Genomic DNA, 56,215 nt, shown 5'->3' with positions numbered 1-56,215 from the left:
ACGATCTCCTCTCCGCCATTCACAAGTCGGTGCGAAGCTCACGGGTCGACGCAGCACTCCTCTACATCGCCCACTACATCGGCCAGGGTGGTGATCCGCTCGACGTCGTGCGCCGGCTCTGTGCGATCGCCTCGGAGGATGTGGGGCTCGCCGACACGCGCGCGCTGCCGCTTGTCATTGCCGCCTGGGACGCCTACCTGCGCCTCGGCGATCACGAGGGGCAGCGGGCGATCGCACACGCTGCCGTCCACCTGGCGCTCGCGCCGAAATCCGACAGCGTCGATCGCGCCTGGTCGCGGGCGCGCCACCTTGCCGCCGCGCACCCCGCGCTCAGTGTGCCACTTGCCCTTCGCAACGCCCCGCACCCGCTGATGGCGGCGCTTGGCCATGGTGATGGCTATCTCCATGCCCACGCAACCACTGAAGGCTACCCGGCCGGCGAGGCGCACGATGGCTGGCCGCAGGGCGTACCGCGTGAGACCCTCTACCAGGGCCATGCGCGCGGCAGCGAGGCGGGCTTCGTTGCCCTGGAGCGCTGGCGCCGCGGGCTTGATACAACGGCGCAGGAGTCACCCCCATGAAGCTCTGGATCCTGAGCGACCTGCACCTTGAGTTCGGCGATTGCCGCCTGGTGGCGCCGGAGGCGTTCGACGTGATCGTGCTTGCCGGCGATATCAATGTGGGCACCGCCGCCGAGCCCGTTCTGCGCGAGCTCGCGGCGCTCGGCAGGCCCCTGGTCTACGTGCTTGGCAACCACGAGTTCTATCAGGGCGTGGTCGAGGAGGTGCGGGAGGCCTGGCGGCGGATCGAGATTCCGGGGGTGCACGTGCTCGATGACACCGCCTGCGTGATCGACGGGGTGCGCTTTCTCGGCACCACGCTCTGGACCGACGTGAACCAGCTCGACTACTTCACGATGCGCGCCTCGGGGGATCTCTCCGACTTCCAGGTCGTGCGCGTGCGCGGGGCTGATGGCACCACCCGGGCGTTGACGCCGGTGGATACCTTCGACGCCCACCAGGAGGCGCTTGATTTCCTCGCCAACGCCTTTGAGACACCCTTTGCCGGCAAGACCGTGGTGGTCACCCACCACGCGCCAAGCGAGCACAGCGCCGCCGCGCGCTGGCGCGGCACACCGCTTCAGCCCTATTTCTCCTCGCGCCTTGAGCCGCAGATCCTCGACTGGCAGCCCGCACTCTGGGTGCACGGCCACATGCACGACAGCGCCGACTACCTGGCCGATTGCACCCGCGTCGTCTGCAACCCCCGCGGCTACGTCGGCCACGCAGTGAACCCGACCTTCGATCCGGCGCTGGTGGTGACGATCTAGCCGGCCGGCGCGCGACTTAGCGCGCCCAGGGGTTGCGCTCGAAGTACTGCGCGCTCGGGCAGTCCCGCACCAGGCGGACACTCTGGCGGTAGGCGAGCTGGTAGTCGTGGGAAAGCTCCGCCGCGCCCTCGCCGGTGCCCGGAGAGAGCTGCTGGTGGACAAAGTTGCTGGTGGTCGAGACGATATGCCGCTCGCTATTGTCGAGCGAGCCGCGCACCTCATCGAGCGTGTGCCGGCGGTACGCGCCAAGCCGCGCGTTGTAGCCGTGACCCTCGGTCGCCTGGTGGCGATCGACCACGAAGCGGTCACTCCAGCGCACGCGATCGAGGCGCTCCTTGGCGTCCGCCATCTCCACGCGCACGGCGCGCTTGATCTGATCGGGTAGCCGGGAGCGCTCGACGGCGACATGCATCTCGCCGAGCACCGGGTCGCTCTCCTGCCAGGCCGCCTTCGGCCCGAAGACGCTGCTGTCGAGGTCGCGGTAGTGCGGGCAGAGATGGCTTAGCACCACCTGCGGGATGTAGCGCGCGGCCGGATTCCAGTTGCGCAGCGTGTCCTCGAGCGTCGGTGCGCCGGCGTTCGCGGCTGTGGTGGCGGCGGCGAGCAGCAGGCCGCCCAGGACAGTGATTGATCGACGCATGGGGCTCCCCCTCTTGTTTTTCAATTATTTTACCGTTTTTAACTGGAGCCTGCCAGCGGCAAGTCGCTTGACTTTTTATTTAAGCAAGAATAATCTCTGCCGGGTCTGGAGCGGCTCGCGCTGATCCATGCCTGGCGCGGCGCGAGCAACTTGCCAGATTGTCCTGAAGCGGCTAGATTTCTCTTGCCAGGACGCGCCACAGGGTGTTAATTTACGCCCATTGAAAGGGCACCTTGCAGTACACACCGGACCGGCCAGCGCGCCGGACACACATGGGCCTCAAGGGGAAGACCATGGCAGCAGCAGAACGGATCGCAGAGAGCACTGGGCCAGTCAGCGCCCGGCGTGCGCGCCAGCTTGACCGCTTCGCGGCGATCGCCGACCAGGGCGAGCACCTGCTGGCAGGACTGTGTCTCGGCGGCGAGGTTGCCGGGCTGCGCTCGATACTGGTGCGTCCGCTTGATTTCAACAGCCGCTGCCCGTCTGCCTTCTCCGTGGCGGGGTGTGTGCGGATCGCCGCGATCAACCGCTGGTATACGCTCGAGGAGCGTCACACCCGTGTCGAGGATATCGCGGCCTTCATCGAGACGGCGATCGGCGGTATTGACGCCGATGCCGAGTGGGTGGCCGAGGCGCACGAGCGCCTGGCGGCCTGGCGGGCCAATCCGGTCATGCCGCTCATGCTCTACAACCACGCAAGCCACGCCCCGAGCGGCGAGGGGATCGTGCGCGCGAGCTGAGGCTCGCGCACGCCGCGAGGCCGTCTCAGGAGTCGTGATGACAGACCCCATCCTCCACCCCCTGCGCAGTGACGGCGAGGTCTTCGCCGTTGATGACTCCGGTGATTTCATCGCCATGCTGGAGCTCACCCTCTCGGCGAGTGAGCGGGTCCGTGGCTTTACCGACGCCCGCGAGGCGCTGGCGCTGCTTCACGCGCGCGAGGCGCAGACGCGCACGCGGCTTCGAGAGACCGAGAAGGCGCTCCAGGAGGACAGCGCCGGCGATCTCCTCCCGCCGCTACTCGCCGATCCGGCAATCACCGATCAGGTCTGCGTGGTGATCGCCGACTACGCGATGCCGCCAATGACAGGCCTCGAGCTCTTCTCCGCGCTTGGCGACGCCCGTGCGCAGCGCATCCTGCTCACCGGTGTCGCGGACAACGAGGTCGCGGTCCGCGCCTTCAATGCCGGGCTCATCCAGCGGTTTGTGAGCAAGGCCGATGGTGACGCGCTCGCTGCGCTCTCCACGGTCATTGGCGCCCTGCGGGAGCGCTGCCTCGCCGAGCGCTGTGCGCGCCTTCGCACGCTGCTGATCGAGCGCGGCGCGGCCATCTTCGAGGACGCCGAGGCGCAGGCCGCGGTCAGCGCCGCCATGGACGCGGCCGGCGTGCGCGACTACGCCTACACCTTCTCACCCCCGGGGTTTGTCTGCCGCCTTGCCGATGGCAGCACGCGCGCGCTTGTGATCGCCTCCGAGGAGCTCATGCGCGCGCACCGCGAGGTGGCCGCCGATCAGGGTGCGCCGGCGGCACTGATGGACGCCCTGCGCGCCGGCACGCTCATCCCCTGCTTCCCGGGCCACCCGAACGGCTTTTTCGATGCCGCGCATGCCGATCACTATGCCGACTTCTGCCCGCCGGCCGAGCCGGCCGGGGACCGCCATCGCATGGCCTGGGCGCCCCGGCGCTAGCCCCCTGGTGCCGCGCCTGTTGTGGGCGCGAGCGGCAGGTCGATCAGAAACCGGGTGTACTTGCCCTCCTCGCTCTCACAGCGCAGCGTCCCGCCAATGCGCTCGACCTCGCGCTTGCAGAAGCTAAGCCCCAGCCCCATCGCCGTGTTGTCGTCGGCATAGGTGACAAAGGTCTCGAAGATCCGCTCCAGGTGCTCGGTGGGGATGCCGGTGCCGCTGTCATGGACCTCGACCCGGGCGAGCCCCTCGCCGTGCGGCCGGACACCGATCCTGATCGCGCCGTGGCCGGCCGCATGGACGGCGCGCAGTGCGTTTTTCAGCAGGTTCGCGATGATCGAGGCCATGAGGCTCGGCGAGCCGAGCACGCTGAGTCCGGCCGTGGCGTTGCACTCGATCAGCCGCCGCTCGGCCTCCTCGCAAGGATAGTCCTCGACGGCGCGCATCACGCACTGGCCAAGATCGAAGCGGGTCCCGAGATCGGTGGCGCCAGGCTCATTCCAGCCGGCGTTGATCAGGAGGAGCGAGATCAGGTGCTGGGAGCGCTCGGCGAGGCGGCGCACGCGCTCTGGCGCCTGTTCAAGCGCCCGGGCCTGCTCCTTGGTCAGGGGCCGGCGCTCGGCGTCTGGCAGGCGGCGATGCGCCTGTGCGTCGCGGATGAGATCCGGCAGGAACTGCTGGCTCGAGATGGCGGCGAGCGAGATGGCGCTAAGGGGCGTGCGCAGCTCATGGGCGAGGAAGCTCGCGAGCTGGCGCATCGCATCCAGGCGGTGCTGCATCACGGCAAGCTCGTCCTGGCGCTCAAGGTAGTGGTCGACGGCCTGGGCGATCGGCGCCTCGATCTCCTCCATGCGCCAGGGCTTGGGCAGGAAGGCGCGCACCTCACCGCGGTTGACCGCATCCACCGCGGCGTCGATGTCCATGTAGGCCGTGGCGAGCAGCCGCTCGATGTTCGGGTAGAGTCGGCGCGTCTGCTCCAGGAGCTCAACGCCGCTCATCCCCGGCATGCGCTGGTCGCTGATGATGACCCCAATCTCCTCCCCGCGCTCGGCCAGCAGCGCGAGCGCCTCCTCTGCCGAGCCCGCGCCGAACACCCGGTAGTACATGCGAAAGTACATGCCGAAGTACTTGTGCGCGAGCTCCTCGTCATCGACCAGCAGGATGCCGGTCTCCCGCCGCCGCTGGGGGTGGTGGGCGCTGCCCTCATCCGGCCTCATTGACGCTCTCCGTGATGGCCTGCGCGGCGCTCGCCGGCAGCGTGAATGTAAAGCAGGTGCGCACGTAGGGGATGCTCTCGGCGCGAATCACCCCGCCGTGGCGGGTAATGATGGTCTGGCAGATCGGCAGCCCCATGCCGATGCCGCTGCCGGCAGTGGCCGTGGTGTAGAAGGGCTCGAAGACCTGATCGAGCGCCGCCTCGTCCATGCCCCTGCCGTTGTCGCAGACCCGGATCTCGATCCAGCCCTCTGCCCGCCTGCTCGCAGAGATCTCGATCTCCGGCGCCTGCACCCGCGTATCGCCCTGCAGCGAGCGGATTGCGTTGGCGAGGAGATTGACCAGCACCTGGACGACATGGGGCTGGGAGCAGTGCGCATGCAGCCCCGCCTCGACGCGCTGGCCAAGCACGATGGCGCCGGCCTCGTGGCGGGTGAACTTCAGCGCCGAGTCAACGATCTGCGCCACCGGCGTGTCGGCGAACTGCACCGCGCTCGGGTGCGAGAACTCCTTCAGGTCGCTCACGATCGCGCTGACCCGGTTGACCCCCTCCTCGATGTCGGTGAGGATCTCCCTCGCCTCGGCGGCGTCACGCATCGCCGGTGAGCGCTTCAGCACCTGTGTCGCCATGCTGACATAGTTCAGCGGATTGCGGACCTCGTGGAGAAGCCCCGCCGAGAGCCGTCCGAGCGCGTTCATCTTCTCGCTGTGGACGAGCTGCTCCTGGGTGGCGTTGAGCTGCTCGATCATTTGCTCGAGCACGGTGTTGCGCGCGACGATCTCGCGCTCAAGGCGCACGGTGCGAACGATGTTGCGCACCCGCTCGAGCAGCTCCCGGGTGCCGAAGGGCTTGGCGATGAACTCATCCGCCCCCTCCCGCAGCGCGAGCAGTGCCGAGTCCCGGTCACTGCGCGCGCTCAGTATCACGATGCGCGTATGGGTATCGGTGCGCCCCTCGCGGATGGCCCCGGCCAGGGCCAGCCCGTCATCGCCACCGAGGATCCAGTCCAGCAGGATGAGATCGAAGGGCTCGCGGTGGACGGCGGCGAGCGTCTCCTCTGCCGTGCCGACACTCAGGCAGTCGAACTCCTCCGCCAGGGTCGCGGCAATGTAGTGCCTCACCTCGGGATTGTCATCGACGATCAGCACCCGGCCGCGGCCGACGTCGCGCGCCGCCACCGGGGCGCCCTCGCCGGAGTCGCCCGCATCGGCCTCGGCGCCGCCCGGTGGTGGCGGCATTGCTGCTGGCGCCGCCGGCGGGCTGCTGCGAAGCGAGACGCTGACCCGGGTGCCACGGCCATACTCGGACGCGATCTCAAGATGCCCGCCCATCGCTTCGATCAGCTCCCGGGAGAGTGCCAGGCCAATCCCGCTGCCGCCGGGGTCGCGATCGCCCGCCACATGGCCGCGCCGGAAGCGCGCAAGCACCTGCGGCAGCACCTCGTCACGGATGCCAGGCCCCGTGTCGCTCACCACCAGCCGCGCGCTGCCGTCCTCGTGGGCGAGCTCGATGCGGATCTCGCCCTCACTCTGGGCGTACTTCAGCGCATTGCCGATCAGGTTGTAGAGCACCTTCTCGAGTGCATCGGTGTTGCCCCGCACCCAGACCTCGGGCGCGATGCGGGTGTCGATGCGGATGCCGCGGCGCTCTGCCTGGTAAGCGGCCATCTCGCAGAAGCTCTCGAGCTGGTCGGAGAGATGCACGGGCGTCGTGGGCGGCGTCTCCGGCACCTCGCGCAGGCGAATCACCTCGAGCAGATTGTCGACCAGTGCGAGCAGCTGCTGTGCGTTTTTCTTGGCAATGCGCGCGCGCGGCTCGTTCTCAGTGTTGCGCACCAGCGGCGAGCGGTCGATGTCCTCGATCGGTGCAAGCAGCATGGTGAGCGGGGTGCGAAGCTCGTGGGAGACATTGGCGACGAAGTCCGACTTCATGCGGTTGATGCTCGCCAGGCGCTCGTTCTGGCGCTCGAGCTCGAAGGCATTGACAAAGCCCGTGCGCCGCGCGCGCTCAAGCTGTCGGGTGCCAATGCAGATCGTCATCGCAAGCATCCCGAAGAAAAAGAGCTGCAGCCCGATCGCGCTCGCCTCAAGCGCGGCCGCCGGGGCAAGCCAGGTGGCGTGGATCAGCGCAGCCGCTACATAGCCTGCAAGCATGATGGCGGAGATCGTGATGGCGTCGGCCAGGCGTAGCGGCAGGATCATCGCGGCGAAGACGGCGGGCAGCACCAGCAGCGCGGCGTAGGGCGAGTCCTGGCCGCCGCTCAGCGCAACCACCCAGATCAGGAGGAGCTGGATGCTGAGTAGCCAGCCGTGGGCGATCAGCCGGCCGTGGCGCAGGCTCCCGCGGCTGAAGTGCAGCGAGAGCGCGATCAGGAGGAGCGCGATGACCACCAGTCGCGGGTAGAGCGCCCCGGGGTGGACCTCGCCAAAGCGAAGCTGATCGGCAACAAGCCCCGCGGCGACCAGCACCGTTGCAACGACGCAGGCAAAAAACGAGCGCTGGGTGAGCTCCCGGCGGCTGTGTTCACGCCAGGCAAGCTCTGCCGGGGTGGCCGCCCGTCGGCTCACCGGCGACCCCCGGTGCGCAGCCGCCCGGGCGCGAGGTGCTCTGCCAGCGGCTGGCGAAAGCTTGCCTCGGAGAGCTGGGGGCGGATGAGCCCGAGCGCCATCGCCTTGGCGACTGTCTGCTGGCGCCCGCTGGCGCCGAGCTTTTGGGTGGCCTTCGTGAGGTGATATTCCACCGTCGCCCGGGCGATGTCGAGGATGACGCCGGTCTCCTCGGCGGTCTTCCCCTCCGCCGCCCAGAACAGACACTCGCTCTCGCGCGCGGACATCGCGGGGATGTCGTAGGCGTAGTCCTCCGAGTGCAGCGCCAGTGCGGCGGCCGCCTGGTGCAGGGCACCCGCGTAGTAGTGCATGGTGGGCAGCAGCGCCCGGTAGCGCTGCTCCTGGTCCTCGCCCCCGCGGCGCGAGGCGAGGACCAGCAGCGAGACATCCCCGGCGAGTCCACGTGCCGGCGCGACAACCCCGCCGGCAAGCCCTGCGGCACGCGCCGCCGCCTTCAGCTGGCCAAGGCGCTCGCTCGCAGGCGAGCGCATCATCGCCTCGCGCCAGGTCGCCGGCAGCAGGTTGCGCTCGGAATAGCGGGCAATGGGGTCCACCGCGAAGAAGCCCTCCTCGACATAGCGCTCGCGCCACCCGGGCGGCATGGCGTCAACGATCAGAACGGTCGGGCGCACCAGCGAGGAGACGAACTGCGCGGTGTAGTGGAAGTAGTCAAACCCGTGCATCTCGCAGATCTGATCGCAGACGTCGTAGAGCTCCTCGCGACTCCCGGCCGCGGCGAGCGCGCTCATGATCTGCTCTGCCGGTTCATTCATACACTGGGCATCCAGCCGCGACCTTTCGACGAATTTTCACAGGCGCCAAGTATAGTGCGACGCCGCGCTGTCGGCAAGAGCGCGATGCGCCCGCATCGGCGCTGTCATGGGCGTTGTCGGCTGCGCAAGCTGTGAACTTAATCACTGAAATACAAGCTGATATTGTCACGCTTCGGGTTGATGTGGGCGGGAGCGTCGCCGGCGCGCAGGCGCCCCGTGCGGGTGCCCTCTGTTTGCTGCAGCAATTTATTATGTATACAATAAAAAAATGGAACTTGGACGCCCCGGGGCAGTCGGACCGGGGAAGTGCTAACAGATGTTCGACCGGGAGTCCCATGGCGCAGCACAGTTTTCCGCAGCTCCTCGACACGCTTGGCATCGCCCATGATGCGGTCTCGCTGCCCGTGACGCCGCCGTCAGGCGGGGAGGCGCACTACGCCGCCACGCTGCTCGTCGACGAAGTGGGCGGTGGGTTGCATGTGCTCCTCGGCGAGGCGTCATCGCTGCTCGACCCGGCCTCGCTCGCACCGCTGGGGCTTCGGCTTGCCGATACGGCCGAGTGCGAGCGCTTTCGCCGCGCCCGCCGCCTGGAGTCGCTCCACCCGGTGCGCCCCCGCGGCGCCGAGCGCCTCTACGTGCAGTGCGCCACTCCCGCGCTGCCGCAGAGCCTGGTGGTTGTGATCGGCGTTGGCCGTGGCGTGCGCCTGTCGTCGAGTGCGCTTGCCGAGATCGCGCCTGCGCTTGAGATCGTTGCGCTCGCCGCAACACCGGGCGAGGAGGCGCTTGCGGAGTATCTTGGCGCGCGCTCCGATCGCAACGACAGCCTGCGCGCGGTCAACCAGTTCACCGGCCGGCGCGTCCTCCAGCGCCTCCAGGATCTCGATGTGCTGCCGCCGATGCGCGAGACGGCGCGCCGACTGCTCGACTACCGCCGCACCCCCGGGGCGACGATTGATCACCTGAGCGCGATCGTTGCCGCCGACCCGGCGCTGAGCGCCCAGGTGGTGAGCTGGGCGAATGCGGCGGCGATCGGCTCGCGCGACATCCGCACCATCCCTGATGCGATCAGCCGCGCGCTCGGCGCCGCGCGCGTCGTGAACCTAGGCCTCGGCCTCGCCCTGAACGAAAGCCTCGGCGGTGTCGGCGGCAGTGACTACGCCCGGCTCTCCGACTACTGGGCGCGGGCGCTGCACTGCGCGCAGCTCTCCGAGGACCTCGCCCGCGCTGCCCGCACGCAGGGCATTGCGCTCGACCCCGGCAGTGCCTACCTGGCGGGGCTTCTGCATAACCTTGGCGAGGCGGTGCTCTGCCACCTCTTCTCGGCACAGATGCCGGCGCTCGACGCCGCCGAGCGGCTGAACCCCCTGGTGGCGCCGGCGCTGGTGCAGCGTGCCGTCATCGGGGTTGCCGACGCCCAGATCGGGGGCGTGGTTGCCGATCAGTGGGAGTTGCCCGAGGAGGCGCAGGCGGCGATCCGCGCCGCCGCCGCCGGTGATGAGGAGCAGGCCGACGCCGAGGGCTACGCAGCTGTTGTCAACCTCGCCCTGCGGCTTCTGGCCGAGGCCGGGCTGCCGGCAACCCCGATTCTCTCAAGCCGCTCTGGCGACGCGCTTGCCAGGCGGATCGGCGAGGAGCGCTGCGGCAAGGCAAAGGCGCGCGCCCGCGAGCGCGAGGGCGAGGTCAATGAGCTGCTCGGGCTGCTGACGCGGGATCGCTGAGGGCCTTGTCGGCCTGGCTGTGGCCTAGAGCCCTGACTGTGGCCTAGATCCCTGGGGCTGCGTGCGCGCTTGCCGGCTGGCGCAGTGTTGCCAGTGCCTCGCCGATCACCGCGATGGGCTCGCTCAGCGCGCTCGCCTGCCAGGCGGGCGGTGGTGGTGAGATGCGAATACCCCCCTCGCCAATGGCGATGGCGGCCTGCGGGTCGGTGAGGCGGTAGACAACGCCCTGCCGCGCGTCCGCCGCAAGCCCCTGCTCGATACGGCAGCGCTGCTCCCGCCAGTTGGCCTCGGTGCGTGCCGGGTCGCTCTGGCAGAGCGTCTGGTCGATGCGCTGCAGCGCACCGGCAAGGCGCACCCAGTGCAGCCGCGCAAGCTCCACGCGATGCGCCCCGTCGCTGTCGATGTAGCACGACCAGTGCTCGCCCCCGCCGGGGCGCGGAGCGGCGATCGCGGTGTCGGTCTCGCGAATCGCGCGCAGCACCTCGCCGACCAGCACCTCGTCGGCCTCGCACTCGAGCTCGAAGCGCTCCACGGGATCATCGGGATTGCGGCAGGCCTCGGCGGCGAGCAGCGCGTCGATGAGATCGCGCCGGGAGAAGCACTCAAGCAGCACCGCCTGGATCTCCGGCCACCATGCCTCCTGTACACGCACCCGCCTCTCTCCCATGGCCTGTGGTTGGATCATTTAATTGTCTACATTATAAATCAGAGGGGCGCTCGCTGTACAGGGCGCCGCTCAGGCCCGGCGCTCCTCGACGCTCAGCACCTGGCGGCTTGGCTCGCTGCCGCGCTCGATCCGCCGGCAAAGCCGCACCCAGGCGGCACGGCTGATCCGCTCGAGGGACACCTCGGTGGTGCCGAGCCAGTCGCGCACCTGCTGCCCGGCCGGGGTGAGGTAGATGACGGCGAGGCTCACCCCGCTGTCATCGAAGCGAACCGCGGTGACAGCGCCCGTGGGGCGGTAGTGGTAGAGGCGGGTCGCGCCGCCCTGCTCCACCCACTGCATCTGCATCGCCCGGCCCTCGAAGCGGTAGTAGGTGGTTTCGAGGTCGATGGCGGCGTCTGTCATGGTGGCTGGCTGTGGCCTGGTGGATTGTGCCCTAGTATAGGGGTGGCGCCCGCCATGTAAAGCGCCAGGGCCGCCCCGGGGGGTCAGTCGAGCCAGCGTATGGGCGCCTCGCCGCGCGCGCGCAGGACATCATTGACGGTTGCGAAGTGGCCGCAGCCGCGAAAGCCGTGGCGCGCGCCAAGTGGTGAGGGGTGGGAGGTCTCGAGCACCCGGTGGCGGGCCTGGTCGACGAGCGCTGCCTTGGCCCTGGCGTGGTTGCCCCAGAGCAGGAAGATGAGGCCGTCGCGCTCGGCGCTCAGCGCGCTGATCAGCTGATCGGTGACCGCCTCCCAGCCGCGTTTCTGGTGGGCGCCGGGGGTGTGGGCCTCGACCGTGAGAAGGGTATTCAGGAGCAGCACGCCCTGGCGCGCCCAGTGGCTGAGATCGCCATGCGCCGGGCGCTCGCCGCCCTCGCATCGGACGACCTCGGTGTAGATGTTGCGTAGCGAGGGCGGAGTGCGCACGCCCCTACCGACCGAGAAGGCAAGGCCCATGGCCTGGCCGATGTCGTGATACGGGTCCTGGCCGATGATGACCACGCGCACTGAGGAAAACGGCGTCAGGCGAAGCGCCGTCAGGCGCTCGCCTGCCGGCGGCAGGATCTCTGCCCCGTCGGCCTCGCGCGCGGCGAGAAAGCGCAGCAGCGCCTCGCCCTTCGCGGTGGCAAGTGCATCGCCGAGGTGGCGCTGCCAGTCGGGGTCAAGCCGACTCACTTCATCTGCCAGCGCCTGCATCGCTCCGCTCTCCATCCGCCTGTCACTGCCCCGGGGCGGGCTGCGCGCCCGCAGCACTCCGCGGGAAGGCAACCTGGGGAACCTTCTCGCGATACGCCGCAAGCCGCTCATCCAGGCGTGCCGCCACCTCAGGGTGCAAGACTGCCAGATAGCGTGCGCCCTGCTCAAGGGTGAGCTCGGCGGGGTAGCGCCTGGCGGCGATACGCGCCTGGGCGAGTGCTTGGGGTTCGCCCGGCACCGCGCGCTCGATCTCCGCGATGAAGGCGGCGCTGTTCGCCCGAGCATAGGGCTCATCGGTGCCCATGGCCTGGGCGATGCGCTGGTAGCGGCGCTCGACAAGCTGCATCAGCGCGGCCTCCTGCCCGGCGCGCAGCTCGCGCGCCAGGGTGACGACGGCGGCGTTCCCGGTGACCGCGCTGGTGACCGCCCGCAGGCCGTGAATGCCAAGGCGTAGGTGGTCCATCGCCCGGCGCTCGGGCGTGGTCTCGAAGTGCGAGCCGAGCATGCGCAGCACGCTCGCCTGGGTGTGGCGCAGGTAGTGGCGCACGGGCTCCGGCTCATCGGCGGCGCCGAGCGGGTCGCAGGGGTTGATGTCACCGGTGGGGAGATAGCCCTCGTGGACGAGGCGCGTTGCCTGCGCAATCCAGCTGCCGAGCACCACCGCCTCCTCGGCGGAGCCAGGCGGCGCGTCGTGGCAGTCGGGGTGAAGATAGCGCTCAGGGCGGGCGCGGATCTCATCGGCCCAGCCCGCCTCGCCAAAGGCATAGGCGCTTAGTGCAAGAAAGTCCCGGCGAATCTCCCCGAGCGCTGTCGGCGCCTCGCGCTGGAGCAGGTCGAGACGGCGATCGGCATCGGCACAGATCCCCTCGAGCCGGCGTGAGACATGCAGGCCAAGTGCGGCGCGAAGCAGCCCCGCCCGTGCCGCACTCCAGCCCGGGGCGGCCCGCAGCTGCTGGCACTCCCGCTCCCAGGTCGACTCGATCAGCGCCTCCACGGCCTCGCCTGCCACCTCTCCATCGCGCAGGTAATGCGCGCAGAGCGCCCCGTGCGCGGCGTCGATCACCCGTGTGGCGATCAGGTTCGCATCGTGGTTGATGCTGAGCTTCGCCGGCGGCAGCGGGAACTCCTGCAGTCGGTCAATCACGGACTGTGGACGGATGTAGTTGCGCTCTGCCATGACCACTCCCCGCCGTGGCATTGTTGCCAGGCATTTAAAATTTATTTACAATAAATTATATCACGTCGATCGCGGCATGACGTCTGCGCATCGGAATTACCGGAGCAACCATGTCGAGCGAGCAGCCAGGCCACCCCTATCCCGCGCTAAAGGCCCCGGTCGGCCCGCGGGCGCTGCGCCGCGAGTACGATCGCTACAACCGGGAGCTCTTTGGCGGGCTGCTGCCGCCGGTGCGCATCACCTACTCCGAGCGCATGAGCCGGGCGTTTGGCAGGGCCGTCAACAAGGGCGCCTCGGTCGCGCTCGAGTCGCGCTACGAGATCCGGCTTGCGGGCATGCTGCGCCGTGATGTGCGCGAGCTTGTCGACACGCTCCTCCACGAGATGATCCACATCTACCAGTGGGAGATGCACCGCCAGACCGAGGACCGCTACTACCTCGACGCCCGCCCGGTGCCGGGACGGCCGTTCGTGAACAAGGGCCACGGCGCGGTCTTCCACCAGAAGGCGGCGGAGCTCGATGCGCGTGGCTTTCGGATTGATGTCTACGCCGATCTCGATCGCCCCGAGTCGGTCCCCGATGGCGTGCGCCGCTATGGCATCGTGCTTGAACTTCGCGATGGCCGCCGGACACTCTTCCGCCTGCCCGCACCCTTCGAGACGCTCGCCACCCCCCTGGTGAGCTCGCTGCGCCGGCGCTATGGCGCGGAGACCCTGCGCGCGGTCACGCCCCTTGAGACCGATTCTCTCGCCGTCATGAGCTGGCCGCTTGTGACCCGCAGTGGTGCGCTCAAGCGCAGCCAGCGGGCGATCACCTACAAGAGGTACTACGTGGAGCAGGTGCTTGCCAACCCGGCGATCGAGTTCGGCGAGGAGCAGCTTCTGATCGACCCCGCCCTTGAGCAGTTGAGTGCCGAGAACCGGGAGCTCATTGCCGCGCTGCGCCGCTACCGCCACCTCGATCTGCCGCTCTACCTCGATCTGGCGCGCGAGGCGCGCAGCCATCAGCGCGGGGGGCGCACCGCCTCGATCGATGATGCCCTGCCGCTGCTGCTCGATACCTGGCTTGACGCACCGCCCGATGCATTCTGTGATTCGCAGAGCTTCCGGGCGCTCAAAAGACTCTGCCTGCCGACGCTCTGGGGCGAGCGCGGGCGCGCGGTGGATGCGCGCAGCGCCCACGCCGCCTACCTGCTCTGCGCGCACCAGCGCGCGAGCTTCAAGGAGTTCCAGGACGCACTCACCCGGGAGCTACTCTCGCGGCGGCTGACCGGCAGCCGCTTCACCAGGCTTCGCATCGAGCGCGATGAGCAGGCCGTGCGAAGCCTCGTCGCCGGCTGGAGCGAACCGCCGGCCGATCTTGGCGGGCGCCGGGAAATCGCCTCGCTGGTCGGCCTCGCCCTCGACAACCTGGCAGGCAGCGCCAAGGTGGACACGCAGGCGGCGGTGCGCGACATCCTCGCCCTGGAGGCGCATGCCGCTGCCCTTCGCCGTGGCGCCGAGGCACCCGGCGCCCGGCGCCCGGCTCTCACCGAGGCCCGCGGGCCGCTTGGCGAGCAGGCAACCTTCGGGTTCTGAGTCGGCGCGCGGTCAGCACCCGCGCGGGCGTTATTGACGCCCCATGCCGCGACCCCTATACTTTATTGTAGTTAAAATAAATCACAGCCACCTTGCGTGGTCAGGAGCGCGTGCAGTGACCGGGCAGTCCCAGGGAATGACGCCGCAGGCGGTCCGCCTTCGCCTCTTCGAGGATCTGCTTGCGATCCACGAGGCGCGGCTTGCCCGTGAGCGCGAGCAGACGATCGTCTCCCGGGGACTTGCCGGGACCGCGCGCAATCCGCTTGACCCGGCGCGCGATACCGCCGAGTGCGTGGTGGATGACATCCGCCATGCGGTGGGGGCGATCGCGCGGCTTGATCGCGCCGCCGCCGATGCGCTGATTGCGACACTGACCGAGCACTTCGGCGCGCCGCTTGCCGAGACACTGATCGAGCGGGTTGCCGCGCACAATACGTGCGTCGAGGAGCGCGGCCAGCGCGCGGCGGCGAGCATGGCCGAGGCGAGCGAGCGTCTTGCCGGCACGATCGCCCTCTACGACCGGGTCTGTGGGGATCGGCTGACACACATCGTCGAGCTGCGCGCGAGCGAGGCGATCTGGACCGACCTGCTGCCCGATGGCGCCTTCTCGGCCTTTGCCGCGGCGGTGGATACGCACGCAGAGCGCCACCCCGAGGCAGCGGGCACGGGCTTCTGGCGCCTCACCCCGGCAGCCGGCGCGCGGGACGTCCACACCGCCGCCATGGTGGTGAGCGAGGCGCACTACCGTGCCCATCGCGAGTCCTTCTCCGAGGATCTCATCGCTCGCCTGCGCGCCCTTGATGACTGCCCGGTGGCAGGCCCCCAGGCGCCCATCGCTCGCCTTGAGCGCCTGGACGCGGGGCTTCTTGCCGGCGGTCGCCGTCGGCTGCCGCCGATTGCGATCCCCGGCTATCTCTGCCTGGGCTCCTACCTCGGCGACTACTTCTGGAAGACGCCCGATGAGGAGGCGGCGGTGCTGCGCGAGGACCATGCCCGGGTGCGCGACGAGGTGGCGATGCTGCGCGAGTCGATTGCCGCGGTGGGCGGAAGCGATCCGCTGCCGCTTGAGGCCGGCTTCTAACCGCAGTCCGTCCGTTTCCTTGAATCTTTCTTGGCCGGGCACCCAGGTGAGGGTGCCCGGCGACGGTCTGCGCTGGGCGTCAGCCCGGCAGGCTCCCCTGGAGCAGCCCGGGGAGGGCGGACTCATCGACCACCGGCACGCCGAGCGAGGCCGCCTTGGTGAGCTTTGAGCCAGCGCCGGGGCCTGCGACCACGAGACTGGTCTTCTTCGAGACGCTGCCGGAGACCTTTGCCCCCAATGCCTCGAGTGCGGCGGTGGCCTCGCCCCGGGACATCTGCTCGAGACTGCCGGTCAGCACGATAGTCTGCCCGGCGAGGGGGCGCTCTCCCCCCGCCTCCTCGCTCACCTCCTCCCAGTGTACGCCCGCGGCGAGCAGGTGATCGCGGGTCTCGCGGTAGATCGGGCTTCGCACGAAGTCATGGACGGCGCTTGCGGTGCGCGGGCCGATATCCTCGATCTCGCAGAGCGCCTCGATGCTCGCCGCCTCGATCGCGGCGAGGCTGCCGAAGTGCCGCGCCAGGGCCTTCGAGGTGGTGCGCCCGACGTGGCGCACGCCAAAGGACTGGAGCAGGCGCGGTAGCGTCGTGTGGCGGGCGCGCTCGATCGAGGCGATCGCCTTGGCCGCCGAGCGCTCGCCCTGCCCGGGCAGGCTCTCTATATCCTCGGCGCTGAGGCGAAAGAGCGCATCAAGGCTGTCGAGACGGCCCTTGGCGTGGAGCTGCTCGATTAACCGCGCGCCGATGCCATCGATATCGAGATTGTCGCGGTTGACCGCATGCTGGAGGCGCGCGAGCACCTGCGCCGGGCAGGCAAGCCCGCCGGTGCAGTAGTGGAAGACGCCCTCGCCGGACTCGCCGGTGTCGCGCTCGATCGGCGAGTCGCAGGCCGGGCAGCGCTCGGGCAGCACGATCGCCGTGCGCTGCGCCCCCTCGCCGCCAGGCGCAAGCCCGACCACCTTCGGAATGACGTCCCCGGCGCGCTTGACCACCACCTGGTCGCCGATCATGATGCCGAGGCGCTCGACCTCGTCCATGTTGTGCAGCGTTGCGCTCGAGACGGTCACGCCGCCGACGAACACCGGCTCGAGACGCGCCACCGGCGTGATCACACCGGTGCGCCCGACCTGGAAATCAACGCCGGTCTGGGTGGTGATCCGCTCCTCGGCGGGGAACTTGCGCGCCGTCGCCCAGCGCGGGGCGCGCGAGAGCGTGCCGAGCTCCTCCTGCTGGAAGCGCGAGTCGAGCTTGTAGACAATGCCGTCGATATCGTAGTCGAGGCCGTCCCGGGCCTGGCTCAGTTCCTGGTAGTAGGCGAGGAGCGCCGCCTCGCCGCGCAGGCGGCGCACCAGCGGGTCGACCGGCAGCCCCCAGCGCTTCAGGCGCTCGAGCACCGCGTAGTGGGAGTCCGGCGTGTCGGCTGCATCCCAGGGCAGCGCGCCGTAGGCGAAGAAGGCGAGGCGGCGGCGCGCGGCCTGGCGCGGGTCGAGCTGGCGCAGCGCACCGCCAGCCCCGTTGCGGCAGTTGACGAGCGGCTTCTCGCCGAGCCGCTCGGCCTCGGCGTTGTAGGCACTGAAGGCGGCGTGTGGCATGACCACCTCGCCGCGCACCTCGAGTACGGCAGGCGGCATGCCGTCGAGCAGTGTCGGCAGGCCGCGGATGGTGCGCACCGTGTGGGTGATGTCCTCGCCCGTGGTGCCGTCACCGCGGGTTGCCGCGCGCACCAGCACGCCCATTTCGTAGCGCAGCGTGCAGGCGATGCCGTCGAGCTTCGGCTCGGCGCAGAATTCCGGCTCGATGCCGTCGAGCTCGCCCGCAACACGGCGCGCGAACTCAAGCAGCTCCTCGTCGCTGAAGGCGTTGTCGAGCGAGAGCATGGGCGTGGTGTGGGTGACCGGGGCAAGGCCGGAGGCGACCGGCGCGCCAACGCGCTGGGTGGGGGAGGCGCCCGTCACAAGCTCGGGGTGTGCGGCCTCGAGCGCTTCGAGCTCCGCGCGCACGGCATCGTAGTGGCCGTCCGGCACGCTCGGCGCATCGTTCACATAGTACTCGATGTCCCACTGGTTGATCTGGCGCACAAGCACGGCGTGACGATCGGCGGCACTGGTCATGGGCTTCTCCGGCTGGAATTTATTTAATTATTGTACTATTAAATAACCCGCAAGTCAAGCTGTGCGGCGCCCTAGTCCTGGGCGTCGAGGGGGTTTGCGAGGACGATCGCCCGCGCCATGGCAAGCGCGCTGCGGGTGTCGGTGGGCTCGTTGCGAAAGCGCGCGATGGCCGCACGGATATAGGCCGCCTCCTCGCTCGCGCCATCCCGCGCGAGTGCGGCACGAAGCGAGGCCTCGATGCTGCCGCGGATGTTGTGCTGCTCGATCAGCGCATCGCTCATGAGGTAGGTGAGGCGCAGGCTTGCCCGCACACCGGCGCGAATGCTCGCATCCAGGCGCTCGCACATGAGGAGCGCCATTGCCAGCAACGCGAGCCAGCTCGCCTGGTCGAGCCAGAGCGCGTGCACCGGATCGAGGGCCGCGAGTGCGAGCGGCGCGCCGAAGAGGATCAGCAGATAGGGCGCGGCCTGCCAGAAATCGGGGCGACGCCCGCCGATCACCCCGCAGAGGCGGGCGTGCAGCGGCCACAGGCAGGCGGCGGCAAGCAGGCTTGCGGTGAGCCCGGCGCCAAGCCCAAGGCGGGTGAGCTCGGTGAGCGCAAGGAGCCCCACCGCAGCGAGTGTTGCTCGCACGAAGGCCTGGAAGCCGGTGCGGATGAGCCGCGCCCGCTCGGCAAGCCGGCAGGCGCGCACCAGCGACTCCGGGGTGTCGATCACGCCCCGCCCCCCGCCTGGAATTGCCCGCTCACAACGCTGTCTGTCACAGCCCTGACCGCTCCATGAAAAGGCCCGACGCATCGGGCCAGATGTCCTATTATTATGGCCTTTATAATGAACTCTGTCAACCTGGCCAACCGTCATGGCCTTCCCGCGCTCCGTGAGGCAGGGCGCTGCCTGCTGCGGCCAGCGGCTGACTGCGTTCATTTAATAAAATCAATATTCTTATTGACCGCGGGATATTACCGCCCTAGACTCTCCGGGTCATGCCGCGTGCGTGCGGCCGGAGGTCTCATGGTTGTTGCCAATCTTGTCGGGGTGCTCGGACTCATGGTCACGGTGCTCGCCTTGCTGCGCCGGAGTAACCGGGGGCTGCTGCTCATCCTTGGCTGCGGGGTGCTGCTCTGGGCGCTTCACTATGCGCTCCTTGGCGAGCGCGCGGGGGCGCTTTTGCATGCGCTCGGTGCAGCCTGCCTGCTGGCGGCCCATCTCGCCGCGGCTGCCGCCCTCCGCCTGCGCCTGCTTGCCGCCATCGCCTTCGCCCTTGGCGGTGTCGCGCTGGTGCTGGCACTCGGCGCCGGCGTCCATGACCTCATCCTCGCCGCGGCCAGCGTGCTGCTTGCCCTGGTGCAGTTCCTGGCGCGCGGTGCGCTGCTTCGCGCAGGCATCCTCTGCGGCCAGGGGCTCTTTCTCGCCTACGCGCTTCTGGTCGGCTCGCTGCCGGCGAGTGCTGCAACCGCGCTCTGCCTGGCCGCGGGGTGCATCGGGCTTGTCCGCATGCAGCGCGCCGGGACAGCGGTTAATTAATAAAGTATAATTAAAATGAAGTCATGGACATTCCCGGACAGGGAGGTTACCGATGATTCGCGCATTTCAGTCCCACGTTGACTGCGTCAACCCGTTTGGCCTGCACCGCATGGCCTACCGCCGCTGGGAGCCTGTCTGTGAGCCCCGTGCCGAGGTGGTCTGTGTTCATGGGCTGACCCGCAACAGCCGCGACTTCGCGCTCCTCGCCGAGTCGCTCTGCCACCAGGGCTTTGCCGTCACCGCGCCGGATATCGTCGGGCGCGGGCGCAGCGATCGCATGGTCACCCCCGATCTCTACCACCCGGGGCAGTACCTGGCCGACCTGCGCGTACTGCTGGGCGAGGTGGTCGGGGTGGGCTCGAGTCTTGTCCGGGCGGCCGAGGCGACCCGCCGACTTGCCGCCTGGATGGGGCCGTGGGCGCAGGCGCTCTCCGCGCCCTGGGTCGAGGCCTGCAACGCGCTCGCCGGCGATGCCCCGAAGCGCCGACCGCTGATCTGGGTCGGCACCTCCATGGGCGGGCTGCTCGGGCTCTACCATAGCGCGCTCTTCGGCGAGATCGACGCCCTGGTGCTAAACGATGTCGGCCCCGAGCTCCCCGGCGACTTCCTCGGCGAGCTCCAGCTCCTCGCCTCGGCGCGGGAGGCGCGGATCGCGCATCTCAATGACGCCGTGCGGGTGCTGAAGACGACCTCGCCCGGCTTTGCACCACTCTCGACCGAGCACTGGCGGCTGCTTGCCGACGCCTCGGTGGTGCGCCGCGACGGGCGGCTTCGCTGGGACTTCGATCAGCGGATCTTCTCGCCGATCGAGCGCCTGCCGGCGGCAACGGTCGGACTGTGGCGGGTCTGGGAGCAGCTCGATATCCCCACGCTGACCCTGCGCGGGCAGCGCTCCAACGTGCTGCTTCGATCAGCTGCCGCGCGCATGTCGGAGACCTCCGAGGTCATCACCGTGCCGAAGGTCGGCCACTGCCCGGCACTCCTTGCGGATGATCAGCTCGCCATCGTGAGCGACTGGGTGAGTACGGCGGCCGCGCAGTTCGAGCGCGACCGCGGAGTCCACCGCCCGGCGCCGCGCGTGATCGCCCGCGCCGCGGGCGATGGTCTCACGCCGGCCTAGCCTGCCCCGCTTGCGACCCGCCGGGCCTCGGCCGCCTAGCGGCCCGGCGCCGGCCCCTCGGGCCCTGCCGGGCCTTCGTTGGCGCGCTCGGCGGCGCGGCGCTTGTGATCCACCCGGGCGCGAAAGCGCCGCAGGCCATCCACGCAGTGTGTCGCCCGGTTCAGGGTGAGGAGCATGCGGCGAAAGACGGTCTCATCGGGGTGCAGCGCGGCCTGCTGGCGGGCAAAGGCGATCCCGCGGGCGAGGAAGTAGGCGGCGTTGCGCTCGCTCACCATCTCAAGGGCGGCGCGCAGGGCGTCTGAGACAATGAGCTCCTGCTCGGCGCGCTCGCAACGCAGGCGAACGCGGTAGCGCTGCTCGGGATGACAGTCGTCGAGATCGGCGCGCAGCCGCTCGGGGGTGTCAATCACGAAGCGCTTTGGTAGCGCGTCGAGACGCCTTCGCTCGGTGCGACGCATGCGAAAGACGGTCGGGAAGTGCAGCCGCGCCTCAAGCGCCAGGCAATGATGGGACATGACAATCTCCTTTTTCAGCCCAGTATACCAGCGCCGGCGCGATGGACGCGAAAATATATTTACAGTAAAATAAAGGAATCAGTGGCGCATGCGGCGCCCGGGAGAGAGGCATGACAACACGCAGGATGGGGCGCGCGCCGCGCCAGGTGACCTATACCAAGGTCTCGGAGACGCGCGAGCGGGTCTGGCTCGAGGGCCGGCGGCTTGCGGCAAGCGGCTTCGAGCGGGGTGTGCGCTATCGCCTTGAGGTCAATCCGGAGCGCGGCTACGCCCGCTTCCTCCTCGATCCGTCCGGTGACCGGGTGGTCTCCGGGCGTGCGAACCGCCGCGCCGGCCGCGACACGCCGATCATCGACGTCTGCCTTGCCGAGATCGCACCGCCTGGCACGCGGGTGCGGGCGGTGATGAGTGACGGGGTGATCGAGGTCACCTTGCACCATGAGGAGATCGCGCTTGCCGATCGCGAGCGGCGGCTTCGCGCGTCGCTCGCGCGCGGGCGGATCAGCGAGGCGTCGGTGTGCACCGGTATCGGGGTGTCGACCGCGGCCATTGCCGAGGGCGTGCGCGCGGCAGGGCTTCGCGGCGAGGTCGAGTGGGTGGTGGAGATGGATGGCCGCTACACCGAGGTGGCCGATCGCAACAACAGTGCCATCACCGAGCGCACCCGCATTTTCAACGGCAAGCTCGAGGAGATCGAGCCCGAGCTTGTCACCCCGGTGGACCTGCTCTCCTTTAGCCTGCCCTGCGATGGGCACTCGCTCGCCGGCAAGGCGAAGCGCGGCATCAAGCGTGCCGAGAGCCACGATCTCTCGGCGACCAGCGTCTTTGGCCTGGTGCGCATCCTCGATGCGGCCAACCCCTCGGCGCTGCTGAGCGAGAACGTGGTGCAGGCCCGTGACTCGGCGACCTACGAGCTGCTGCGCCGCGAGCTCGAGCGGCGCAACTACCTGGTGCAGGACATCGAGCTCGACAGCACCCAGGCCGGCACGATCGATGTGCGCCGGCGCTGGTTCTTCGTCGCCATCTCGAAGAACCTCGCCGAGGGCTTTGACATCAATCGGGTCGCGCCAAGCGAGCGCGTCTATGCGCGGGTGAAGGATCTGCTCGAGCCGATCGGCGCCGAGGATGACGCCTGGCGGCACTTCGACGGGCTGCGCGAGAAGGCCGCCCGGGACAAGGATGCCGGCAAGAACTTCCGCAACTTCGTCTACACCGGCGAGGAGGACTGGGTGGCGAGTCTTCGCAAGTACTACAACAAGGCGGGCTCGACCGATGCGCGCGTGAGTGAGCTTGCGATCATGAGCGATGCCGATCTCGCAGCACTGGGTGGCGCGGTGCGCGCGCGCGAGAGCGGCGCCGATGCCGACGCCGCCCTTGCGCTGATCGAGCGCATGCGCGAGGCGGACAACCGGGCGCTCTCGCGCGATGAGATCGACGCGCTGATGGCGCTGCCGAGTGTGCGCGAGCGGGTCCGTGAGCGTCTCTTCACGCCTGTCGAACACGCCCGGCTGAAGGGCATCCCCGAGGCGCTGGTCGACGATGTGGCGGCCACCATCGCCCATGAGGGCCTGGGCCAGTCGGGACTCTGGGGGCATTTCGCGGGCCTTGCGCAGGTGCTCGGCGAGCACCTCGGCTCGCTGGTGGTCTGCGCCGATGGCGGCGTGATCCAGGGGGACTTCAGCCCCCAGGCAAAGCGTCTCGCCAAGCGGCGGATCGTCAGCGACGAGCCGGCGGCAAGTGCCCAGGGCGAGCTCTTCTCCGGCCACGGCCTCTAGGGCCCGCCACCCTGGCAGCGGCGCGCTCGCGGCTCAGGCCGCGTGGCGTGCCGCTTTCATGGACGCCAGTGCGGCGTCGGCAAGGGGTTTCATGGCTGGCGGCATGGCGCCCCGGAAGTGTGCCAGGCACTTCATCTCGCCGAGCGCCTCAAGCAGCCCCTCGATGGCGAGATCCGGCAGTCCCGCGGGCGCCACGGTGGGGCGCGCGCAGGCCCGCAGTCTCGCCAGCACGCCCGCGTCACAGGAGCGCTCGATCAGCTGGCGACAGAGGTAGACGGCGGCCGCGCGGTGCTCCCTCGGCGCGGGCGCATTGCCCCGCCCCCGGTGCTCCTGGATTGAGAGTAACACGCCCTCCCCTGTTGCACTGACCGCGATCGCCGCGGTGCTGCGGACACCGGTGACGTCCGTGATCTCCCAGACCCGCAGCCCGCCGCGGTAGCACTGCTCGGCGCGGATGGCGATGCAGTGGCCCATAGTGACCCCCTCGGCGGCGAGCGCGAGGGGGTCGGTGATCTCGCGAATGCGAAGCGTGCAGCCGCCCACGCGCAGGTGGCGCTCGGAGGGCTCGAGCAGAGCGCCCCAGTGCCAGGACGCCGGCGTGCCCCCGCGCTGGGCGCATGCCCAGCCGTCCAGCGCCTCGCGCTGGGCGAGGGCAAGGCGGCGCTCGAGGCGCTCTGCGGCGCGCGCGAGCGTGACGAGACTCTGCCCCTCGAAGCGAAGCGCGCGGCGCAGCGCCGGGCCGCGGCCTGGCAGTGCGCGGAGCAGGCGCTGGGCGAGGGCCTCCATGATCTGCCGGTAATCCTCGCGCAGCCGCTCGGCAAGCGCCCGAATGGTGGTGGCGTGGCGCTCGGCGAGCGTCGCCTTCAGCGCCGCCAGTGGGCGGTCGATGAGCCCGCTCGGCTCAAAGCGTGTCGCCGCCCCCTCCCAGAAGTGGAAGCTCTCGCCGAGCACCGTGCCGATGGCTAGCAGCGTCTCGTGCTCCTCCGGGTCGCGCGGCCAGAACTCAAGCGGTGTCGCATCAAGGAGGCGCAGCTGGTTGCCTGCGTGGCTGACCCCGCCGCGCACGCCGGCCATGAAGTGCGGGGCGCGGGCGCCCGCGCAAAGCGCCCGGACGGTGCGTGAGCTGACCCGCAGCGCGGCTGCGAGTGCCGCCTCCCTGGATGCGCCGGCGTCGATTGCACCGAGGATCTCCTGGGGCACGGACTCCTCGCGCTCGGCGAGCAGAATGGCCCAGGGCAGCGCCGGGAAGGCCGCCACGGCCTGGCGGCGGTAACGGGCAAGGCGCGCATCATCCGGGCAGAGATAGTCGTAGAGCAGCCGCTCGGTGCAGCCGCTGGCCGTCATGCTCGCGAGCGCCTCGCTATCGAGCGATGCCATCAGCCAGGCAAGCCGTGCCGCACGCCCCGGCGCCTGGCGCTCGCAGCGCGCCTCGCGCAGGGCGTGGAAGGCGAACTGGCGGAAGGGCGGCGCGCCGTGGGGGCCGGCAAGCGGGTCGATCCGCGCCCCGCGCATGCCAAGCACCCGCAGCCGCCCCGGGTCGGTGATGCTCGACTCGTGGGCAACGCCCGGGTCCGGCAGGCTCGCCGCTGGCAGGGGCAGTGTGATGCCCGGCGCCTCGCGCACGCGCGCGAGGCGCTCGGGGTCGGCAATGGCGGCCTCGAACCAGGCGTCGGTGGTGTGGTCGGCCTCGGCAAGCCGCGGTGGCGCCCCGCAGAGCGCGGCGGCGCGGTGCGCGGCATGGGCCTCCTCGGGGGCGAGGGCGTAGAGTCGCTCGATGTGATCGGCGAGCGCCCGGGGGTCATCAAGCGCGTCGTCGCGAAGCGGCAGCACGCTGCGAACCGCACCCAGGCGCCCGCCCGGGCAGAGGGTCAGGCTGTGGAGGTGGATAGCAAGATCGCCGCGGGCGCTGAGCGAGCCGCAGCCGCCGCGCACCACGCCGAGCTCGCCGAGCGTGTGGCCGCGCAGCCCGCCGCGTGTCGCCTGCCAGCGTGCCTGGTGGCCAAGGGCGTGGTGGTGCAGGGCGATCAGTGCCGAGAGCCTGGCGATATCGCGCCGAAAGCGCTCCGGCGTGCCGAGCGGAAAGAGCCCGTTGGCGCTCCTGCTCGCGTCAGCGAGCAGGCGTGCAAAGCGCGGGTTTTCACCATGGGCCATCAGCGCGGCCCCCGTGAGTCACGCCCAGCCACTGTCACGTCCGCCCCTCGCCTGGCGGCCTGCCCCTTGTCCATGCCCTGTCCGCTCCCGTTTGCGCGTGCCAGCAGCCAATGATTATTTATTGATTGTAATTTATATACACAACCCTGACAATGGCGCTGCCAGTTCGGCGTTGCTATTTATTGATCGTGATATAATTAGAACCAGGATCTGTCGGCCGCAAAGGAGATTGGTGATGGCAGATGGCATCGATGTCCGTGAACTCCCGGAGCACGCACTGATCCGCATCAGCGGCCAGGTGGACTGCGCGCCGGGCAACCGCTCTGCTGTGCGCGAGGCGCTTGCGTCGCTTGCCGCCATCTACCCGCCGGAGGCGATCGGGACAGCGGTCTCGGTGCGCATGCTCGATCACACCAGCGGCTCGGCCGCGGTGGTGAGTGCGCGGGGCTTTGTGCCGGGGTCGGGGTCCGATCGCGCGGCGATCGATGCAAGCCTCGCGCGCTTCTCGCAGCGCCTTTCGGCGAGCCTCGACGCGCTCTGCGTCGGGGTCCTTGAGCAGCGGGTGAGCTTCTTTGACGGGGAGGCCGAGGACGAGCACGCCTACCACGCCGTCGGCCGCAACGCCTATGCCGCCACCCGGCGGGTGGTGGAGTCGCATGTCGAGGACGCCTGTGCCTCGCTTGATGCCGCTCTTGGCAGCATCGACCCGGCGATTGCCGCGACCCGTGCCGGGCGCGAGCATCTCGGCGGTGTGCGCGGCACGCTCGAGGAGGCGCAGCAGCATGCCCGGGTCGCCGTCGAGCGCCTGCGTGACTTTGAGCGCACGCTGAAGGGCGGCGACGTTGACGGGCCGAGCGGCCCCTAAACCATGGAAGCTCTCGAAAGCCCCCGATTGCCGCTCGGGCGCCTGGTGCGCCTGGATGGCGCGGATGCGCCAGATGTCGCCGCCCACTATCGCAGGCTTGACGCCGCCGCGCGCTACTGTCGCTTTGCCGGCGTGGTGCCGGACGCCCTGCTCGAGCGCCTGGCGGCAGAGGCCACCCACCCGGCGCACCGCTGCTTCGGGGTTGTGATCGACGGGGTGCTGCGCGGTGTCGCCGAGTGCCGCCTGGGGAGCCCGGTGGCGGGTGCGCCCGCGGAGGTTGCGCTTAGTATCGAGTCGGCCTGGCAGGGCCAGGGGCTTGGTGGCGTGCTGCTCGGCGCACTCATCCCCGAAGCGCGGGTGGCGGGTGCGCGCTCGGTCCACCTCTCGGCGCTGGCGGCCAATGCGGCAATGCTTCGGCTTGCCCGCCGCTACGGCATGACGCTCACCCGTGATGGCGAGATCGAGGCCGTGCTGTCTCTCTCGCCGCCTGAGGCTGTCGCCGTGCCGGTGCGCGCCCCAGCGGCCAAGAGCATGCCCGCCCCCGCCGCCTGAGTGCTGGTCGGATCCGCCTGCCAGGCGCACCCCCGCCGGCGTCACGCAATCCCATCGCATGCACGCCATGCGTCCAAGCATTGGCAGCTGTCAACGATCCGTTGACAGCTGCCACCCAGAGTCCGCCCGGAGCCCGGGCGCCTGGCCCGCGCTCAGGCGCCGGCGGCCGAGGCGGCCTCGGGAGGTGCCTCGCGGCGGGAGCGCCCAGAGAGGGCCAGGAGCCGCTCCGTCGCCGCGCGGGCCGCCAGGGGCTCGCCATCGGGACCCTCTGCGTGGAGCAGGCAGGCGATCGGGCGCCCGGCGGCCGCCTCCCGGGCAAAGGCCTCGGGGGTGCAGTAGAGCGTGATCCGCCCGTCGCGGCCGAGCCTGCCGTGTGCCCCTGAGGGCCCGGCTGACGCCGGCGCAAAGTGCAGTCCTGGCGCGTCGAAGGCCGGATCAACGTGCCGCTCGAGGCAGAGCAGCCCGTCGAGCGCCTGTGTGCCCGGTAGCCCCTGCGCCAGGTCGCTGCCGCCGAGCGCCTCCGCGAGCACGGCCTGCGGGACGCTTTCGCCGGTGAGGGCCGCGTCGATCACGGCGTTTCGGTGCCAGTCCACCAGGCTCTTTGGTAGCGCGTCCGTGCAACCGCTCTCGGGGATATCGGCGTGGGCGGCCGGGATCGCGCGGGAGGCGATCGCCTGCAACCCCCGGGGGGTGAGGCCGATTGCGCGGTGGCCGAAATTCCCCCACCGCGGCGACTGGCAGAAATCATTGATGGCAACCGCCTGGCAGCCACCGGCCGCGGCGGCAGCGAAGTCCCCGGCCCGCAGGTGATCGGGGTCGCTGAGGTCGCCCTCCAGCGAGGTGCCAAGATCGCGCACCGACAGGCGCTCGACGCCGGCGAGGAGAATGAGCCGTGCGCAAGGACGGGAGCCTGCGCCGCGCACCCTGACACCGCCATCGGGCAGCGCCTCGAGGGCGAGGCGGTAGCGGCGCCGATCACCGATCGCCTCGCCGGTGTAGCCAAGCGTCTCTTCGAGGTGCCGGGCGAGGTCTGCGTGGCTTGGGGCCGGCACGCTCTCGCCATCGCGAAACCACTGCCAGCTCTCGACGCGAGCGCCCGGGCCACGGCGAAGCACCTGGAGCGCGTAGCCCAGGGATGCGGCGATCGCCACCTCGTGCTCGCTCTCCACCTGCACCTTGCGCGGAAAACGCTCGGAGAGATCGAGCTCGAGGGCGACGCCCAGCCCGCCGTTCTCGGGAATGTAGGTGCTCGCAATGAGCGGATTGTCGGTGATCCAGAAGAGTCCGTCGCCCCCGCCACGAAGTCCCCCGGGGGTGAAGGCGGCGGTGGTGCCGTGGTAGTGCAGCGCGCGGACGACTGCGTCGAGTGGCGCGCGCCAGGGCTCGGCCAGAAGACGCTCGGGGGTGAGTGCGGGTGGCGCGTCCGCGGGCACCACGCTTGCCACGGGTGCGCCCTCGATGCGGCGGCGAAACTGGCCGAGGCGCGTGTTGTGGATCACCCCGCGCGGTGCGCTAAGCGCAAGCGGGTCGAGACGCTCCTGCCACCAGGCCCCGTCAAGCCAGAGGACCTCCTCGCTGTAGCGCACGCAGATCAGATCCTCCACCAGGACAAGGTCAACGGCCATGCCCTCCCGGGCACAAAGCCTGTCTGTGGCGACAAGCGCCCGGATCCTGCGGCACGCGCCGTCGACCTCGAGCGCCTCGGCCTGCGCCTCGCCCGGGTCGAGAAAGCGCAGCGTCATCGTGTCGTCGAGCTCGCTGTCGTAGTAGCGCACTTCATGGACGTTCTGCCAGCGCGCATAGCCCGCGCGCACGGCGAAATCGGCAATGCGCGCACGGTCTGTGTCATCGAGGCGGTGGATGTCGAGCAGGCGGATTGGCGCCCCGTCGATGCGCCAGGTCTCGCCGCCAGCGCCGGCGATCTCCCGCCAGGCGTCGGGGTGACGGCAGACCGAGAGTCCCGACCCCTCATGGGAGTGGGCGCGCTTTTGCGCACGATCGAAATCGCCGACATGGAAGACGTGCCGGAAGGTCCGGACGGGGGGTGCGCTCGGCATGGATGACTCCTTTCATTTACCCGATATTATATCACGGGCGTGCCGGCTCCCGCGTCCGGGAGGTGCGCCCCGGCACGATGAAGCCTGCGCGCGGGCAGGCGACACCGGCGAGCCCGACGCCGAGCACCTCGATGCCCCCTGGCAGGCGCGCGGTGTAGTCCTCGTGCTGGTGGCCATGGACGATCAGCGAGGCGCCCATCGTGCGGGCGAGCTCGTCGATCACACCAAAGCCGTGCCGGTGGCTGCTCGGTGCCTCGTGGCAGACCAGCACATCGGTGCGCAGGCCGGCGAGGGCCTCGATGTCCTCCGGGAAGATCGCAAGCCGCCGGCCAAGCGGCAGTCCGCCGCGCCAGATGTTACCCTTGCCGCAGCGCTCAAGGAACGCAGCACGAGTGGCAAAGCGCGCCTCGCGGGCGGGCTTCTGCCCCCACCAGATCCGGCCCTGGAAGTGTCCGCCGAGCCCTGCATGGCGCACCCCGGCGATGTCGACGACCCGGCCGTGGAGGTCGTGCCCGGCGAGTGCTGACGCGTAGAGCGCGTCGAACTGCGTGACCGAGCCGGAGTCGTGGTTGCCGGCAATCCACCAGATCTCGCTCGCCGAGCGCGCGGCCGCAACCGCCTCATGGAGCGGGCGGTCGAGCTCGAAGTCACCAAGTAGCACCATGGCGTCGGGTGATCGCCGGATGGCCGCCTGGTTGATCTGCTCGAAGACCCCGTGGGGGTCGCCGCAATAGAGAATCTCTGCTGTCATCCGCCCTGCCCTGTCTGCCCTACGCCGCTGTCGCCTGCCGCTCGCCGGCCAGCGCCAATCGTATCATCGCAGGCTCGGCGCCGCGCATCATCGCCATCAGCGTGTCGCGGCCGAGGTGGTCGCGCAGCGACTCATAGCTTCGCACGGGCATGTCCGCTGGCACGCTGATCGGCGCGCTGGCAGCGAGCACCCGGCGGTGGCGGCCATGAAGGCGCTCGATCAGCGCCTCGGCGACGCGGCCGTGCAGGGCAGGCGCTGGCGTGTTGTTCGGACCGCGGTGCTCGTGGATGCGCGCTAGCGGCTCGCCAGGCGCCGAGCACAGGCGAAGCGCCAGGGTGGAGCGGCGGGTGTCGGTGGCAAGCGAGAAGAGGCGGTAGTGCTCGGTGAAGCAGCGCGGCGCGTAGCTCCCCGCGCAGTGGCGTAGCGCGATCGCCTCATCGACCAAGGCGCCCGGTGTAGTGAGCTCGGTGACGCGCACGCCAAGGATCTCGCGAAGCCGTGCCGGCTGGATGCCCGGCCAGCCCGCCGCGCGGGCCTCGGGGCAGCGCTGTGACCAGGCGGTGATGGCGCCGGAGAGGGCGTGGTCCATCAGCCGATCCCACTGCTCGCTCCGGTGGACGATGCGCCCCAGCCCGCCTGCGAGGCGAAGCGGTGGTGCCTGCGGCAGCGCCTCCTCGGCATAGGCCGCCCAGAACGCCAGGTAGTCATAGCTCGCCTGTCCGGCGAGCACCGCGGCGCTTCGCCCAAAGCGCCGCGCAAGCGCTGCCGCCATCGCCTCGAAGGGCGCATCGATCAGCCCCTCGAGGCGAAAGTCGCAGGCGCTGGTGCCAGCGGCGATCATCCCGGCAAGCGCCCGGGCCTGCTGCCAGCCTTCGGCTGTCTGCGGCCAGAACTCAAGCGGTGTGGCCGAAAGCAGCGCCAGCGTGGGCTCGGCATGGTCCAGCGCCCGCGTGGCGCCCTCGCCGATGCGGTGGAGTGCCCGCACCACCCGGGGGGTGAGTGCCGTGTGGGCGCAGAGCGCTTTCAGGGGTGAGGCGCCAGCATCGACCAGGCGCCTGATCGCCTGGTCGCAGTCACGCTCAGCGCGCCAGATCCGTGGCCAGTCGATCAGCGGCAGCTGGCTCTGCGCCTCAAGTCGTGCGCGTGCCACACTGACATGGTCGGCACGCTCGCGTCGCGGGAGTAGGCCCGGCGCGAGAGGCTCCGCAGCAATCGGCGTTTTCATCATTCGGCGATTATAGATTTAATTTCCATTTAATACAAACGGGGATGGCGCCTGCTGGTGGCCGCAGGACCAGGTCCCGGGCCAATGCCGCCCGGGCGGCAAGTCACCCCCAAATGGGGGTGGTGGGCGCGTTTGGATGCCGCCTAGACTATGAGCCGGTCTGCCAGGGGAGTGCCGATCATGGATCACAAACGCCGCCAGGTCCTTGCGCTGATTGCAACCGTGGTCGCCGCAACCAGCACCTCTTGTCTCCACGCCGCCTGGCCCGGGGGCGCGAGGCCCGGCTCTTCCCCTGACTCCGGCGGTGGTGGGCGTCGCTCCGGCGGGCGCGGCGGCCTTGCCGGACAGGCCTTCTGCGGCTTCTCCGGGGCCAATTCGCAGGCAGATCTCCGTGCGCAGCTCCAGCTCCTGGACTCCACCGGCGACTGGCGTCTCGATCAGGGCATGAGTGTGGAGTATCAGGCGCTTAACAGCGCCTTCGGTCGCCGGCCCTGGTTCTCCATGTTCAATGATGCGGGCAGCCCCAACGCGCTCGCCTCCGCGGCACCGATCTTCGGCGGGGATGGCACCGTGCTCTTCGGCCGTGAACTGATGGCCTCGGAGTTCAGGCACCTTGGCAACGCGGCGCTCACCGCGATTGCCGGCATCATGGCGCACGAGTGGGCGCACATTGTCCAGTTCTCCACCGAGAGGCAGCGCTTTCGAAACGGCGCACGCATGGAACTCCACGCCGATTTTCTGGCCGGCTGGTACATGGGAATGAAGTACAACGTCAGTCAACATCTCACCGGCTATGGCGGTGATATCTCGCCGCTTGCCAACACACTCTTCCGGCTCGGCGGGACGAGCTTCCATGTCGAGCACTCCCATGGGCGCTCCGATCAGCGGGTGGACGCGATGCTCGGCGGCTTCATGGACTCGACCCAGGCGCGCAACGGTAGCGTCCGTCGCGCCTACAGCAACGGGCTTCGCACCGCCGATCAGCTGCTGCGGTCCTAGCGGCGGGCCGCGGTGGCGCGGGGCGCACCCGATCAGATATCCGGCTCGTCCTCGTCATCCGGCGGCAGGTCATCCGCGGCGAGCGCGGTGCGCTCGCTTTCCATCGGCTTTGCCACCAGGACGTTGATGTCCCGCGGCTGGCAGACGATGGTGACCTCCAGGCGCTCGAGTTCCTTGACGGTGCGCTTTCGCTTGCGGATCTCGCCGCGGGCAGCGATCTTCGCCCCCTTGCCGAGCTGATCGGAGTCAATCAGTGCGGCGAAGCGGCCGGCCTTCGCGAAGCTCACCACGTCGTGGTATTCGGTGTGATAGCGCGCCTCGCCCTTCTCGCCCTGTCCGGCGTAGGAGTTGGTGGCAACGCGCAGACTCAGCACTTCCCGCCCCTTGCCGACGTCGCGCAGGACGGCGTCTCGGGTGAGGTGTGCGATCAGGCGAACGTCCTGTTCGGTGTGGCGACTCATGCCAGTGTCCCCCGGCTTGTTTTTCTTTATATTCTACAGAAATTAGGAAAGCCGGACAATCGGCGCTTTCGTGGAATGAAAAGGGCGGCGCCGGTCGCAGGCCTCCGGGGAGGGGGTCTGCGGTGGCGCCGCCGGAAAAGCGGTGATGGGTATCTGCTAGTTGAGCGTGCTGCCCGACAGGCGCTGGAAGCTTGCCGGATGGCTCGCCGGGTAGCGGCTGTCGATCATGGTGTAGAGCGCCTGGGCGTCGGCAAGCCACTCGGAGAGCCAGGCTTGCGCGGCGTCGGTGTTGGCGATCATCTCGCCGCTATTGATCAGCGCGCGCTCGATCAGCTCACAGCAGCTCTTCAGCATCGCCTGGAGCTGCCAGAGGGCGCGGCCAGCATCCTGGGCGCGCATGGTCGCGGCGTTGACGTCAATCAGAAGCCCTGAGGCCGCCAGGCGCTCGATCACCTCGCCGAGCGAGCGGGGCAGCGTCTGCCAGCTCTGCCCGGGCGGGTTGATCGTGGTGTCGGTGACAAGGCGCATCATCTCCGCCTCGGCGAGCCAGGAGTGGAGGTCGAACGTACTGCTGCCTGGCATGCGCACACAGCTCGCAATGCCGCTGCCGGCCCGCTCGAAGAGATCGCGTGCGGCGTCAAGCAGCAGCATCCCCTTTTGCAGCGCGCAGCCAAGCGCCATGGCGGGTACGATATCCTTGGCCGAGCCTGCACGAATGCCTGCGCGGCGAAGCTCGAGCATCAGCCCATCGGTGGTGGGGGCGCTGCCGGTCCAGTTGCTGGTCATCGTCTGTCTGCCCTTCATCAGTCTGCTCGCGTTGTTTTGGCAGCGCCCTTGTGAAGGTCCATCTGCCCACCCTTTTCCCGGTCGTCAATCGGTGGTCGGTTGTCTTGTTGGCACCCGGCTGTTCCTGTAGTCTTCCCGGTCTGCCCTTCCCGACTCTCCCGTTTTTCGTCCGTGCCTCATCAATCAGTGGGGCCATGCTATCCCCGGGGCGTCATCCGGACAATTGGTAGATGTCCTAGTGCCTGGCGGCCTTTTTGTCTTTTTCTGGCTTGACAAGTTCATGCTTTATTATATAATCAATAAAATAAATCGAACACGGGAGTCTCCTGATGCTGCCTGCCCTGTTGCTTGCCATGGGCCTTGGCTGTAGCGATGCCGCCGTCGAGGCGCCGTTGCCCGGCCTCGATGAGAGTGACACCGCCTGTAGCGAGTCCGCGCCTGCGCGCCTCTCGCGCGGCCTGGGTGTGTTGAGGCAGACGGGTGAGGCGGTGGTCTTCGCGCTTGACCAGGCGGTCTTTGCCGCGCGCCTTGACGCGGCCTACGGGATTGGCAGCGAGCGTGCCAGTGCGTTCTCGCTTTGGATCATGGCGGCCGCGCGCAGCGAGGGGGCGCCACCCGAGCTCCTGGCCGCGGTGGTTGGCACGGAGTCGTCCTTTCGCACCGAGGCGGTCTCCGTGGTGGGGGCGATTGGCCCGGCGCAGATTCGCCCGCAGTTCTGGGCAGAGTACTGTGGTGTTGACCTGGCCGACCCGGCCGAGAACATCCTCTGCGGGGCGCGGATTCTGATCCACTACGCCGAGCGCTACTGCGAGGGGGATTGGCGCTGCGCGCTCGCCCACTACAACGTGGGCCCCGGCAACCTGCGCCGCGGTGGCGCCTGGCTCGGTGCGGCGGAGCGCTACACGGTGAAGGTGAGTGAGCACCTGGTGCGCATCGAGGCGGCCGAGATCCTGGAGACCGTCGCCCAGGGTGACTAGGCTGGTCCCTGCCCGACCATGGATGAGTGTTGCGACCAACAAAAAGGCCGAGCCTCCCAGGCCCGGCCTTTTTGCGTGTCTGCACGCAGGTGCCACGACAGAAGGGGCTGTATGTTGAGGCGGTGTGTCGACCGCCAGTCCCTAATGACATATATAGTATATTAAATACAGCATCCCGCGTCAAGTCTTTCCTGGTCGGGCACCCGGTGTGCGCCTGGCGTGGCCGGGCGGGCACAGCGCTCGCCCCGGCCTGGCCCCGCTTACTGAATCGACCCCCCGCCCCGTCCGGGTGAGGTGATTCGATTGACGCCATCCCGCGTGGCGTCCATGCCGCAGTTGATGCAGTCTCTAACCGTGTTCCCCAGCTCGTTGATCCTGCCAGAGCGGTTCGGGTTTCTCACGACATCTCTTGCGCCCTGATTCACCCGATCAGAAATCCTGTCAGGAGCATTACTCCATGTGCACCCGGTCTGGTTCGCCGGACACCTGGCAAACGCCGTGGAGGACGCCCCCAGTGAGGAGAGGAATAGTACAAGTGACGCTGCGATGATGATCTGCATTGCCTGTTTCATGTGGCCGCCCTCGTGTTTCAGCTTTAGTGGAGTTTCCAGTATTGCTTGCCCCCGTCAGACCTGATACCCCAAAATAGGGGGTATTTAGCGCCCTCGGCGCCTTTTAAGGCCGCCTCCAGAGGGCCGCGGGCGAAGAGAATCATCGCGGATGAAATGTAGGCCCGGGGAAACTGCGCCGCGGCGGGGCCTGGCGGTGAAAGTCAGCGGGCACCTCGCGAGGATCGAGACATTCGAGGTGATTCGATTAACGCCATCGCGCGTGGCGTCCATGCCGCAGTTGATTCAGCCCCCAGCTGTGCTGCCCAACTACCCTGCCCTGCGAGAGCGGTTCGTTTAGTCACGACATCTCCTGCGCCCTGATTCGCCCGCCCGCCAGCCCAGTGAGGGCCATTGTGCCTGGTGCCGCGCGCTGCTTCGCCGGACACCAGGAAGCCGTCATTCATGTAGATACAGATGTTTACACATACGCCTACCCCAACTACTGTAGACTCATCACGAGATGCACACATCAACGCGAGGCTGCCATGAAAAGCGAAATAAAACGCTGGGGGAATAGCGCTGCCGTGCGGCTGTCAAGCAAGATTCTCGCGCAAGCCAAGCTCGATGTATACAGCCCGATCAGCATTGACGTCAAGGCCGGAAAGATTGTCATCGAAGCAGCCGAGAGGGCTCCGCGGAAGGTGAATCTTCCATTCTCTGAAGCCGATCTGCTGGAAGGCCTTGGTGCTCGTGGCGCTCACGCGGATGATCTGGCCGAGCCCTCTGCGTCTGAAATGGGGGTTTGATGACGCAGTACATTCCGGATCGCAACGACATTGTCTGGCTGTATTTTGAGTCCACCAGAGGCAAATAGACCGGTAAATACAGGCCAGCGCTCGTCCTGTCTTCCAGGCAGTACAACAAGCAAACGGGGCTCCTGATCTGCTGCCCGATTAGCCCCAGCATTCACGGTACCGCCACAGCGGTTCCCGTGAATAGCCTCGACAAACCTTCTGTGGCGGCATCGAGCCTGATCCAGACGCTGTCCTGGAAGGAGCGCAAAGCCGAATTTGTGACCAATGCAGAGAACGGTGTGATGGAGCAGGTGTCGGTTCGCATTCTTCCCCTGGTTGGTGCGGACGACGTGATCGATCAATTTATTGCGTAAGTGGGCATTCGGAGTGGTCGCCATGACGGGCCGGGCGGAGCTGGCGCAGCGACTCCCTGGCCCGCGTCATGGGAGTCGCTGCGAGCCTGCTCCTGGCGGCCCCGGTGATGCACAGTGGCTCGCAACGGAACAGAAAAGGCTCCCGACGTTGCCGTTGAGAGCCAAAAAAATCACTATAAATCAATAAGTTGTCACTAAGAGCACTTGGCTTGGCCGCATGAAAGGCAGGTGGCGCAACCATCCAGGATCACCACCGCCTTGGTGTTACAGCTGCGGCACATGGTCGCAGTTTCCGGGTAGCCGTTGTCATCGTCCGGTGCCTCGGCGGCGGGGGACTGGGCTTCCTTCGCGCCGGTGGAGGCCTCATACTGGGCGCGCTTCTCGGCGATCAGCGCCTGCTGGTGCGCATCAAGACCCGCCGGCTCGATGACGCCGCTGTGGATCAGGTGCTGCTCGATCACATCCCCAATCTCTGCGATCAGCGAGGGCATGAACCGACCGCCCTTCTTGAAGTAGCCACCGCGGGGGTCAAACACACCCTTCAGCTCGTCGACCAGGAAGGCGACATCACCGCCCTTGCGGAACACCGCCGAGATCAGCAGCGTCATGCCCACCACCCACTGGTAGTGGTCCATGTTCTTCGAGTTGATGAAGATCTCGAACGGCCGGCGGGTCTCGTGCTCGGTGCCCTCGTTCAGGATCACGTCGTTGATGGTGACATACATCGCGTGCTCATCGAGCGGCGTCTTGATCTTGTAGGTCTCGCCGACCAGGCGCTCGGGGCGCTTCACCGACTCGTTCATCATCTGCGGCGCGCTCGCCTCGACCACGGCCTGTGCGGCCTGCTCGGCCTCGCTCTGCGGTTTCTCAACGGCGTAGCCGACGATCTTGCTCTTGACCTGGATTGCCATGGGCTCTGGATCCTTGCTGTTCGTGGAAGGCGGTTGCGGGTCGACACCCACACCATTTAATTATACATAAATTAAATAAAATTGCAATCGGAAACTGGCCGCAGACCACCACCGGTTGTGCCCTGGTGGGGTCTGCGGCACTAGCACGGGGTACTCAGTCGCGCTGGCGCAGGAGCTCCTCTAGCGTGTACTCGCGGCGCTCGGCGATCGCAATCGAGAGCCCCCGGCTATTCAGGTAGCGCGCCTCGAGATGGGCTGTCAGCCGGAAGGCCGAGCGCTCCTCCGGGGTGCTGACAGAGAGTGTCCGCTCGCGCTCGCCGATGGCGAGATCCGCCTCACTGATCAGCCGCACCCGCGAGCGCTGCGGGAGCATGCCGGAGAGCGCGTCAAAGCGCCGCGTACTCTCGCCGAGGGTGAGGCCAACCGACTGCACCTCGATCATCCAGGGCGTGTCGTTGACCACGCGCACGCCCTCCCCGGCACGATAGCGAAGTCGCACATCACCGGCCCCGGCGTTGATGGTGCCCGGTAGCTGGTAGTGGTAGGTGAGGCCCGCGACGCGAATCCGGGGTGCGACCACGATCTCGCCGCCACGCTCGCTCAGCGCATCACCACAGTCGACACGGTAGTCAACCCGCGCCCCGTCATCGAGACTGACCCGGGGCGTGTTGCAGACGACCTCGGTGATGTCGCTTGCAAGCGCCCGGTCGCGAAGCTCGCTTGCGCGCAGGGTGAATGCGTGGGCGAGCGCATAGGGCGAGGCCGCCTCGAGCGCAAGCGCCCAGGCGGGCAGGCCCGCGTCGCTGTAATCGCCGCCGGCATGGTAGATCGCTGCGAGTTCCGGCACCACGAGCGCGGTGACGGCATGGATGTAGCGCGCGACATCCCCCGCCTCGCGAAAGCCACTCAGATTCTCGACCTGCGGTGTGACCCGTGCGGCACGGGCGCGCGCCACCAGGCGCCGCTCGCCATCGGCAAGCGCCCGCTCTGCCTGCCCATGCGCGGTCACCACGATCCCAAGCGCCTCGGTGAGCTCGCGATCATCGAGTGCCGCGATTGCCGCGGCGGCGCGAGCTGTGTCCACCGCGCCCATGGCCTTGGCGCTTCCGAGCTCAAGCCAGGCGCCGCTGTCAGCCTCCGGGGCGCCCAGGCGAAAGCGCTCGAAGCTCGCCTCGCCCGCCTCCTCGCCAAGCCGCGCCCAGATGGCAAGCGGCAGGCCGTCAATCGCCGAGACGCCGGCCTCGGGCGTGGGTGCCGGCGTGGCGCAGCCGCCCAGGGCCAGTGCAGCGGCCACCAGGACAATGGCGCCTCGCCTGCGCGCCCCGGCACTCATCGAGTCACCCGGGTGACCCGGGTGACCCGGGGCGCGCGCTCGGTGCGCCCCCCGCCGTTCAGCGCAGCGCCATGGCGGCGCATGATGCGGATGCCCTGGTAGACGGTCAGCAGGAAGAGCACCGCGGGAATCAGGTTCAGCAGGACGACAGTCATCGGTTGGCCCTCATTGATTGGCCTGCAATTATAATTAGTTACTTATAAAATATCAACACTGTCCAGTCTTGACTTTTTATTAGTATTATAATATACTTGGGCTAACCATCGCACTCCGGGAGTCGCCCCCATGTCGGGTTCCGAACCTGTGTCCGCGCCAGCGCGCTCCGCTGTCATTGTCGCCCATGCCGACCGCGGCGAGGCCGGGCTGATGGGGGAGCGCATCGCCGCTGCCCTGCCGGGGGCGGTCATTCATTATGCGCATTCCGCCGGAGAAGTCGTGCGCCAGCTGCGTAGCACGCTCGCCTCGGCTGTCTTCAGCGCCTGGCCGCTTGCCGATACCGATCTCGCCGGCGTGGTGCGCGTTGTCAATGTTGCCATGGGGGCTGCCGCCCCACCGGTCACGGTGGTGACCGAGCGCTGTGATGCGCGCAGTGTCGCGCTTGCCCGGCGCGCCGGTGTGCGCGGCTACCTGCTTGCGCCGCTACGCCCGGAGGGTGTGCGCGGCTGGGCCGAGCGGCTTGCCCCGGAGCTTCTGCGCGCGGGCGTCCATGGTGAGCTTGTGCTCGACCAGGCGCCGTCGGTGGCCGCCCGCGAGGCGCTTCAGGATCGGCTGATCAATGAGTGGCGCAGTGGCGCCATTGACATCCCCGCGCCGCCGGCCGTCTACCAGTCGATCCGCTCCGCGATCGAGGGCGAGGAGAGCGGTGTTGCGGTGATCGCGGCGATGATCGAGCGCGAACCCGGGCTTGCCGGGCGGCTACTCGGTGTCGCCAACTCAAGCTACTACCGCGGCGTGAAGGAGCTTCGCAGCGTCGAGCGGGCGCTGACCCGCCTTGGCCTTCGCCATGTCGCCGACATCGTGCTCGCCATTGACCAGAAGAGCGCCTTCATGGTGCAAAACCGCGCGATCGCCGCGCGCATCCAGAACCACTGGGAGGCGTCGGTCGCGACCGCGCTCGCCGCGCGTCTGCTCGCCCGGCACCTGCGCGAGGGCGACCCCGATGCGCTCTACACCGCGGGACTCCTCCAGGGCGTGGGTGCGCTCGCCGTGCTCCGCGCCATTGACCGGCAGATCGGCGCCGATGAGACGCCGGAGATGGCCGAGATCGATGCGCTGGTCGCGCAGCTCGCGCCGGAGTTTCGCGCCGCACTGCTGCGCCACTGGAGGTTCTCGGAGGGCTTTCGCGCCATTGCCTGCCCGGAGGCGGCGGACGCCGGCGGGCTCTACGCCGAGCAGCGGTCTCTCATCGCCCTCGCCCTCGCCGTCGCGAGCGCCTGCAAGCGCGGCGCCCAGGACGGCCGCGAGAGCGAGCTGGCAGCACTGGCCGGGGGCGTGCATGCAAGGCGCCTTGGTGTTGATGCCGAGGCGCTCTCGCGGCTCACCGAGGAGAGCGCCCGCGGACTCCAGGAACTGCGCCAGGTAATCGGCTAGCGCCGTTCGCCTAGAACGACGGCCCCTCCGCCTCCCTGGCGCTCCGCGCGACCGGGACCGGGGTGCGCGCCACGGCCTCGGTGCGAACCACCTCCGCCGGGCCTTCGTAGGCGACCGATTGCTCCGCCTCGAGTGCGCGCTTTGGCGAGACGATGTAGTCGCTGATCGCCTGGGCGTCGCGGGAGGCGCGGAAGATCTCGTGCGGGTCATCCCGCAGCATCTCGATCCACGAAGCGATGTAGGCGTGGTGGTTGCCCGGGTCGTGGGCGAGCCCGAGCTCTGCGGCCATCATCATCGAGGCGAGCTCCGCACGCAGCTCCTCGCGGGCGTAGGGGATCGAGCGGAAGGGGTGGAGGATGTCGCGGTTCAGCCTGCTCTCATGCCCCGTCCAGTGCCCGAGCTCGTGGAAGAGCGTTGCATAGTAGGTCTCACGGCTTGCAAATGCGCCCGGCGGCGGCATGTGGATCCGATCAGTGAGCGGTGCGTAGAAGGCGCGGTCGCCCTGGTCATGGTCGATGGCCGCGCCGGAGGCCTTGATCAGCCAATCGGCATGGGCGTCGCGCTGCCAGCCGGGCACGACGCTGCCAGGCGGCGTGTACGCGGGCAGGTTGTCGATCTGCGAGGCGTGGAAGACCACGGCGGTGAAGACCCGCGGGCGCTCCAGTCGCACGCGGATGCGGCCACCCTCAGCACCCTCCTCAGCGCGCTCCTCGTGGGTCTTCCAGAACTGGATCACCGTGCCCTTCTCGCCGCGACGCACCTGCGCGCCGACGCTCTCCGCCTGCTTGTAGGTGCACCAGCGCGGGTCGCCCTCGGCGGGGCGCATCATGCCAAGCCACACCTGGTTCATGCCCCGGTAGGGCTTGCCGGTGATCGCGTTGACCGGCAGGCCTGGTGCCGCACCTGCCTTCCAGGGCTTGACCCAGGGGGCGGTGCCCGCCTCAAGTGCTTCGATCACGCGCTCGGCAACCCGCTCATGGTAGGGCTGCTTTGGCGGCCCGCTCCTGCGCGAGCCGCTACGCCGTGTGGCCATCAGCGCACCTCCTCGGCGTCCTCGTCATAGGCGATGGCCGCGTCGAGGGCATCGGCCTCGCTCATCGCGTCATCCTCCATCGCCCCCATGCGCTCGGCATCCTCGCGGCTTGCTTCAAGCAACAGCCCACTGGCATCAAGCGCGCGCAGGCGCGGTGCGGTCACGTTCGGCATGATCAAGCCCTCCGGTTAATTTGTTTCCAGTTAATTATAGCATGCCAACCAGGCCCTACGGCCCGGACGGCTCGATGGTATCCGCGCCATCGTGTGTCCCACCCGAGAGACTCAGGTTCTCGAAAGCGATCACCGGGATGATCGGGAGATCCCCCTGGAGCACCTCGATCGCGACCTGATCGCCGACCCGGGTGAGAAGCGCAGCTGGCTCGCCCTCGGCCTGGGCGGTGAAATACCGGCCTGGCACCGCATCGATGGTGAGATAGAGCAGCCCACGGCCGTCGATCTGCTCGAGCGCTGCGCGCTCCACGGTGCCGGTGAAGCGGATCCGCTCGGCACGGGCGTCCAGGGCAAGCGCCCCACGGCCGGCATCGAGCGATGCCGTGTAGCGGCGAAGCGCCGTGCGCAGGCTGCCACCGGTCCCTACCCGAGTGCGATCATCGTAGGCCACCATGCCCACCCCCTGGGGATTGCCGGCGCTGTCCTTCAGTGCGGCGATGAAGGTCGGCACGCCATGGACCACATAGGGGATCGGGTCGGTGGCGCTGTAGCGCATCTCCTGCACCTGGCCCTCGATCACCGCCGCGGCGGCGCTCTCGGTGACGCCGGCGCGACGGTAGAAGGTGGCCTCGCCGGTGCGGCTGTCGATCAGCGCGAAGCCCATCGTGCCCTCGTCGCTGCCGCCGGCCGATTGCAGCCCGGTGTACCAGGCCGCACGGCCATCGGCGGTGTAGACCAGGCGCATGCCAGGCGAGGGCGTGATCACGTCGCGCTGCGCGAAGTGCGCGTTCCAGAAGCCGTGGACAAGGCGCCCCCAGTCACCGAGGCGCTCGCGCACGAGGGCCTCGGGCTGAATGCGATCCACCCAGGCGGGGGTGTCCTCAAGGCCGTGCTCGGAGATCTCCCCGGTGGTGGCGTTGACGATCAGCGTGCCGGTGGCCATCGCGCCACTGAAGCCGACCATGTTGCGGTACCGGGTGACCACCCAGTGCGGCGTACCCGCATCATCGATCTCGAAGGTGGGGTCCATCAGCCCGACTGTCCAGTAACCGTTGTTGTACAGGTGGCGGCGGACATTGCCATTGAGGTAAAAGCCCTCGGCGCCGTAGCGAATCGGGCGGTCGAGGATGATCCTGCGATCGGAGTAGTCACTCGCCGAGACCATCACGTAGCCAGGCGTTGTCGTGTTCAGCAGATACTTGATCGGGCCGCGGTGCTCGAGCGCACCCACCCACCATAGCCGCCCGTCGACCTCCTGGATCGACATGGTGCCAACCCGCGCCTGGGAGCCAAGTCCGCGCTGGTTGCCGATCAGCTCCTGTGCCGCGCGATCGGCAAGGCCCTGGTCGACCAGGCGCGCCTGGCTCTGATCGAGGAGGACGGCGCTCGGCTCGAACTCCGCCTCCTCCACCGCGAGGAGCCCCTGGTAGGACTGGCCGTGGAAGAGCGACCAGGTGGTGGCGGGCGGGATGCCGATCACCGCCAGGCAGAGCCCGTAGGTCGCAAGGGAGCGCAGCCTGTCACCGCGCCTGCGACCACCCCCCTCATGAATTATCAGGCCCACGTTTCCGGCGATCGCCACCACCATTAGCGCCAGGAGCATGCCGGGATGCCAGAGGGCGACGGTTGGCAATGCGAGCCACCAGCCGCCGAGCACGATCGCCCCGGCCAACAAGGCGACCGGGCGGCTGCGGCCCAACAGGTAGGCGAACAGCGTCACGGCAAGCCCTGCCTGGATACTCATCAACAATGCGGTCATGGAACTCTCTCCTGGTGATAGTGCCCGGCGCCCTGCAGCGATAAGAGGCCCGGCTGATTCCGGGCCTCATGTTTTGCTGTAGAATTACCCTTCAGATTACGGAAATATCAGAACTTTCCGTAGTAGCCTTCCTTCAGCGCATCGTAGAGATTCGCCGCGGTGTGCGTCTCGCCGTCGTACTCGACCTCCTCATCCCCGCGCACCGAGACCGTGCTGCCGTCCTCGAGCGTGAAGCTGTAGCGGGTGTTCTTCAGGTCATCCTCCTTCACCAGCACGCCCTGGAAGACCTCCGGGTTGAAGCGGAAGGTGGTGCAGCCCTTCAGCCCGCTCTCATAGGCGTAGAGGTAGATGTCCTTGAAGTCCTCGAAGGGGAAGTCGGTCGGGACGTTCGCCGTCTTCGAGATGGAGCTGTCGATCCACGCCTGCGCGGCCGCCTGGATGTCGACGTGCTGTGTCGGCGTCACCTCGTCTGACGTGGTGAAGTAGGCCGGCAGGCCGTTGTCGCTGCCCCGCGGCGCGTTCGGGTCAACGGACGGGTTCACCAGCGCCTTGTAGGCGAGTGACTCGAAGCTGTAGACATCCACCTTCTCCTTCGCCTTGCGACCCTCGCGGATCACGTTGCGGAAGTAGTGGTGGGCGAACGAGGGCTCGATGCCGTTGCTCGCATTGTTGGCAAGCGACAGCGAGATCGTGCCGGTCGGGGCGATGGAGCTATGGTGGGTATAGCGCGCGCCGACCTCGGCGAGTGCCTCGACGAGCTCCGGCGCCACGCTTGCGATCTTCTGCATGTAGCGCGAGTACTTCGCGTGCAGGATGCGCCCTGGCACCTGGTCGCCGACCTTGTAGCCATCGGCGGCAAGCTCGGGACGCTTTTTCAGCATGCCCTGGGTGATGGTGAAGGTCTCGGTCATGATCGGCGCCGGACCCTTCTCCCGGGCAAGCTCGAGTGCCGCTTCCCAGCCGGCGACGGCGAGCTCGCGGGTCGCCTCCTCGGTGAAGCCGACCGAGGCCTCGGAGCCGTAGGTCATGCGCAGCATGGCGAGTGTCGAGCCAAGGCCGAGATAGCCCATGCCGTGGCGGCGCTTGCGGGTGATCTCATCGCGCTGCTCGGGCAGCGGCAGGCCGTTGATCTCCACCACGTTGTCGAGCATGCGCGAGAACACCCGCACCACCTCGCGGTAGGTCTCCCAGTCGAAGTGGGCGCGATCGGTAAAGGGCTCGCGCACGAACAGCGTCAGGTTGACCGAGCCGAGCAGGCAGCTGCCGTTCGGGGGCAACCCTTGCTCACCACAGTTGTGGGCGTAGATGCCGTTCGCATCAAAGGCGTTCGGCCCCGGCACCTGGACGTCGTAGACGTCGGCAACACCGGCGGGGCGGACTTCGATGACCCGGGCGGCGAAGCGGCTTTTGTTCGGGGCGCGGCGGTAGGCGCGGATCGCGTCATCGAGCCGCGCGGCCTTGGCGGCGTCGATAAAGCCAACGCGCTGCCCGAAGACCACCAGGTCCTCGCCGGAGATGATGAGCTCGTGCTGTGCCGCCGTCGGGTACTCGCGCGCACCACCCTTGCCGTCGGGGAGCACGGTGAGCGAGGCGACGCGACGGTCGCGGTAGATCGTCGAGGTGATGCCAAGGCGAAGCAGCATGCGCTGCACGGCCTCGAGCGTGTCCAGATCGGACTGCGAGAGGCGCACGGACACATCCTTCTGCTGGCTGCCCTGGACGCTGCCATCGGCATCGAAGAGGCCACGCAGGAAGCCCGCGTGGAAGCGCGAGGAACTGCGCTCGATGCCGGCGCTGACGGACTTGCCGTTCTCGCGGGTCATGCCGAACTCAGCGGCGATTCGGGCGAGATCCCGGGAGTGGAAGCGCGACTCGCCGCGACCGGCAACCGTCATGAAGCCGCCGTGGCTGCCATGCAGGGTGAGCGCGCGCGCCGCACACGCCTCGATGTGGGCCATGACGCCGCTCTCGACACTGCCCCCGTTGGCCACCTTCGCCGCCCCCTGCCAGACGGAGAGGATCGCACCCAGGCGCTCGTTCAGCGTGCCATCGCCCTTCAGCATGCCAAGCAGGTAGCCGGCCTCGTAGCTGCCGCGGCCGCGCCACTTGGCGTTGTCGCGGTGGTCATGCAGCACCACCTGGTCGCCGGGCTTGAGATCCTGTGCGGCCGCCCACACGCGCTCGCCATTCTCGGCCAGGCAGAGCACGCGGTGATCGGGGGTGAGGCGCAGGCGCTGCCCGGTGCTGGTGAGGAGCTCCAGTACGGCCTTCTCGCCGGTATGGAAGAAGCCCTCGGGGCCGGTTGCATAGTCGGTGCCATCCACCCGTGCGCGGAAGCCCTCGCCGATGAGATCAGCCACCTGGGCCGGGCCCTGGTCGGTGTGCACCCAGGTGTCGGCGGTGACGCAGGGGTTGCTCGCGCGGATGTTCTCGCAGAACCAGTTGTTGTTGAGCTCGTTGTAGCGGTCGATCAGCAGGAAGCCTGGCTCGGCGTAATCGTAGGTGGAGGCCATGATCATGTCCCACACGCGCCGTGCCTTCACCACCTTGTGAATACGGCAGGCCACCTCGCCATCGGCGTTGGTGATGTAGTCCTCGGTGGTCGGCCACTCGCGGTAGAGCACCTGGCTCGGATCATTGAGATCAATGCCGTCTTCCTCGACCTCGCGGGCGGTGACCGGGAAGGAGAGCGGCCAGTCGGTGTCGGCCTTCACCGCTTCCATGAAGGCGTCGGTGATCAGGAGCGAGAGGTTGAACTGGCGAAGCCGGCCGTTCTCGCGCTTGGCGCGGATGAAATCAAAGACGTCCGGGTGGCCGACATCGAAGGTGCCCATCTGCGCGCCGCGGCGGCCACCGGCGGAGGACACGGTGAAGCACATGCGATCGAAGATATCCATGAAGGAGAGCGGGCCGGAGGTGTAGGCGCCGGCACCGGAGACAAAACCGCCCTTCGGGCGCAGGGTCGAGTGCTCATAGCCGATTCCACAGCCGCTTTTCAGCGTAAGCCCCGCCTTGTGCACGGCCTGGAGGATGCCGTCCATGGAGTCGTGCAGCGTTCCGGAGACCGTGCAGTTGATGGTGCTGGTGGCCGGCTTGTAGGCCTGCGCGCCGGCGTTTGAGATAATCCGCCCGGCGGGGATCGCGCCGTTGCGCATCGCCCACAGGAAGCGCTCATACCAGTGCTCGCGCACGTCCTCGGCCTCGATATCGGCAAGTGCCCGCGCAACGCGGCGGTAGGTCTCCTCGATGGTGGCGTCCACCGCCTCGCCGGACTTGGTGGAGAGGCGATACTTCTTCTCCCAGATATCGACCGAGGCGGCCTGGAAGCCGATCTGTGTGACCTCGGTGGTGGCCTGCTCGCTGCGCTGTTCCTGTGCCATGGATGCGATCTCTCTCGTTAGCTTGTTGGTTGCTGGCCGCGCCTGTGCGGCTCGCGTGGATGCTGACGGCTGCCAGGGGCAGCCGTTGATGCTTTATTATATCAAAAATATTTTAACCGGAATACTGCCCTGCTGCCGATTTGTGGTTGCGGGGGCGCGCTCGCCCCCGCAGTCTGCGGCCCCTAGCGGCTTCTCCGCCGCCGCAGTTGCCGCTGCCGCCCCCGGGCGAGTGCACCAAGGGGCTTTCGCTCGGCACGCTCACGCAGCAGCAGCAGGGCGAGCGGCAGGGCGCCGAAGGCGACCATCGGGTAGTAGAGATCGGTCGAGTTCTGTGGGGTGATCCCCGGTGCGGAGAGCCCCATCAGTGCATAGGCCGTGCAGAGCACCAGGCTGACAAGCCCTGCCACCGCCAACAGCAGGCGCGAGCGCGAGCCGGGGTCACGCACCGCGTTCCAGATCAGCGGAATCAGGAACGGCACCGTGAAAAGCGACAGCGCGAGGACGAGCAGCGGCATCGGGATCGACGCCTGGATGCTGCCCTCGATGGCGGCCGGAGCGTGCTTGTCGGCCTCCGCCATGAGCGGGTAGGCAACATAGGTGAAGCCCGCCCCGAGGGCGGTGCCACCCAGGGCGGCGAGCTTGCGACTGACAGAACCGTGGTGCTGTGAGACCATGTGGGAGCCCTCCTGATTTAAGCCTATTTATTATATGATAAATAAATAAACTTGTCAAGCTGAAAGACGCCCGCTCCGTGTCTTTCCGGTATCCCTCAATGGCCGAGGAGGTGCTCGAGATAGGCCTGGTACTGGCGGCGGGTCATGACCGCCCAGCCGACCTGGGTGTAGTGCGGGCGGGCCGCCCGGCCCTGGTTCTCGAAGATCTCGACCAGGAAGACCTCGTGGGCGCCGACCAGGCCGAACTCGGTGCGGTTGAAGTAGGCGCGGTAGAGCTCCTCGGTGACAAGCCGCCCCTCGATCTCGATGTAGCTGGTGGCGTAGATGCGCCCGCTCCGCGGGGCGACGAGTTTCGGCTCCTCGATGCGCACCATGGTGGGCAGGTAGAACTGCTCCACCGGGCGGGCCAGGCAGGCAAGGAGCGCGCCCGGCACGGTGTCGAGGCTGAAGCTCGCGAGCGTCTCGCGGGCATGGCGAAAGTCGGGCTGCGCCTCGCCCTGCTGGAGTTGCGCGAGTGAGAGCGCGTCACCGGAGTCGATCATGCGGTGCATCGCCTCGCCGCGGGGCTTTTTCGCCCCCTCGCCCTCGCCGCTCATGAGGTCCTCCCGAGGCAGCGTGCGGCGTCCGCGGCGAGCGTGGTGGCGAAGTTCGCAAGCGCTGCCACCACGGCACTTGCCCGCGGCGCCTCAAGGAGCGCGGTATCCTGGTGGACGCAGTGAATGGTGGTCGCCTCGCGACCCTCGTGCTCGATCACGCCCTGCATGCCGAGTGCGATCACCTCGCCGTTGCCGCGCACCTGCAGGGTGATGCGCAGGCCGCTTCGCGCATCGATGATGCGCGCATGACCGGCGGCGCGGATCGCCTCGGCGACGGCGGTGTCGAGATCGCCGCGATCGACCTGCACCGGGAAGCGCCCGGAGGCGTCCACTTCAAGCGTGCTCGACAGGTCAATGGCGGCGGCCCCGGAGGTTGCCAGCAGCGTCGCGGCGAGGAGCGCCGCCTGAAGTCCTGAGCGTGTCACCGGAGTCTCCATAATTAATTGTCAGTATATAATTATGTGTGAATTCCGGTAGCGGGTCAAACGCTGTCAGCGCGGCTCACCGTCGGCGGGGTGGTGGATGCGCTGATCGATGGCCGCGGGGCGGTGCTCGGCAAGCTCACTGAACTCGACAAGTCCTGCCCAGTCACCGATGTAGTCGAGCGTGCCCATCTCGGGTTCGACCGAGTCGATGCGCAGATCCACGTACTCCCCGCGCGGCCCGCGGATCTCGCGGGCGGAGAAGAAGAGCCCGCCGCGGCGGATCTCGCAGTAGACACAGAGCGCCGGGTCGAGCTGCTGCTCGACAAGCTCCCAGAGCGCCTCCGGGCTCTCGGCCCAGAAGACACCCACGGTCGGCTTGATCTCCTGCGGCGCATCCTTCAGGCGAACCAGATAGCCTTTCATCGGCAGCCCCTCGTCGGTCCGATCAGTGCATAAATAATAGCATTTAAATTAAATAAAGTCAATCGGCCTCATTCAGCATGGCGGCGAGTCCGGCGGCGCGAAGCGCCTGGTAGCCGCCGTTTTCGCGCGCATCGACGGCGACCACGGCCGACCAGTCGATCGGACGGGTGGAGACATACCAGTCGCTGTCGCCACCGCCGACCTCGGCGAGTACCGCAAGCCAGACGGGGTCAGCGCCCTGCGCCCGGGCGAAGTCCTGCCAGGGCTGAACATGCGCGCGGGGGATTTCGATCGACAGGCGGATCGCGGTCTTGTCGAGGATGCCGGCAGCCCAGAGCTGTGCCTCGAACACGTCACTCGCGGTCAGCCAGACCACCGGCTCGCCCAGCTGATCGGTGGGGTGGAGCGCGTTGTGGGTGGTGCTGATCACCCGCGATTTCAGAATGAGTGGCAGGTGGAGCGTCGAGGTGTAGTGGTAGAGCAGCATGATCTCTCCTGGTGGCCTACGGGGCAGCGCCCGACGCAAGTATAGCGCCGTACCCCGCCAGTTCGTCCATGATACCGTCTGATTTAAATGCCCACAAATTATTGTGCAAGGCTGCGGCGGCCCGCGCCTGCTGGTCAGACCAGGTAGGTGAGGCCAGACAGGCGCCCTGCCCGTCTAGCGCGCGACTAGCCGAAGCTCGATGCGGCGATTGGCCTGGTACGCTGCCGCCCCCCGCCCCTCCTCGAGGGGTTCGAACTCGGCGCGGCCGACGGCGGCGAGATGCGTGCCGGCCACGCCCTGCTCGACAAGGTAGGTGGTGACCGCGAGTGCCCGGGCGCCGGAGAGCTCCCAGTTGGAGGGGAAGCGCTCGGTTGCGATCGGGCGCGCATCGGTGTGTCCCGCGACCTCCACTAGCCAGTTGGCGGCCTCGGGGATCTCGGCGATGGTCTCGCTCAGCGCCTCCGCCACGTGGTCAAGGCGCTCGCGCGCGCCGGGTGCGAGTGTCGCCGAGGCCGCCCCGAAGAGGGCGTCGCTCTGGAGAATAATGCGATCGCCAAGCTGTCGTGGTGCCGCCTCCCCGTCGAGGCGCGTCGCGAGGCGCTCGGCCAGCGCTTCGTGGTGGGCGCGCATGGGGTCGACCCCCTCGATCGGCACGGGGCTTAGCTGGCGCGAGAGTTCGTCGATCTCCGCGCTCTTGTCTGCCAGGCGCGCATCGGCGCGCGCGCTTGCCTCTCTGTGGCGGCGGTCCCGCTCGCTCAGCGCCTCGTTCAGTGCCTCCAGGCGCGTGATTCGGAGACCCCTGATTCCACTCAGTAGCTCAAGGTTCTCCCGCGCCTTCTCGGCGCTCTCGACTGCCGCCTCCGCCGTGCGTGCGCGCTCGAGCGCCGCGTCGCGCTCGGCGCTGAGCGCGCCCACCTCCCGGGCCAGGGGCTCCAGGCAGGCGGCCTCGGGCGCAGCGAGGCAGGTGGTGGCGAAGGCGCGATCGTAGCGGCGGTAGACCTCGGACGGGTCGAAGCCGCCGACTGGCTGGCGCGTTGAGATCTGCACCGCCAGATCCGTCTCCGGGTAATCCTCCTGGATACGCTCGAGGTTCTCGCGGGCGTCGCGCAGCAGCGCGAAGCGCTCGGCCGCCTCAGCGCGCTCGGCGCGCTCGAAGAGCCGCGTCGCCTCGACCAGCAGGCGGTTTGCCGCCCCGCGCTCGTCGGCGGCAACCGGCGTGCCGAGTGTCAGCAGCAGCGCACTGAGTAGCAGCGCCAGGACGGTGGTTGGCTGTTGTCGTTGTGGGTTCTTCACGGTGGGCTCCCCTGCCTGCTGCCTCGGTGCTCGTCGAGAGTAGCGCATGCGCGGTTGCCCGCAAAGGCGTACCTGCACCGCACGCTGGCGTCACCCTGCCGGTTGCCGGGGTGTGTGCGGGCGCGGGAGCGCCTGGCGCCCCTGCACCAGTCTCCCGACACGGGCGGCCCTAGCGCCCGAGCCCCGACACGCCCGAGCGGAACAGGTAGCCGCTCGCCGCGCGCTGCCCGGTCGCACTCCCGCTCGCCTGGCTGGCACCGGCGGCGTTCACCGCACGCACCGTATAGGTGGCGATCTCGCCCGGCGCGGGGTCGGTGTCGAGGTAGGCGGTGTCGATCAGTGCGGTCAGGAACGCGCCGTTGCGGTAGAGGTCGTAGCGGCTTGCGAGCGCAACGCTCTCCCAGGTGACGTGGATGCCATCGGCGCGCCCGGTGCTCGCACTGAGCGACTGCGGCTGATCGGGGGCGATCAGGCGCAGGCCTGTCACCGCGGCGGAGGGCTCGCTGGTGCCGGCGGCGTTGACCGAGGCGACGGTGTAGTTGTGGGCAACGCCCGGGGTGGCGCCCGTGTCCTGGTAGCCCGCCTGGGGGACGGTTGCGATGACGCTGCCGTCGCGGCGGATCTCATAGCCTGCGGCAAGGGCGACCGCGCTCCAGCTGAGCGTGACGTGGTCGGGCGACTCGCCATCGCCGGCTGCGAGATCAGCCGGTGGTGGTGCGATGGCAAGGCGGATGCCCTCGGCGCCTGCGGAGACGCCGCCGGTGCCGGCCGCGTTGTCTGCGCGCACCCAGTACCAGTAGCTCGCGCCTGGCGCGGCGCTGGTGTCATCGTAGTGCGTCTGCGCGCTGCCGACGCTCGCGACCACGCTTGCCTCGGCAAGGCTCTCGCTGCCCGAGCGGAGCACCGCGTAGCTTTCGGCCTCGCCGGCGGCCGACCAGGTGAGGCGCACCGCGTCGGCGTCGGTGTTGCGTGTCGCATTGAGATCAGCCGGTGCCCCTGGCAGCGCACGCGTGGTGGCCGTGGTGGTCGACCAGGTGGAGACGTGATCGTCATTCTCCGCGCGCACCTCGACCGTGTAGGTCGTCCCATCGGCCATCGCGCCAACCGTGAGCGCCGTCTCCGTGGTGGTCTGTGTCTGGGAGAAGTCCCCTGGGCCTGTGACGCGCACACGGTAGCGCGTCGCCGCGCTCACCGCCGACCAACTGATGCTCGTCTGGCGCACCTCGCCATCACTCGCGAGCAGCGCGGTGACCGCCGCCGGCTCTGGCAGCAGGCGGTAGCCCTCACCCTGTGCCTGCACCCAGGCGGAGTTCTGTGTGTCATAGGGGCCGTTCAGGGTCTGTGCGCGCACGCGGTAGCTTGCGCTCGCCCCCGTGTCGATCCCGGTGTCCATGAAGCCGGTCTCCAGGACGTTCTGGGCAATGCTCTCCCAGCCACTGCCGGTATTGCGCTCAATCTGGTAGCGATCGGCGTTGCTCCCGGCCCCCCAGGTGATGAGGATTGCATCCTGCCGGTCGGTAGTGGCGGTCACGCTCGACGGCGCCCCGGGCGTGAGCAGGCGGTAGCCGGAGGCAAGGCCCTGGTAGGCGGAGTTGCGCCAGCCATAGCCGTCGTTTGCGTTGCGCGCGCGCACCTGATACTCAAAGACCTCACCGGCTGGCACCGCCTCGGTGAGCGTGGTCGCGGTGAGCTCGGTGCCCCGGTTCGACCAGCTCCCGCCCGGTGAGCGGCGCTGGAGCTGGTAGTGCGTCGCGCTGCTGACAGCACTCCAGCTGATCTCGATCGCATCGGTGCGATCCGTGCTCGCGCTGATCGTCGCAGGTGCTGCCGGTGTGACCAGGCGGTAGCCCGTCTCCGGTGCGCTGAAGCTCGACCAGAGTGTCAGGTTGCCGCTTGGCGTTGCGTTCACCCGCCGGGCCTGCACGCGATACTCATACTCACTGCCCGCATTGGCTGTGGTGTCGGTGTAGGCGGTCGCGCCGCCCGAGAGGTTGAACGTCGCCACATTATTGAAGTTGTTGCCGGCGAGCGCCCGCTGCACGGCGATCCGGTCTGCGTCACTGACGGCACTCCAGCTGATCTGGATGTCTCCCGTGCGGTTGGTGGTGGCGGTCACGTTTACAGGCGTCTCGGGGCGGATGGGGATAAAGCCCTGGGCCGTGCTGCCGAGATTCATCCAGTTGCTGTACTGGGGGGCCCCAAACATGTTGAACCCGGTCAGCTCCCGATACTGCGCCTGGATGGAAATCGTCTCACCTGCAGGCAGCGTTGTGTAAGGGCCAAGCACGAGCGGGTTCCCCGAACCTCCGGAGACGCACTGAAACCGCTGCGACTGGTTTGCGGTTGCCGTGCCGGGTCCATCTGAGCTTGTGATCAACGCCCTCAGGCTGCCGTTTTGTACGCTCGATGGGCAGCCGTACATCGTGACCGACAGCCCGTTGGTCTGGTTGGTCGTCGCGCTGATGGTGAAGGCAGCCGCCTGGGCGGCTGGGAGCAGTGCCAGTGCTGCCAGTGCCGCGAGCCCGATGGTTCGGATCCCGCCCCAGCCCTCTCCGCACCGCCGTCCCGATGTCTTCAGTCCGCCCATGCCGCATCTCCTGCTTTAATATAACTTCAATTAATCATACCGCAGTTTTTCCCCGAATGGGTGACTTATCGCCCCCCCATGCCGGAGCGGAACTGGAAGCCGCCGGCGGCGCGCTGTCCGGTGGCACTGCCACTCGCCTGGCTGGCACCGGCGGCGTTGACCGCGCGCACGCTGTAGGTGGCGATCTCACCGGGTGCGAGATCCGTGTCGAGGAAGGCGGTGTCGATCAGGGCTGTCAGGAACGTGCCGTTTCGATAGAGGTCGTAGCGGCTCGCCCAGTCGGTCGCGCTCCAGGCGACGGCGATGCCATCGACGCGGCTCTCGCTTGCCGTGATCGTCGTCGGCGACTCCGGTGCGATCAGGCGAAGGCCCTCGACCTCATCAGAGGCCTCGCTGGTGCCGGCAGCATTCACGGAAGTGACCGTGTAGCGGTGGACAACACCGGCGGTGGCGCCCGCGTCCTGGTAGCTCGTGCCGCTGGTGGTTGCGATGACGCTGCCGTCCCTGCGGATCTCGTAGCTTTCAGCAAGATCAACGCCGCTCCATCCAAGGGCGACGAAGTCGGCCGACTCGCCGCTTGCCGCAGTGAGATCCTGCGGCGGTGCGACGATGCCAAGGCGCATGCCACTCGCCGCGGCGGAGGCCTCGCTCGTGCCGGCGGCGTTCACCGCGCGCACCCGGTAGCTGTGGGCGACCAGTGGATCAACCGCGCTGTCCTGGTAGCTGGTCGCACTCAGTGTTGCGATGGCCACACCATCGCGCTCGAGCACGTAGCTCTCGGCGAACGCGACGGGCTGCCAGCTGACGTTAATGCGTGCCGGGTGGGTGGCGTTGCTCGCTGAGACCCCGGTCGGTGCGCTGGCAACCCCAAGGCGAAGGCCCTCGGCGACTGCCGAGTAGGGGCTCGTGCCTGCCGCGTTCACCGCCCGCACCCGGTAGCTGTGGGTGGTATTCGGGGTCGCGGTGGTGTCGTTGTAGCCGGGCGCACCCACGGTCGCGATGACGCTGCCGTCACGCTCGATCTCGTAGCTATCCGCGAAGTCCATCGGCTGCCAGCTGAGTGCGACATGCTCGGTGGAGGTGCCGCTCGTCGCCGAAAGCCCCTGGGGGGAGGCGGCCGGCGCCAGGCGGTAGCCCTCGGCGGGGGCACTGGCATCCGAGCTGCCGGCCGCATTCACCGCCACCACCTGGTAGCTGTAAATGGTGTTCGCCTCCACCGTGTCGTCGATGTAACTGCTGGCGCTGGTGGTGGCGATCTCGGCGCCGTCACGCAGCACCCGGTAGGTGTCTGCGAACGCGACCGCCTGCCAGTTGAGCGCGACGTGTTCGGTGGAGTCGCCCTCGCCTGCCGAGAGTCCCGTTGGCGTGGCTGGCACGGGCAGGCTGTAGCCCTCGACCACGGCCGAGCGCGGCGAGTCGCCGGCGGCGTTCTCGGCGATGACGTGGTAGTCGTAGCGCTGTCCGGGCACCACATCGGTGTCCGTGTGGCCGGGTGTCGTCGTGGTTGCGATCAGCACATCGTCGCGGTAGAGGCGATAGCCCTCGGCAAGTGCTGCCGCACTCCAGTCGAGCTCGACGTGGTCGCTGAACGTGGCCTGCGTTGCGCTCAGTCCGCCAGGGGCAGGCGGTGTGGCCAGGCGCTCGCCCGCGGCTGGCTCGGAGTAACCGCCGAGGCCTGCGGCGTTCTCCGCGCGCACCCAGTAGAAGTAGGCGGTGCCGGGTGTGGCGCTGGTGTCGTTGTACCCCGTGGCACTGACCCCGCTTGCGATCTGCTCGCGCCCGGCGGTATCACTGCTGGTATTGCGATAGACGCGGTAGCTTGCCGCGAACTCGACCGCCTCCCAGCTGAGGGCAACCCGATCGGCATGGTCGCGCACGCTTGCGGAGAGCCCCTCCACGGCCCCGGGCGATGGCAGGGCAAGCCCACTGACGCCAGCGCTGTAGGCGGAGTTGCCTGCATCGTTCTCGGCGCGCACCCGGTAGGTGTAGCTGGTGCCCGGGGTGACCGCGGCGTCGGTGTAGGCCGGCTCGCTTGTGGTGGCGATCACCGTGCCGTTACGCGTCACCCGGTAGGCCGTTGCCGTGGCACTCGCTGTCCAGGCAAGCGTGATGCGATCGGGATGCGTCGCCTGGCTTGCCGTGAGCCCCGCCGGCACCATTGGTGCGGCGAGGCGCTCGCCGCTCGCCGCCGCGCTGTAGCCGGAGAGTCCTGCGGCGTTCTCGGCGCGCAGCCAATAGAAGTAGGTCACGCCGGGCTCCGCCGTGGTGTCGGCGAAGGCGGTATTGGCAAGGCCTGCGGTGAGCAGCTCACGGCCGCTCGCGCTCTCAATGGTGTTTCGGTAGAGACGGTAGCTATCCGCATGGGAGACCGCCTGCCAGCTCACGGCCACGCGGTCGCTGTGGGTGCGCGTCGTCGCCGAGACGCCCGCGGGGGCTGCCGGTGGGGCGAGCCGTGCCCCGCTGACCGGCCCGCTGCGGGCGCTGGTGCCAGCGGCGTTGGTGGCCGAGACCCAGTAGTAGTAGGTGGCGCCAGGGGTCGCGCTCGTGTCATCGAAAAGCGTCCCTGGCAGATTGCTCGCAAGCAGCGTGCGATCACCACCACCGGACTGCGTGCCCCGGTAGACCCGGTAGCTCGCCGCGGCCTCGGCATGATTCCAGGTGACCCGCACGTGCTCGGCGGCAGTGTGCTCGCTTGCGCCAAGGCCGGCTGGTGCCTGCGGCGGTGCGAGTGCGAAGCCAGGCGCCGTGGCCGAGAGGCCCGAATTGCCGGCGGCGTTCTCGGCACGCACGCGGTAGTCATGGACGACGCCGGGGCTCGCCCCGGTGTCGTCGAAGCCCGTCGCGGTGGTTGTGCCAATCGGCGCGCCGTCACGGAAGACCCGGTAGAGATCCGTGCGCGCGGTCGGCGACCAGGCGAGCTCGACGCGGTCGGTGAAGTCCCCGGTGGTGGCGAAAAGCCCCTGCGGGACGCTCGGCACGGCGAGGCGCTCGCCGCTGACCGCCGCCGTGTAGTTCGAGCTCGCATCGACATTCTCGGCGCGCACGCGGTACTCATACGCGACGCCGGCAACTGCGCTTGCGTCAAGATGGCCCGTGGTTGCGCTGCTCGCGATGACCGCCCAGCTGCCGCCCGTGGTGCGGCGCTGGATGCGGTAGCCAGAGGCGCCATTCGCAGCCGACCAGCCAAGCGCGACGTGGTCCGGGTGCGTGGTGGTGGCACTCAGTCCACCCGGCACCGCGGGTGCTGCCAGCGGGAAGCGCACGTCGCTGCCGGTGCGAAAGGCGCTCACACCATCGACGTTCACGCCCCGCACCCGGTAGGTGTAGTCATTGCCCCGTGAGATGTCGCTGTCGCTGTACCCACTTCCCGAGGTCGTGGTGAGAAGCGACCAGCTGCCGCCATTCACGCGCCGCTCCAGGCGGTAGCTTGTGGCGTTGCTCGACGTGCTCCAGGCGACCGTGATCTCGTTGCCGAGCAATGCCGCCTCGATGGTGCCAGGCACGGCCGGGGTGGCGAGCGGGAAGCGCACGGTCTCCCCCGTGCGATAGCCGCTCTGGGAGTCGGCGTTCTCGGCGCGCACGCGGTAGCGGTAGTCATTGCCGCGAACAATACTGCTGTCACTCCAGCTGGTGGCGCTCTGGGTGCGCACAACCTCCCACGCCCCGCCGTTGGCCTGGCGCTCGACGCGGTAGGTGCTCGCGTTGCTCGCCGCACTCCAGCTCACCGCCATCGACGTGCCCGAGAGGCTCGTGCTGATTGAGCCCGGCACGGCGGCGTCGGCGAACGGGTAGCGCACGGTCTCACCGGTCCGGTAGCCGCTCGCCTCGTCCGGGTTGGTGGCGCGCACGCGATAGCGGTAGTCGTTGCCAGGCGAGATGTTGCTGTCGCTCCAGGAGGTGCCGCTCTGGGTGCGCACAGTGGTGTAGCCACCGCCATTTACGCTGCGCTCAACCTCGTAGCCGGTCGCGTTCGCGGCACTCCCCCAGGAGAGGCTCATCGCGCCACTGTTGAGGCTCGTACTGATCGAGCCGGGTGTGGCCGGGACGGGGTAGCTTGCCGTGACCAGGTTGCCGGTGCGGTAGCTGCCGTTGCGATCGGCATTCTCGGCGCGCACGCGGTAGCGGTAGGTGTTGCCGTAGCTGATGTTGTTATCCGTCCAGCTCCGGGTGCTCGAGGCCGACTGTGTGCGCACGGTCACGTACCCGCCGCCATTGACGCTGCGCTGGATGCGGAAGGTGGTGGCGTTGCTCGACGCCCCCCAGGTGATGGGAATGCTGTTGCTGGTGGTGTTGCTGTAGCTAATCGAGCCTGGCTGGCCAGG

General features: G+C 68.4%; 48 protein-coding genes and 1 pseudogene (2 of these 49 cut by a window edge). 17 read left to right on the top strand and 32 right to left on the bottom strand.

Annotated elements, in window-relative coordinates; all coding sequences use genetic code 11:
- Positions 1-581, top strand: the final stretch of a protein-coding gene (locus J2T57_RS08655; RefSeq protein WP_253476753.1) for a replication-associated recombination protein A. The gene continues 751 nt to the left of window position 1, outside the view; only the last 581 of its 1,332 coding nucleotides appear in the window; its start codon lies off the left edge, out of view; it ends in the stop codon at positions 579-581.
- Positions 578-1,330, top strand: coding sequence for a metallophosphoesterase (locus J2T57_RS08650; RefSeq protein WP_253476751.1), 753 nt, complete (start codon positions 578-580; stop codon positions 1,328-1,330). The genes J2T57_RS08655 and J2T57_RS08650 overlap by 4 nt, the downstream gene beginning before the upstream one ends.
- 16 nt (positions 1,331-1,346) lie before the next feature.
- Here the strand turns inward: J2T57_RS08650 and J2T57_RS08645 are convergent, their stop codons facing one another.
- Entirely contained in the window at positions 1,347-1,994 is a 648-nt protein-coding gene (locus J2T57_RS08645) for a hypothetical protein (RefSeq protein ID WP_253476749.1), read from the bottom strand.
- Between the two features lie 269 nt (positions 1,995-2,263).
- Here J2T57_RS08645 and J2T57_RS08640 point away from each other — a divergent pair, with 269 nt between their 5' ends.
- Both J2T57_RS08640 and J2T57_RS08635 read left to right on the top strand, forming a co-directional pair.
- Positions 2,264-2,710: a hypothetical protein gene (locus tag J2T57_RS08640; RefSeq protein ID WP_253476747.1), complete on the top strand. Its 447-nt coding sequence runs from the start codon at positions 2,264-2,266 to the stop codon at positions 2,708-2,710.
- A gap of 37 nt (positions 2,711-2,747) precedes the next feature.
- Positions 2,748-3,659, top strand: a complete 912-nt coding sequence (locus tag J2T57_RS08635) for a response regulator (protein WP_253476745.1) — start codon at positions 2,748-2,750, stop codon at positions 3,657-3,659.
- Here J2T57_RS08635 and J2T57_RS08630 read toward each other — a convergent pair.
- Genes J2T57_RS08630 through J2T57_RS08620 form a run of 3 tightly spaced genes read right to left on the bottom strand, consistent with a single transcriptional unit; the run spans position 3,656 to position 8,251 of the window.
- Entirely contained in the window at positions 3,656-4,873 is a 1,218-nt protein-coding gene (locus J2T57_RS08630) for a hybrid sensor histidine kinase/response regulator (protein ID WP_253476743.1), read from the bottom strand. The two genes, J2T57_RS08635 and J2T57_RS08630, sit on opposite strands and share 4 nt — an antisense overlap.
- Positions 4,860-7,439 carry an ATP-binding protein gene (locus tag J2T57_RS08625; protein ID WP_253476741.1) on the bottom strand — a complete coding sequence of 860 codons (2,580 nt, stop codon included), beginning with the start codon at positions 7,437-7,439 and terminating at the stop codon, positions 4,860-4,862. The genes J2T57_RS08630 and J2T57_RS08625 overlap by 14 nt, the downstream gene beginning before the upstream one ends.
- Positions 7,436-8,251 (bottom strand): LuxR family transcriptional regulator, encoded by an 816-nt coding sequence (locus tag J2T57_RS08620; protein ID WP_253476739.1) that lies wholly within the window; start codon positions 8,249-8,251, stop codon positions 7,436-7,438. Before J2T57_RS08620 ends, J2T57_RS08625 begins: the two co-directional genes overlap by 4 nt.
- Positions 8,252-8,586: 335 nt before the next feature.
- Here J2T57_RS08620 and J2T57_RS08615 point away from each other — a divergent pair, with 335 nt between their 5' ends.
- On the top strand, positions 8,587-9,969 hold the full coding sequence (locus tag J2T57_RS08615; RefSeq protein WP_253476737.1) for an HDOD domain-containing protein: 1,383 nt from the start codon (positions 8,587-8,589) through the stop codon (positions 9,967-9,969).
- Between the two features lie 43 nt (positions 9,970-10,012).
- On the opposite strand, the gene J2T57_RS08610 is transcribed toward J2T57_RS08615, so the two are convergent.
- The 4 genes from J2T57_RS08610 to J2T57_RS08595 all read right to left on the bottom strand — a co-directional run bounded on the left by J2T57_RS08610 (position 10,013) and on the right by J2T57_RS08595 (position 12,988).
- A complete protein-coding gene (locus J2T57_RS08610; RefSeq protein WP_253476735.1) occupies positions 10,013-10,654 on the bottom strand; it encodes a hypothetical protein in 642 nt (213 codons plus the stop codon).
- A 51-nt stretch (positions 10,655-10,705) separates the two neighbouring features.
- The gene (locus J2T57_RS08605; RefSeq protein WP_253476733.1) at positions 10,706-11,038 is read right to left on the bottom strand and encodes a hypothetical protein; all 333 of its coding nucleotides are present in this window, start codon (positions 11,036-11,038) and stop codon (positions 10,706-10,708) included.
- Between the two features lie 83 nt (positions 11,039-11,121).
- Positions 11,122-11,883 carry a uracil-DNA glycosylase gene (gene ung, locus J2T57_RS08600; protein WP_253476731.1) on the bottom strand — a complete coding sequence of 254 codons (762 nt, stop codon included), beginning with the start codon at positions 11,881-11,883 and terminating at the stop codon, positions 11,122-11,124.
- A complete protein-coding gene (locus J2T57_RS08595) occupies positions 11,834-12,988 on the bottom strand; it encodes a hypothetical protein (RefSeq protein ID WP_253476729.1) in 1,155 nt (384 codons plus the stop codon). The genes ung and J2T57_RS08595 overlap by 50 nt, the downstream gene beginning before the upstream one ends.
- Before the next feature lie 110 nt (positions 12,989-13,098).
- On the opposite strand from J2T57_RS08595, the gene J2T57_RS08590 reads away from it, so the two are divergent.
- Positions 13,099-14,565, top strand: coding sequence for a SprT-like domain-containing protein (locus J2T57_RS08590; RefSeq protein WP_253476727.1), 1,467 nt, complete (start codon positions 13,099-13,101; stop codon positions 14,563-14,565).
- A gap of 115 nt (positions 14,566-14,680) precedes the next feature.
- Complete coding sequence (locus J2T57_RS08585; RefSeq protein ID WP_253476725.1) at positions 14,681-15,646, top strand: hypothetical protein; 966 nt, start codon at positions 14,681-14,683, stop codon at positions 15,644-15,646.
- Between the two features lie 79 nt (positions 15,647-15,725).
- On the opposite strand, the gene ligA is transcribed toward J2T57_RS08585, so the two are convergent.
- Together ligA and J2T57_RS08575 are read right to left on the bottom strand one after the other, a co-directional pair.
- Positions 15,726-17,753 (bottom strand): NAD-dependent DNA ligase LigA, encoded by a 2,028-nt coding sequence (ligA, locus tag J2T57_RS08580; RefSeq protein ID WP_253476723.1) that lies wholly within the window; start codon positions 17,751-17,753, stop codon positions 15,726-15,728.
- Positions 17,754-17,824: 71 nt separating this feature from the next.
- Positions 17,825-18,469, bottom strand: coding sequence for a hypothetical protein (locus tag J2T57_RS08575; RefSeq protein WP_253476721.1), 645 nt, complete (start codon positions 18,467-18,469; stop codon positions 17,825-17,827).
- Positions 18,470-18,763: 294 nt separating this feature from the next.
- Here J2T57_RS08575 and J2T57_RS08570 point away from each other — a divergent pair, with 294 nt between their 5' ends.
- Positions 18,764-19,276, top strand: coding sequence for a YgjV family protein (locus J2T57_RS08570; RefSeq protein WP_253476719.1), 513 nt, complete (start codon positions 18,764-18,766; stop codon positions 19,274-19,276).
- Positions 19,277-19,328: 52 nt separating this feature from the next.
- Positions 19,329-20,396 (top strand): alpha/beta fold hydrolase, encoded by a 1,068-nt coding sequence (locus J2T57_RS08565; protein ID WP_253476717.1) that lies wholly within the window; start codon positions 19,329-19,331, stop codon positions 20,394-20,396.
- A 35-nt stretch (positions 20,397-20,431) separates the two neighbouring features.
- Here J2T57_RS08565 and J2T57_RS08560 read toward each other — a convergent pair whose 3' ends face one another.
- The gene (locus J2T57_RS08560; protein ID WP_253476715.1) at positions 20,432-20,911 is read right to left on the bottom strand and encodes a hypothetical protein; all 480 of its coding nucleotides are present in this window, start codon (positions 20,909-20,911) and stop codon (positions 20,432-20,434) included.
- Positions 20,912-21,021: 110 nt separating this feature from the next.
- Here J2T57_RS08560 and J2T57_RS08555 point away from each other — a divergent pair, with 110 nt between their 5' ends.
- Positions 21,022-22,686 carry a DNA cytosine methyltransferase gene (locus tag J2T57_RS08555; RefSeq protein WP_253476713.1) on the top strand — a complete coding sequence of 555 codons (1,665 nt, stop codon included), beginning with the start codon at positions 21,022-21,024 and terminating at the stop codon, positions 22,684-22,686.
- A 33-nt stretch (positions 22,687-22,719) separates the two neighbouring features.
- On the opposite strand, the gene J2T57_RS08550 is transcribed toward J2T57_RS08555, so the two are convergent.
- Entirely contained in the window at positions 22,720-24,837 is a 2,118-nt protein-coding gene (locus J2T57_RS08550; RefSeq protein WP_253476711.1) for a hypothetical protein, read from the bottom strand.
- A gap of 235 nt (positions 24,838-25,072) precedes the next feature.
- On the opposite strand from J2T57_RS08550, the gene J2T57_RS08545 reads away from it, so the two are divergent.
- Both J2T57_RS08545 and J2T57_RS08540 read left to right on the top strand, forming a co-directional pair.
- Positions 25,073-25,702, top strand: a complete 630-nt coding sequence (locus J2T57_RS08545) for a hypothetical protein (protein ID WP_253476710.1) — start codon at positions 25,073-25,075, stop codon at positions 25,700-25,702.
- A gap of 3 nt (positions 25,703-25,705) precedes the next feature.
- The gene (locus J2T57_RS08540) at positions 25,706-26,254 is read left to right on the top strand and encodes a GNAT family N-acetyltransferase (RefSeq protein WP_253476709.1); all 549 of its coding nucleotides are present in this window, start codon (positions 25,706-25,708) and stop codon (positions 26,252-26,254) included.
- 152 nt (positions 26,255-26,406) lie between these two features.
- Here J2T57_RS08540 and J2T57_RS08535 read toward each other — a convergent pair whose 3' ends face one another.
- The 3 genes from J2T57_RS08535 to J2T57_RS08525 are packed head-to-tail and all read right to left on the bottom strand — an operon-like array spanning position 26,407 to position 30,290.
- Entirely contained in the window at positions 26,407-28,311 is a 1,905-nt protein-coding gene (locus J2T57_RS08535; protein ID WP_253476708.1) for a hypothetical protein, read from the bottom strand.
- Between the two features lie 31 nt (positions 28,312-28,342).
- Positions 28,343-29,062 (bottom strand): metallophosphoesterase family protein, encoded by a 720-nt coding sequence (locus J2T57_RS08530; RefSeq protein ID WP_253476707.1) that lies wholly within the window; start codon positions 29,060-29,062, stop codon positions 28,343-28,345.
- 19 nt (positions 29,063-29,081) lie between these two features.
- Entirely contained in the window at positions 29,082-30,290 is a 1,209-nt protein-coding gene (locus J2T57_RS08525; RefSeq protein ID WP_253476706.1) for a PcfJ domain-containing protein, read from the bottom strand.
- Positions 30,291-30,467: 177 nt separating this feature from the next.
- Here J2T57_RS08525 and J2T57_RS08520 point away from each other — a divergent pair, with 177 nt between their 5' ends.
- Entirely contained in the window at positions 30,468-31,286 is an 819-nt protein-coding gene (locus tag J2T57_RS08520) for a hypothetical protein (protein ID WP_253476705.1), read from the top strand.
- 32 nt (positions 31,287-31,318) lie between these two features.
- Here the strand turns inward: J2T57_RS08520 and J2T57_RS08515 are convergent, their stop codons facing one another.
- Both J2T57_RS08515 and J2T57_RS08510 read right to left on the bottom strand, forming a co-directional pair.
- Positions 31,319-31,747 (bottom strand): single-stranded DNA-binding protein, encoded by a 429-nt coding sequence (locus tag J2T57_RS08515; protein WP_253476703.1) that lies wholly within the window; start codon positions 31,745-31,747, stop codon positions 31,319-31,321.
- A 156-nt stretch (positions 31,748-31,903) separates the two neighbouring features.
- On the bottom strand, positions 31,904-32,551 hold the full coding sequence (locus J2T57_RS08510) for a hypothetical protein (protein ID WP_253476701.1): 648 nt from the start codon (positions 32,549-32,551) through the stop codon (positions 31,904-31,906).
- A gap of 311 nt (positions 32,552-32,862) precedes the next feature.
- Here J2T57_RS08510 and J2T57_RS08505 point away from each other — a divergent pair, with 311 nt between their 5' ends.
- The 3 genes and pseudogenes from J2T57_RS08505 to J2T57_RS08495 all read left to right on the top strand — a co-directional run.
- Complete coding sequence (locus J2T57_RS08505) at positions 32,863-33,510, top strand: lytic transglycosylase domain-containing protein (RefSeq protein ID WP_253476699.1); 648 nt, start codon at positions 32,863-32,865, stop codon at positions 33,508-33,510.
- Positions 33,511-34,606: 1,096 nt separating this feature from the next.
- On the top strand, positions 34,607-34,867 hold the full coding sequence (locus J2T57_RS08500; protein ID WP_253476697.1) for an AbrB/MazE/SpoVT family DNA-binding domain-containing protein: 261 nt from the start codon (positions 34,607-34,609) through the stop codon (positions 34,865-34,867).
- Positions 34,868-34,950: 83 nt separating this feature from the next.
- Positions 34,951-35,229, top strand: a pseudogene (locus J2T57_RS08495) (type II toxin-antitoxin system PemK/MazF family toxin); the annotation flags it as partial.
- A 194-nt stretch (positions 35,230-35,423) separates the two neighbouring features.
- Here J2T57_RS08495 and J2T57_RS08490 read toward each other — a convergent pair.
- The 3 genes from J2T57_RS08490 to J2T57_RS08480 all read right to left on the bottom strand — a co-directional run bounded on the left by J2T57_RS08490 (position 35,424) and on the right by J2T57_RS08480 (position 37,628).
- Positions 35,424-36,140 carry a TSCPD domain-containing protein gene (locus J2T57_RS08490; protein WP_253476696.1) on the bottom strand — a complete coding sequence of 239 codons (717 nt, stop codon included), beginning with the start codon at positions 36,138-36,140 and terminating at the stop codon, positions 35,424-35,426.
- 154 nt (positions 36,141-36,294) lie between these two features.
- Positions 36,295-37,473, bottom strand: a complete 1,179-nt coding sequence (locus J2T57_RS08485) for a hypothetical protein (protein ID WP_253476694.1) — start codon at positions 37,471-37,473, stop codon at positions 36,295-36,297.
- A complete protein-coding gene (locus J2T57_RS08480) occupies positions 37,470-37,628 on the bottom strand; it encodes a hypothetical protein (protein ID WP_253476692.1) in 159 nt (52 codons plus the stop codon). The genes J2T57_RS08485 and J2T57_RS08480 overlap by 4 nt, the downstream gene beginning before the upstream one ends.
- Positions 37,629-37,758: 130 nt before the next feature.
- On the opposite strand from J2T57_RS08480, the gene J2T57_RS08475 reads away from it, so the two are divergent.
- Positions 37,759-39,063: an HDOD domain-containing protein gene (locus J2T57_RS08475; protein WP_253476690.1), complete on the top strand. Its 1,305-nt coding sequence runs from the start codon at positions 37,759-37,761 to the stop codon at positions 39,061-39,063.
- A gap of 10 nt (positions 39,064-39,073) precedes the next feature.
- On the opposite strand, the gene J2T57_RS08470 is transcribed toward J2T57_RS08475, so the two are convergent.
- The 12 genes from J2T57_RS08470 to J2T57_RS08415 form a co-directional block, all read right to left on the bottom strand.
- The gene (locus tag J2T57_RS08470) at positions 39,074-40,096 is read right to left on the bottom strand and encodes an ArdC family protein (RefSeq protein ID WP_253476688.1); all 1,023 of its coding nucleotides are present in this window, start codon (positions 40,094-40,096) and stop codon (positions 39,074-39,076) included.
- Positions 40,096-40,269 carry a hypothetical protein gene (locus J2T57_RS08465; RefSeq protein ID WP_253476685.1) on the bottom strand — a complete coding sequence of 58 codons (174 nt, stop codon included), beginning with the start codon at positions 40,267-40,269 and terminating at the stop codon, positions 40,096-40,098. Before J2T57_RS08465 ends, J2T57_RS08470 begins: the two co-directional genes overlap by 1 nt.
- A gap of 55 nt (positions 40,270-40,324) precedes the next feature.
- Positions 40,325-42,028: a hypothetical protein gene (locus J2T57_RS08460; protein WP_253476683.1), complete on the bottom strand. Its 1,704-nt coding sequence runs from the start codon at positions 42,026-42,028 to the stop codon at positions 40,325-40,327.
- 107 nt (positions 42,029-42,135) lie between these two features.
- Complete coding sequence (locus J2T57_RS08455; protein ID WP_253476681.1) at positions 42,136-45,408, bottom strand: ribonucleotide reductase barrel domain-containing protein; 3,273 nt, start codon at positions 45,406-45,408, stop codon at positions 42,136-42,138.
- Positions 45,409-45,590: 182 nt separating this feature from the next.
- Positions 45,591-46,082 carry a hypothetical protein gene (locus tag J2T57_RS08450; protein WP_253476679.1) on the bottom strand — a complete coding sequence of 164 codons (492 nt, stop codon included), beginning with the start codon at positions 46,080-46,082 and terminating at the stop codon, positions 45,591-45,593.
- 95 nt (positions 46,083-46,177) lie between these two features.
- Positions 46,178-46,624: a hypothetical protein gene (locus J2T57_RS08445; RefSeq protein WP_253476677.1), complete on the bottom strand. Its 447-nt coding sequence runs from the start codon at positions 46,622-46,624 to the stop codon at positions 46,178-46,180.
- A 50-nt stretch (positions 46,625-46,674) separates the two neighbouring features.
- Positions 46,675-47,103: a hypothetical protein gene (locus J2T57_RS08440; RefSeq protein WP_253476675.1), complete on the bottom strand. Its 429-nt coding sequence runs from the start codon at positions 47,101-47,103 to the stop codon at positions 46,675-46,677.
- A gap of 66 nt (positions 47,104-47,169) precedes the next feature.
- Positions 47,170-47,526, bottom strand: a complete 357-nt coding sequence (locus tag J2T57_RS08435) for a hypothetical protein (RefSeq protein WP_253476674.1) — start codon at positions 47,524-47,526, stop codon at positions 47,170-47,172.
- A gap of 58 nt (positions 47,527-47,584) precedes the next feature.
- On the bottom strand, positions 47,585-48,013 hold the full coding sequence (locus tag J2T57_RS08430; protein WP_253476672.1) for a hypothetical protein: 429 nt from the start codon (positions 48,011-48,013) through the stop codon (positions 47,585-47,587).
- Between the two features lie 174 nt (positions 48,014-48,187).
- Complete coding sequence (locus tag J2T57_RS22400; RefSeq protein ID WP_253476670.1) at positions 48,188-49,306, bottom strand: OmpA family protein; 1,119 nt, start codon at positions 49,304-49,306, stop codon at positions 48,188-48,190.
- Between the two features lie 169 nt (positions 49,307-49,475).
- Entirely contained in the window at positions 49,476-51,893 is a 2,418-nt protein-coding gene (locus J2T57_RS08420) for a fibronectin type III domain-containing protein (protein ID WP_253476668.1), read from the bottom strand.
- A 65-nt stretch (positions 51,894-51,958) separates the two neighbouring features.
- Positions 51,959-56,215 carry the 3' portion of a fibronectin type III domain-containing protein gene (locus J2T57_RS08415; protein WP_253476666.1) on the bottom strand. It continues 372 nt past the right edge of the window, so 4,257 of the gene's 4,629 nt are visible here — the last part of the coding sequence; its start codon lies off the right edge, out of view — the gene reads right to left on this strand; the stop codon is at positions 51,959-51,961.

Source organism: Natronocella acetinitrilica, from assembly GCF_024170285.1.
GTDB lineage: Bacteria > Pseudomonadota > Gammaproteobacteria > Nitrococcales > Aquisalimonadaceae > Natronocella > Natronocella acetinitrilica.
The sequence above is the reverse complement of the archived record's forward strand: the minus strand, read 5'-3'. Positions and strand labels throughout refer to the sequence as shown.

Excerpts from the sequence above, each read along its gene's own strand:
- J2T57_RS08650 (WP_253476751.1), top strand. The coding sequence starts at position 578 with ATGAAGCTCTGGATCCTGAGCGACCTGCACCTTGAGTTCGGCGATTGC.
- J2T57_RS08510 (WP_253476701.1), bottom strand. The coding sequence starts at position 32,551 with ATGAAGGGCAGACAGACGATGACCAGCAACTGGACCGGCAGCGCCCCC.
- J2T57_RS08515 (WP_253476703.1), bottom strand. The coding sequence starts at position 31,747 with ATGAGTCGCCACACCGAACAGGACGTTCGCCTGATCGCACACCTCACC.
- J2T57_RS08630 (WP_253476743.1), bottom strand. The coding sequence starts at position 4,873 with ATGAGGCCGGATGAGGGCAGCGCCCACCACCCCCAGCGGCGGCGGGAG.
- J2T57_RS08435 (WP_253476674.1), bottom strand. The coding sequence starts at position 47,526 with ATGAAAGGCTATCTGGTTCGCCTGAAGGATGCGCCGCAGGAGATCAAG.
- ligA (WP_253476723.1), bottom strand. The coding sequence starts at position 17,753 with ATGACCAGTGCCGCCGATCGTCACGCCGTGCTTGTGCGCCAGATCAAC.
- J2T57_RS08420 (WP_253476668.1), bottom strand. The coding sequence starts at position 51,893 with ATGGGCGGACTGAAGACATCGGGACGGCGGTGCGGAGAGGGCTGGGGC.
- J2T57_RS08465 (WP_253476685.1), bottom strand. The coding sequence starts at position 40,269 with ATGCCGAACGTGACCGCACCGCGCCTGCGCGCGCTTGATGCCAGTGGG.
- J2T57_RS08570 (WP_253476719.1), top strand. The coding sequence starts at position 18,764 with ATGGTTGTTGCCAATCTTGTCGGGGTGCTCGGACTCATGGTCACGGTG.
- J2T57_RS08595 (WP_253476729.1), bottom strand. The coding sequence starts at position 12,988 with ATGGCAGAGCGCAACTACATCCGTCCACAGTCCGTGATTGACCGACTG.
- J2T57_RS08640 (WP_253476747.1), top strand. The coding sequence starts at position 2,264 with ATGGCAGCAGCAGAACGGATCGCAGAGAGCACTGGGCCAGTCAGCGCC.
- J2T57_RS08485 (WP_253476694.1), bottom strand. The coding sequence starts at position 37,473 with ATGAGTGCCGGGGCGCGCAGGCGAGGCGCCATTGTCCTGGTGGCCGCT.
- J2T57_RS08505 (WP_253476699.1), top strand. The coding sequence starts at position 32,863 with ATGCTGCCTGCCCTGTTGCTTGCCATGGGCCTTGGCTGTAGCGATGCC.
- J2T57_RS08530 (WP_253476707.1), bottom strand. The coding sequence starts at position 29,062 with ATGACAGCAGAGATTCTCTATTGCGGCGACCCCCACGGGGTCTTCGAG.
- J2T57_RS08605 (WP_253476733.1), bottom strand. The coding sequence starts at position 11,038 with ATGACAGACGCCGCCATCGACCTCGAAACCACCTACTACCGCTTCGAG.
- J2T57_RS08470 (WP_253476688.1), bottom strand. The coding sequence starts at position 40,096 with ATGGCCACACGGCGTAGCGGCTCGCGCAGGAGCGGGCCGCCAAAGCAG.
- J2T57_RS08555 (WP_253476713.1), top strand. The coding sequence starts at position 21,022 with ATGACAACACGCAGGATGGGGCGCGCGCCGCGCCAGGTGACCTATACC.
- J2T57_RS08445 (WP_253476677.1), bottom strand. The coding sequence starts at position 46,624 with ATGATCGACTCCGGTGACGCGCTCTCACTCGCGCAACTCCAGCAGGGC.
- J2T57_RS08620 (WP_253476739.1), bottom strand. The coding sequence starts at position 8,251 with ATGAATGAACCGGCAGAGCAGATCATGAGCGCGCTCGCCGCGGCCGGG.
- J2T57_RS08455 (WP_253476681.1), bottom strand. The coding sequence starts at position 45,408 with ATGGCACAGGAACAGCGCAGCGAGCAGGCCACCACCGAGGTCACACAG.
- J2T57_RS08615 (WP_253476737.1), top strand. The coding sequence starts at position 8,587 with ATGGCGCAGCACAGTTTTCCGCAGCTCCTCGACACGCTTGGCATCGCC.
- J2T57_RS08545 (WP_253476710.1), top strand. The coding sequence starts at position 25,073 with ATGGCAGATGGCATCGATGTCCGTGAACTCCCGGAGCACGCACTGATC.
- J2T57_RS08520 (WP_253476705.1), top strand. The coding sequence starts at position 30,468 with ATGGATCACAAACGCCGCCAGGTCCTTGCGCTGATTGCAACCGTGGTC.
- J2T57_RS08635 (WP_253476745.1), top strand. The coding sequence starts at position 2,748 with ATGACAGACCCCATCCTCCACCCCCTGCGCAGTGACGGCGAGGTCTTC.
- J2T57_RS08610 (WP_253476735.1), bottom strand. The coding sequence starts at position 10,654 with ATGATCCAACCACAGGCCATGGGAGAGAGGCGGGTGCGTGTACAGGAG.
- J2T57_RS08565 (WP_253476717.1), top strand. The coding sequence starts at position 19,329 with ATGATTCGCGCATTTCAGTCCCACGTTGACTGCGTCAACCCGTTTGGC.
- J2T57_RS08540 (WP_253476709.1), top strand. The coding sequence starts at position 25,706 with ATGGAAGCTCTCGAAAGCCCCCGATTGCCGCTCGGGCGCCTGGTGCGC.
- J2T57_RS08480 (WP_253476692.1), bottom strand. The coding sequence starts at position 37,628 with ATGACTGTCGTCCTGCTGAACCTGATTCCCGCGGTGCTCTTCCTGCTG.
- J2T57_RS08550 (WP_253476711.1), bottom strand. The coding sequence starts at position 24,837 with ATGGCCCATGGTGAAAACCCGCGCTTTGCACGCCTGCTCGCTGACGCG.
- J2T57_RS08500 (WP_253476697.1), top strand. The coding sequence starts at position 34,607 with ATGAAAAGCGAAATAAAACGCTGGGGGAATAGCGCTGCCGTGCGGCTG.
- J2T57_RS08525 (WP_253476706.1), bottom strand. The coding sequence starts at position 30,290 with ATGATGAAAACGCCGATTGCTGCGGAGCCTCTCGCGCCGGGCCTACTC.
- J2T57_RS08475 (WP_253476690.1), top strand. The coding sequence starts at position 37,759 with ATGTCGGGTTCCGAACCTGTGTCCGCGCCAGCGCGCTCCGCTGTCATT.
- J2T57_RS08460 (WP_253476683.1), bottom strand. The coding sequence starts at position 42,028 with ATGACCGCATTGTTGATGAGTATCCAGGCAGGGCTTGCCGTGACGCTG.
- J2T57_RS08490 (WP_253476696.1), bottom strand. The coding sequence starts at position 36,140 with ATGGCAATCCAGGTCAAGAGCAAGATCGTCGGCTACGCCGTTGAGAAA.
- J2T57_RS08430 (WP_253476672.1), bottom strand. The coding sequence starts at position 48,013 with ATGCTGCTCTACCACTACACCTCGACGCTCCACCTGCCACTCATTCTG.
- J2T57_RS08450 (WP_253476679.1), bottom strand. The coding sequence starts at position 46,082 with ATGGTCTCACAGCACCACGGTTCTGTCAGTCGCAAGCTCGCCGCCCTG.
- J2T57_RS08590 (WP_253476727.1), top strand. The coding sequence starts at position 13,099 with ATGTCGAGCGAGCAGCCAGGCCACCCCTATCCCGCGCTAAAGGCCCCG.
- J2T57_RS08560 (WP_253476715.1), bottom strand. The coding sequence starts at position 20,911 with ATGTCCCATCATTGCCTGGCGCTTGAGGCGCGGCTGCACTTCCCGACC.
- J2T57_RS08535 (WP_253476708.1), bottom strand. The coding sequence starts at position 28,311 with ATGCCGAGCGCACCCCCCGTCCGGACCTTCCGGCACGTCTTCCATGTC.